The 57671-nt window shown below is 64.1% G+C and carries 38 protein-coding genes (2 of these 38 running past the window's edge); 16 read left to right on the top strand and 22 right to left on the bottom strand.

Features of this window, described 5'->3' with window-relative positions:
• From BLW71_RS31365 to BLW71_RS31340, 5 genes are all read right to left on the bottom strand, one after another.
• Positions 1-803, bottom strand: partial view of an alpha/beta hydrolase family protein gene (locus tag BLW71_RS31365; protein WP_091806439.1) — the 5' portion only. Its footprint begins 784 nt before the window's first position; only the first 803 of its 1587 coding nucleotides appear in the window; the start codon lies at positions 801-803; the stop codon falls past the left edge of the window.
• Positions 804-1076: 273 nt separating this feature from the next.
• Positions 1077-1784, bottom strand: a complete 708-nt coding sequence (locus tag BLW71_RS31360) for a dienelactone hydrolase family protein (protein WP_091806436.1) — start codon at positions 1782-1784, stop codon at positions 1077-1079.
• Between the two features lie 91 nt (positions 1785-1875).
• A complete protein-coding gene (gene cynS / locus BLW71_RS31355; RefSeq protein WP_091806434.1) occupies positions 1876-2319 on the bottom strand; it encodes a cyanase in 444 nt (147 codons plus the stop codon).
• Positions 2320-2682: 363 nt separating this feature from the next.
• Positions 2683-3741 carry a porin gene (locus tag BLW71_RS31345; protein WP_091806431.1) on the bottom strand — a complete coding sequence of 353 codons (1059 nt, stop codon included), beginning with the start codon at positions 3739-3741 and terminating at the stop codon, positions 2683-2685.
• Between the two features lie 230 nt (positions 3742-3971).
• Positions 3972-4739 (bottom strand): DUF899 domain-containing protein, encoded by a 768-nt coding sequence (locus BLW71_RS31340; protein ID WP_091806428.1) that lies wholly within the window; start codon positions 4737-4739, stop codon positions 3972-3974.
• A gap of 118 nt (positions 4740-4857) precedes the next feature.
• On the opposite strand from BLW71_RS31340, the gene BLW71_RS31335 reads away from it, so the two are divergent.
• A complete protein-coding gene (locus BLW71_RS31335) occupies positions 4858-6078 on the top strand; it encodes a helix-turn-helix domain-containing protein (RefSeq protein ID WP_091806424.1) in 1221 nt (406 codons plus the stop codon).
• A 32-nt stretch (positions 6079-6110) separates the two neighbouring features.
• Positions 6111-6743 carry a Vgb family protein gene (locus BLW71_RS31330; RefSeq protein ID WP_091806421.1) on the top strand — a complete coding sequence of 211 codons (633 nt, stop codon included), beginning with the start codon at positions 6111-6113 and terminating at the stop codon, positions 6741-6743.
• A 50-nt stretch (positions 6744-6793) separates the two neighbouring features.
• Here the strand turns inward: BLW71_RS31330 and BLW71_RS31325 are convergent, their stop codons facing one another.
• A complete protein-coding gene (locus BLW71_RS31325; protein WP_091806417.1) occupies positions 6794-7684 on the bottom strand; it encodes a LysR family transcriptional regulator in 891 nt (296 codons plus the stop codon).
• A 117-nt stretch (positions 7685-7801) separates the two neighbouring features.
• Here BLW71_RS31325 and BLW71_RS31320 point away from each other — a divergent pair, with 117 nt between their 5' ends.
• The 3 genes from BLW71_RS31320 to BLW71_RS31310 all read left to right on the top strand — a co-directional run bounded on the left by BLW71_RS31320 (position 7802) and on the right by BLW71_RS31310 (position 10822).
• The gene (locus tag BLW71_RS31320) at positions 7802-8680 is read left to right on the top strand and encodes an NmrA family NAD(P)-binding protein (protein WP_091806414.1); all 879 of its coding nucleotides are present in this window, start codon (positions 7802-7804) and stop codon (positions 8678-8680) included.
• Between the two features lie 84 nt (positions 8681-8764).
• Complete coding sequence (locus BLW71_RS31315; RefSeq protein WP_091806411.1) at positions 8765-9628, top strand: intradiol ring-cleavage dioxygenase; 864 nt, start codon at positions 8765-8767, stop codon at positions 9626-9628.
• A gap of 126 nt (positions 9629-9754) precedes the next feature.
• Positions 9755-10822 (top strand): SDR family oxidoreductase, encoded by a 1068-nt coding sequence (locus BLW71_RS31310; protein ID WP_091806408.1) that lies wholly within the window; start codon positions 9755-9757, stop codon positions 10820-10822.
• A gap of 36 nt (positions 10823-10858) precedes the next feature.
• Here the strand turns inward: BLW71_RS31310 and BLW71_RS31305 are convergent, their stop codons facing one another.
• Positions 10859-11641 (bottom strand): IclR family transcriptional regulator, encoded by a 783-nt coding sequence (locus tag BLW71_RS31305; RefSeq protein ID WP_091806405.1) that lies wholly within the window; start codon positions 11639-11641, stop codon positions 10859-10861.
• A gap of 237 nt (positions 11642-11878) precedes the next feature.
• Here BLW71_RS31305 and BLW71_RS31300 point away from each other — a divergent pair, with 237 nt between their 5' ends.
• The 3 genes from BLW71_RS31300 (at position 11879) to BLW71_RS31290 (ending at position 15574) form a co-directional block, all read left to right on the top strand.
• Positions 11879-13255 carry an MFS transporter gene (locus tag BLW71_RS31300; RefSeq protein WP_091806402.1) on the top strand — a complete coding sequence of 459 codons (1377 nt, stop codon included), beginning with the start codon at positions 11879-11881 and terminating at the stop codon, positions 13253-13255.
• 60 nt (positions 13256-13315) lie between these two features.
• A complete protein-coding gene (locus BLW71_RS31295; RefSeq protein WP_091806399.1) occupies positions 13316-13771 on the top strand; it encodes a type II 3-dehydroquinate dehydratase in 456 nt (151 codons plus the stop codon).
• Between the two features lie 294 nt (positions 13772-14065).
• Complete coding sequence (locus BLW71_RS31290) at positions 14066-15574, top strand: MFS transporter (RefSeq protein ID WP_091809094.1); 1509 nt, start codon at positions 14066-14068, stop codon at positions 15572-15574.
• A 24-nt stretch (positions 15575-15598) separates the two neighbouring features.
• On the opposite strand, the gene gudD is transcribed toward BLW71_RS31290, so the two are convergent.
• On the bottom strand, positions 15599-16948 hold the full coding sequence (gene gudD / locus BLW71_RS31285; protein WP_091806395.1) for a glucarate dehydratase: 1350 nt from the start codon (positions 16946-16948) through the stop codon (positions 15599-15601).
• A 132-nt stretch (positions 16949-17080) separates the two neighbouring features.
• Positions 17081-18412 carry an MFS transporter gene (locus tag BLW71_RS31280; protein ID WP_091806392.1) on the bottom strand — a complete coding sequence of 444 codons (1332 nt, stop codon included), beginning with the start codon at positions 18410-18412 and terminating at the stop codon, positions 17081-17083.
• Between the two features lie 423 nt (positions 18413-18835).
• On the opposite strand from BLW71_RS31280, the gene BLW71_RS31275 reads away from it, so the two are divergent.
• On the top strand, positions 18836-19546 hold the full coding sequence (locus BLW71_RS31275) for a FadR/GntR family transcriptional regulator (RefSeq protein WP_091806389.1): 711 nt from the start codon (positions 18836-18838) through the stop codon (positions 19544-19546).
• Between the two features lie 55 nt (positions 19547-19601).
• On the opposite strand, the gene BLW71_RS31270 is transcribed toward BLW71_RS31275, so the two are convergent.
• The 3 genes from BLW71_RS31270 to BLW71_RS31260 are packed head-to-tail and all read right to left on the bottom strand — an operon-like array spanning position 19602 to position 22610.
• Positions 19602-19916: an AtuA-related protein gene (locus BLW71_RS31270; RefSeq protein ID WP_091806385.1), complete on the bottom strand. Its 315-nt coding sequence runs from the start codon at positions 19914-19916 to the stop codon at positions 19602-19604.
• A 1-nt stretch (position 19917) separates the two neighbouring features.
• Complete coding sequence (locus BLW71_RS31265; protein WP_091806380.1) at positions 19918-21276, bottom strand: acyclic terpene utilization AtuA family protein; 1359 nt, start codon at positions 21274-21276, stop codon at positions 19918-19920.
• Between the two features lie 29 nt (positions 21277-21305).
• Positions 21306-22610 carry a CitMHS family transporter gene (locus BLW71_RS31260; RefSeq protein WP_091806376.1) on the bottom strand — a complete coding sequence of 435 codons (1305 nt, stop codon included), beginning with the start codon at positions 22608-22610 and terminating at the stop codon, positions 21306-21308.
• A gap of 99 nt (positions 22611-22709) precedes the next feature.
• Between BLW71_RS31260 and BLW71_RS31255 the strand changes: the two genes are divergently transcribed.
• The 4 genes from BLW71_RS31255 (at position 22710) to BLW71_RS31240 (ending at position 26139) form a co-directional block, all read left to right on the top strand.
• Positions 22710-23603 (top strand): LysR family transcriptional regulator, encoded by an 894-nt coding sequence (locus tag BLW71_RS31255; protein WP_091806373.1) that lies wholly within the window; start codon positions 22710-22712, stop codon positions 23601-23603.
• Between the two features lie 253 nt (positions 23604-23856).
• Positions 23857-24450, top strand: a complete 594-nt coding sequence (locus BLW71_RS31250) for a hypothetical protein (protein WP_091806370.1) — start codon at positions 23857-23859, stop codon at positions 24448-24450.
• 233 nt (positions 24451-24683) lie between these two features.
• Positions 24684-25502, top strand: a complete 819-nt coding sequence (locus tag BLW71_RS31245) for an alpha/beta fold hydrolase (RefSeq protein ID WP_091806367.1) — start codon at positions 24684-24686, stop codon at positions 25500-25502.
• 406 nt (positions 25503-25908) lie between these two features.
• Complete coding sequence (locus BLW71_RS31240; protein ID WP_091806363.1) at positions 25909-26139, top strand: hypothetical protein; 231 nt, start codon at positions 25909-25911, stop codon at positions 26137-26139.
• 107 nt (positions 26140-26246) lie between these two features.
• Here the strand turns inward: BLW71_RS31240 and BLW71_RS31235 are convergent, their stop codons facing one another.
• Positions 26247-28475 (bottom strand): NADP-dependent isocitrate dehydrogenase, encoded by a 2229-nt coding sequence (locus BLW71_RS31235; RefSeq protein ID WP_091806360.1) that lies wholly within the window; start codon positions 28473-28475, stop codon positions 26247-26249.
• A gap of 412 nt (positions 28476-28887) precedes the next feature.
• On the opposite strand from BLW71_RS31235, the gene BLW71_RS31230 reads away from it, so the two are divergent.
• A complete protein-coding gene (locus BLW71_RS31230) occupies positions 28888-31071 on the top strand; it encodes a TonB-dependent siderophore receptor (protein ID WP_091806357.1) in 2184 nt (727 codons plus the stop codon).
• Here the strand turns inward: BLW71_RS31230 and BLW71_RS31225 are convergent.
• Positions 31068-32006, bottom strand: coding sequence for a LysR family transcriptional regulator (locus tag BLW71_RS31225; RefSeq protein ID WP_091806353.1), 939 nt, complete (start codon positions 32004-32006; stop codon positions 31068-31070). The genes BLW71_RS31230 and BLW71_RS31225 overlap by 4 nt on opposite strands.
• A gap of 129 nt (positions 32007-32135) precedes the next feature.
• Here BLW71_RS31225 and BLW71_RS31220 point away from each other — a divergent pair, with 129 nt between their 5' ends.
• The gene (locus BLW71_RS31220; protein ID WP_286162160.1) at positions 32136-33836 is read left to right on the top strand and encodes an MFS transporter; all 1701 of its coding nucleotides are present in this window, start codon (positions 32136-32138) and stop codon (positions 33834-33836) included.
• A gap of 83 nt (positions 33837-33919) precedes the next feature.
• Here BLW71_RS31220 and BLW71_RS31215 read toward each other — a convergent pair whose 3' ends face one another.
• From BLW71_RS31215 to BLW71_RS31200, 4 genes are all read right to left on the bottom strand, one after another.
• Positions 33920-34762, bottom strand: a complete 843-nt coding sequence (locus BLW71_RS31215) for a formyl transferase (protein WP_091806351.1) — start codon at positions 34760-34762, stop codon at positions 33920-33922.
• A gap of 40 nt (positions 34763-34802) precedes the next feature.
• Complete coding sequence (locus BLW71_RS31210; protein ID WP_091806347.1) at positions 34803-36173, bottom strand: lysine N(6)-hydroxylase/L-ornithine N(5)-oxygenase family protein; 1371 nt, start codon at positions 36171-36173, stop codon at positions 34803-34805.
• A 122-nt stretch (positions 36174-36295) separates the two neighbouring features.
• Positions 36296-41320 carry a non-ribosomal peptide synthetase gene (locus BLW71_RS31205; RefSeq protein ID WP_091806344.1) on the bottom strand — a complete coding sequence of 1675 codons (5025 nt, stop codon included), beginning with the start codon at positions 41318-41320 and terminating at the stop codon, positions 36296-36298.
• A gap of 50 nt (positions 41321-41370) precedes the next feature.
• Positions 41371-51057, bottom strand: coding sequence for a non-ribosomal peptide synthetase (locus tag BLW71_RS31200; protein WP_091806340.1), 9687 nt, complete (start codon positions 51055-51057; stop codon positions 41371-41373).
• A gap of 279 nt (positions 51058-51336) precedes the next feature.
• On the opposite strand from BLW71_RS31200, the gene BLW71_RS31195 reads away from it, so the two are divergent.
• Complete coding sequence (locus BLW71_RS31195; protein ID WP_091809090.1) at positions 51337-53103, top strand: cyclic peptide export ABC transporter; 1767 nt, start codon at positions 51337-51339, stop codon at positions 53101-53103.
• Positions 53104-53169: 66 nt separating this feature from the next.
• Here the strand turns inward: BLW71_RS31195 and BLW71_RS31190 are convergent, their stop codons facing one another.
• The 4 genes from BLW71_RS31190 to BLW71_RS31175 all read right to left on the bottom strand — a co-directional run.
• Positions 53170-54243, bottom strand: coding sequence for an ABC transporter substrate-binding protein (locus tag BLW71_RS31190; protein ID WP_286162159.1), 1074 nt, complete (start codon positions 54241-54243; stop codon positions 53170-53172).
• A gap of 68 nt (positions 54244-54311) precedes the next feature.
• On the bottom strand, positions 54312-55127 hold the full coding sequence (gene fhuF / locus BLW71_RS31185; RefSeq protein WP_091806336.1) for a siderophore-iron reductase FhuF: 816 nt from the start codon (positions 55125-55127) through the stop codon (positions 54312-54314).
• Positions 55127-57235, bottom strand: a complete 2109-nt coding sequence (gene fhuB, locus BLW71_RS31180) for a Fe(3+)-hydroxamate ABC transporter permease FhuB (RefSeq protein ID WP_091806333.1) — start codon at positions 57233-57235, stop codon at positions 55127-55129. The genes fhuF and fhuB overlap by 1 nt, the downstream gene beginning before the upstream one ends.
• Positions 57232-57671 carry the 3' portion of an ABC transporter ATP-binding protein gene (locus BLW71_RS31175; RefSeq protein ID WP_091806329.1) on the bottom strand. It continues 427 nt past the right edge of the window, so 440 of the gene's 867 nt are visible here — the last part of the coding sequence; the start codon falls outside the window, past its right edge; the stop codon is at positions 57232-57234. Before BLW71_RS31175 ends, fhuB begins: the two co-directional genes overlap by 4 nt.

Raw genomic sequence — 57671 nt, 5'->3', positions numbered from 1 at the left:
TTGACCGCGCCTTCGATCAGCGCGTCGGCGATAGCGGCGAGTGCATACGGACCGGAGCCCGGCGCGGATGCGGTCACGTTGATGCCGGCCGCTTGCAACGCGCGATGCGTCGCCAATGCAACGAAGCCGCCTTGCGAATAGCCAGTGACGAATAGCTTGCCGTTCTCGCGTGCGCTTCGGTCGGGTTTCAGGTCGGCTAGCGCGAGGCGCGCCGCCCGCAGCGAATCGATCATATCGGCGGATTGCTGATCGGCGTTCAGATAGGGGTGGTACGGGAGATCAGAGCCGGCGTAGCCCGCATAGTTGCTCGCCACGACGAGATAGCCGTGCGCCGCATACATGGCCGCCACGCTAATGCCTTCCCCTGCGCCGTCGCCATTGCCCGGATCTGTTTGCGTGAGATCGGCGAGGTTGTAGTTGCGGTACGCGGTGGTGCCGTGCGCGTAGAGCATCAGTGGAAGCGCTCCGCTGCATGCCGCCGCACGTCCCGAAGGGATCATCAACGCGCCGCTCGCATGAGTGGGTTCGCCCGCGCCGCCGATGGTGCGGTAGCGAAAGTTCACGATCTCGATGCCGCATGCGGGCTCGCCGGCAATCCGCGCGAGGTGCCGGCCGCCCGCGCTCGAAGCCAGCAATGTCGACAACTCCTGAGCGGTCAGCGTCAACGTGACGTGATGGTCGAGAAGCTCGCCGCGCGCAGTGCATGCTCCGTTGCAACTGGAGTCGGCATGCGCCGTGACACTCGTGCCCAACGTGAACCAGGCCAGCAGTCCGAGGGCCGCGTTTCGCATCGCGACAGACATGTGGAAACTCCGGCTTGTTGGTGTCACGTCGAGTGGGCGGCTTTCCAGAGTGAGATGAGTATAGGTAAACGGAGCGGCACGCCGCCAAGGTCAGGCCGTCCGCTTCGGCAAGACGGGAGGCGGGCCGCTCGTGTTCATCAGCCATTTCCGAGGCACGATGGGCCACTGCGCCCGGCCGTGACCGACGGCTTCGCGCACGCTCGCGAAGTGATCGCCAGCGGTGAGCTTAAGCACTGAACCCGGCGAGGCCGGGTCGGTTGCCGATCTCGCCGCTTACTTCCACAGGGTACGGCCGAAAAACGTCAGTGTGCGGTCCCACGCCAATTGCGACCAGACCGGATCGAACTGCGTCCGCGCGATGCGGCCCGGGCCGACGGCCTGTTCGTTGGCAAAGCCATGGTGCGCGAGATAGCGGTAAAACTCCACGTCGACATTCGCGCCCTTCAGTTTGGCCTCCAGCGCATCGACCGTTTCTGCCGTGAAGAACTCGTCTTGCGTGGCCCAATGACCGATCACCGGCACCGTGATTTTCGATGCATCGACATACTCCAACGGAGGGAAGCCATACCAGACCACCCCGGCCGACACTTCGGGAACATTGCACAGCGCCAGCAAGGTCAGCGCGCCGCCCATACAAAATCCCGTCACGCCGACTTTCGCCGCATGCTGCTTCAGATACTGAGCCGCGCCGCGCACATCTTGCGTGGCCGCGTCGCCGAAATCGAGCCCGTCTAGCAAGTGGTGGGCCTCCGCCTCTTCCACCGTGGTTTTGCCGCGAAAAAGATCGGGCACCAGCGCCACATAACCGGCTTGCGCGAGCCGGTCTGCCACGCCGCGAATCTGGTCGTTCACGCCCCACCACTCCTGAATCACGACGATGCCGGGCGCGCCCTCCAGCTTTTCCGGCTTGGCCAGATAACCCTGGATCTGCTTGCCGTCGGGACGGCTGAACGTGATCATCGAACCCGCTGTCTGTGTCATCAGTTGCTCCTCGAAGTAGACGAAGCCGCTAGCATAGCTCCAGTGAGGGCGGTTCTGCAGACTCGGCGCCGGCTCGGCCTGGCCGCGGCGATCAGTAGGATTTGTAGGGAAGGAATTTGCCGCTGAGCACCACCTTGACCCGGTCGCCGTTCGGGTTCGGTTCACGCTGGATATCCATCGAAAAGTCGATCGCGCTCATAATGCCGTCGCCGAATTCCTCGTGGATCAGCTCCTTGATCGTCGTGCCGTACACGCTGACGATCTCATACCAGCGATAGATCAGCGGATCGGCCGGAACCGCCGTCGGCAGCGAGCCCTTGTACGGGACGATTTGCAGCCAGGCGGTCTCCTCGTCGGTCAGGTCGAACAGTTCGCGAGCGACGGCGGCCTGTTTCGCATCGAGCGTCATCTGGCCGAGCATGGCCGCGGTCGTCCACTCCTTGCTTCGGCCGATCTTCGCGGCGATCTCTCCCCACGTTAGCTTGCTGTTGACTTTCGCGGCGATGATTTTCTTCGTGACGTCGTTGCGATCCATGATGGAGTCCTCCGTGAAGATCGGGCGATACGCGCATGAGAGACGTTGAGAGATAGTACTCAAGACGAAATAAGCGCGCTCGCCGCGACATGCCGCGCGTCAGGTCGGGAAACAGCACGGCCGGTCGAGGTCGGCAATCGGGCCCGGCTGAGTCGGCTCCCGGTTCAGCAGCGCCCGCGTCTGCCGGCACGAGGTCGGAACGTCCATCCCGGCGAACAGCGCGAATCAGCCGAAATGGTCTGCTGCCTGTTCGACGGACTGCGCGGCAACGGGGACGGTCAGGCGACGGCCGATCACACCGAAGATCAGCCCGCGGCGTGCCATTCGAATCGCCGCACCGGGCTGCCACGGGCGGCTTGCCCGCTAGAATCGCTCGAGCACGCCGAACTGCACACCCGCGACCGGCGCGCCCGGATAGGCGACCGGCAGCCCGGTCACGTTGACACCGCGCAGGGTGAAGCTGGCGCCGTCGTGATTCGACAGATACGCCGCACTGAAATAGAACAGTAAGGCGGAAGAAAAGTTATATTCGAACGCCAGGCTGAACTGATCAGCGCTCGCGCCCGCACCGGTGAAGTCGCGCACATGCGTGTAGCCCACCGAGGCGCGCGCATTCGAGGAAAAGCTGTATTGCGCCGAGAGTGCCCCACCCGCGCCGTGATAGAGCGGCGTGCCGCCATCGCCATTGAAGAAGGCGAGCCACACCCGCACTTTGTCGACCGCGTAGGTCGCACCGCCGAGATTCGCGCGCAGTGCGCCCGCGCCGTGTGTCTGCTGACGCGCGTAGAGCAGCCTGAACTCGTCGAGCTGATAGGCGGCGGTGACGTAGTAGCCGTCGATGCCGTTGCCGTCGTTTTCCGCCGGGTCACGCGTGGCCATCATGACAGTGCCGCTGAATCCGCCGACGAGCGGTGACAGATATGTGATCGCGTTGCTCGCGTAGGGCGTGATCTTCGACAGGTTGTTGAGTCCGGAAGCAATCGTGCCGGCGCCGAACGCGTCGAGATCGCCCTTGAACGGGATATAGATCGGCGAGTATTGCCGGCCGAACCGCATCTCGCCCCAGCCGCTGCGCGTGCCGATCCACGCCTGGCGGTTGAACAGAAGACCGGAACTCTGAAGCGAGCCGTCGACCGAGCTGAAGCCGTTTTCCAGCGTGAAGACCAGATCGGTGCCCGCGCCGAGCGGCTCGCTGCCGCGCAAGCCAACCCGCGAGCCGCGATAGGCGCCCGAGTCCAGACGCGGCGTCCACCCGGACCCGGGATCGGTTATTTCGAGGCTGGTGTCGAGCACGCCATACAGCGTGACGGAGCCCGCGCTCGCGCCCGGCGCGGCCAGGCTCTGCGCGCAAAATAGCAACGCCAAACCGCCGACGCCTGCACGCCAACTCGAGCGGCGGCGCCAGGTGGCAAGCTGTGCCAAAGGCGCCCACTTTCGTGGTGGCTCATTCAGTGAATATCTCGCGGCGCCGACCAGATGAAGTCCTCCGTAGGGATGTCCAACGTGCGCTCGCGAAACGATAACCTGGCATGTTCAGACAGGCCGCTCGCCGGACCAGTTGCGAACATAACAGACCTGAGCCAGTTTGCAATTTTCGGCTCGATGGTCCGAGCCGTTCTCCGCGTTGCGCGCACGTTGCTGATCCCCCTGGCTCAGTGCTTCCCGTACTCGTCATGGCGGTGCCACCAGACCCCCGTTTCGTTGCGTCCCTTGGGTGCATGGTCGAGCCACTGGTACATGCCCCATAGCGCATCCACACCGCGCCCGTATGCGGAATACGTGTGGTACACGACACCGTCTTCGAGCACGAACGCGCTCATGCCGGGCCTGTCGAGCGAATAGGTCGGCGCATCGGTTCCGCAGGCGGCCGCGAACTCGACGACGGGCGCCGGGGCCGGCACCACGTCCATGGCATGGCCGCCGCGCTGGAAGTTATAGTCGACGCTGCCTTCGCGTTGTTGCTGCTCGGTGAACGAGACATTCACGTCGAAGTTGAAGTCGCTGCCGGCCGAGGACGCCCACGGAAACGTCCATCCCATGCGCCGCTTGTATGCCTGCAGCTTTGCGAGCGGCGCCCGCGATACCGCCGTCAGCGTGACATCGTGATTCGCGAGGTGGACGACAGACCCGGCGAAGCCGTCCGCGACCGCCGAACACGACGGGCATCCCGCCGTGTAGTCGGGACCGAACATGAAGTGATAGACGAGCAACTGCGAGCGTCCTGCAAAGAGCCCGGCCAGCGAGACGCTACCTTCATCGGTCTCGAATCGGTATGCCTTGTCGATGCGGACCCAGGGCAGCGCCTGGCGCTGCCGGGCCAGTTCGTCGCTCTGCCGCGTGAGCGCTTTTTCGGCTTCGAGCAATTCGAGCCGTGCTGCTAGCCATGCTTCCCGTGTACCGGTGGTGTGTGTCGTCGCCATGCCTCTCTCCTTGGTTCGCTGTACGAAGTCCCGCGCGAAATGCTGCGGGGTGTCGTGCTAGATTAGCCGCGTGCTTCAGACCAAGGGAGTGACAAGTGTGACGGGATTCGCGTAGACCATGGACTCGCTAATGACGGCAGCAGCGCGTGCGCTCGCAGCGGGCGATCCGCTCGGCGCGCTCAATCGCGTGGCGTTGCGCGACGACGCGCCCGCGCTCGCGCTGCGCGGCATCGCCATGGCGCAACTCGGCGATCTGGTTCGCGCGAAGGCGCTCGTGCGTAGCGCCGCGCGCGCCTTCGGTTCAAGAGAGCCGGTGGCCCGCGCGCGATGTGTCGTCGCCGAAGCCGAGATCGCGCTCGTCTCGCGCGATCTGAACTGGCCCACGAAAACGCTGGAAGCGGCACGCGTCACGCTCGAAGCGCACGGCGACCGGCTCAACGCCGCGCATGCGCGCTATCTCGAAGTCCGCCGCCTGCTGTTGATAGCTCGCCTCGACGAGGCCGAACGCGCGCTTGCCGGTCTTGACCCCACGCCATTCCCGCCGGCCTTGAGAGCCGCGCATGAACTGGTCGTGGCCGGTGTCGCGCTGCGCCGCCTGCAGACCCGCGCGGCACGCGCCGCGCTAGAGCGCGCGAGGCGTGCCGCGGGTCTTGCGGGTATCCCCGCACTGATCGCGGAGGTCGACAACGCCGCACTCGTTCTGAACACGCCCGCGGCGCGACTCATTGCGCGTGCCGAAGAACGCCCGCTGCTGCTCGACGAGGTAGAAGCGTTACTTGCATCGAAAGCTTTGATCGTGGACGCGTGCCGTCACGTCATACGCGAGACAGGCGCGGTGATCTCGCTCGCCGGCCGTCCGGTGTTGTTCGTGCTCGCCCGCGCACTCGCCGAAGCGTGGCCGGAGGATGTGCCGAGAGACGTACTCGTCGCGCGAGCCTTCCGGGCCAAGGTTGCCGACGAATCGCACCGCGCACGTCTGCGGGTCGAACTCGGTCGGTTGCGTTCCGTGCTTCGCGCGGTGGCCGGCGTGAGCGCGACGCGGCGCGGCTTCATGCTGATGCCACGACACGCGCAAGAGGTCGTGGTGCTGGCGCGGCCTGTCGAGGACAAACACGCGCCCGTGCTCGCCTTGCTTGCCGACGGCGAGTCGTGGTCGAGTTCGGCCCTCGCGCTCGCGCTCGGCGCGAGTCAGCGCACCGTGCAGCGGAGCCTCGATACGCTCGCGGTGCAAGGCAAGGTGCAATCCGTCGGCAAAGGCCGCGCGCGCCGCTGGATGACCCCGCCCATGCCCGGATTCACGACGACCTTGTTACTCCCTGCGCCGTTGCCGATTGATTAGGATGGCAACACGAAAACCACGAGGGAACAGCCATGAAACGATCACCCGCCGAAATCATCAATGAGTACGGTCCCTTTCCGGGCGTCGAAAAAGTGCATGGCGTCACGTACGACGGCCAGCATGTCTGGTTCGCAGCGGGCGACACGTTGAACGCGTTCGACCCGGCGAGCGGCAAGACGCTCCGTTCGATCGATGTCGCCGCGCACGCAGGCACCGCCTTCGACGGCAAGCATCTGTTCCAGATCGCCGAACACCGCATCCAGAAGATCGACCCCGATACCGGCCGCGTGCTCGCCACGATCCCCGCGCCAGGCGGCGGAGGCGACTCGGGGCTCGCATGGGCCGAAGGGTCGCTGTGGGTCGGGCAGTATCGGGAGCGCAAAATCCATCAGGTCGATCCGCAGACGGGCGCGGTTTTGCGCACCATCGAATCCAACCGCTTCGTGACCGGCGTTACATGGGTGGACGGCGAACTCTGGCACGGCACGTGGGAAGGCGATGAAAGCGAATTGCGGCGCATCGATCCGCGCAACGGCGAAGTTCAGGAGCGGCTCGAGATGCCGTCCGGCGTCAGCGTGTCGGGACTCGAATCCGACGGCGGCGACCGCTTCTTTTGCGGCGGTGGAAGCAGCGGCAAAGTGCGCGCCGTGCGACGGCCCAAATGAGCCGGCGGATGCGTGCCGATTCCACTCGCGAGCCATGATCGCCCTATGGATCAGCGCGGATTCGGCTCGCGTCCCGGCAAGTCCTGCAACAGGTTCATGAACGCGCGCACCTTGGCGCTCAACAGACGCCGCGAGTTGTAAAGCGCCCAGATTTCAACCTGCGGCCCGTCCGCCACGCCCCAACAGACGAGCCGTCCTGCCGCCACATCCTGCTCGACCAGCAGCTTGGGCAAAAGCGCCGCGCCCACGCCGTCCACCACCGCGTCACGCACCATCAGCAGCGACGAGAGGCGCAGCACCGGCATCGGCGCGAGCGTCCACAAGCCGGTTTCGGTGCGGACCGTCCAGATCGCGCCCGGCGACGCCGCAGCCAGCACGATTGCGGGCACCTGCAGGGCGGCGGCATCGCCGGCCGCCTGGGCAGGCATCGACAAAGTGGGTGCGGCGACCAGGAGCCGGTCGTCGCCGTAAATGCGCCGCCCCACGAGTTGCTCGTCATGGGGTGGATTGATGCGGATCACGAGGTCATAGCCGTCCTCCACCGGATCGACGATCCGGTCTTCCGCTATGACTTCGAGTTCGACCTGCGGATAGGCCAACGCGAAACGCGCCGCGATCCGGCCTAGCACCACATGCGAGAACACGATCGGCGCGCTGATCCGCAAGCGCCCGCGCGGCACCGGCGCGCGCGACGCCACCGCTTCGCCCGCCTCCTGGATCTCCGCCATCGGCCCGCGCGTGCGCTCGTGCAGCACGAGACCTTCTTCCGTCAGCCGCAACCTGCGCGAGCCCCGCTCGATCAGCCGCACGCCGAGCGCTTCCTCGAGCTCGGCCACGCGCCGCGACAGCGTGGCTTTGGGGCGGTCGAGTGCCCGGCTGGCTGGCCCGAATCCGCCATGCAGCGCAACAGCATTGAAATCGGCAAGGGACGTCAAATCCATGATCGTTCCAAATATGAGACGAGGTGTCTGAATTTTTGCACTATCGCCACTGAAATGGAACACCTATTGTGTGTCTACGGGCTGACTCACAGTCCATCCAACCTTAGGAGAAAGATCATGGCAATCCTCGTAACTGGCAGCACCGGCGTAGTTGGCACTCAGGTTCTCGACCATCTGGCCGGCAGCGGCGCGCAGGTCCGCGCGCTGACCCGCACGCCGGAGAAAGCGCAATTTCCGGAGGGCGACACGGCGGTTCAGGGTGACCTGTCCGACGTGGACGGATTGCGGCGCGCGATGAGCGGTGTCAGCACACTGTTCCTGCTCGCGCCCAACGCCGCCGACGAACTCACGCAAGCGCTGCAAGCACTGAGCGTGGCGCGCGAGGCCGGCGTGAAAGGCGTGGTGTATCTGTCGGTGTTCAAAGGCGCCGACTATGTCGACGTGCCGCATTTCACCGGCAAGCACACAGTCGAGCGGATGATCGAACACTGCGATCTGCCGGCCACCGTATTGCGTCCCGCGTATTTCATCCAGAACGACGTGCGCCAGAAAGAGCCTTTACTGACGCACGGCGTGTACGGCATGCCGATCGGCGCCAAAGGTATTTCCATGGTCGATGTGCGCGATATCGGCGAGGCGGCGGCGCGCGAACTGCTGCGCCGCGAGCGTGCCGCGGACCGTTTGCCGCGCGAAACGTATGAGCTGGTCGGCCCTGAGGCGATCACCTCGGAAAGCGTGGCGTCGATCTGGGCCGACGTGCTCGGGCGCGCGGTGCGTTATGGCGGCGACGATCTCGACCTGCTGGAACAACGTCTGAAGGCGGTTGCGCCGGGCTGGCTCGCGTACGACATGCGCCTGATGATGAACCGCTATCAGCAGGACGGCGCGGTCGCATCGAAAGCGGAAATCGATCATCTCGCGGCGTTGCTGGGCCGCCAACCGCGATCGTATCGGGACTTCGCGGTGGAGACGGCGGCGGCCTGGGCGAAGGGGTAAGCGCTAGCGCGCGCGTCGCTTGCCTACGCTCGCCTGCAAACGAGCCGATAATCGCATGACCGACAGGAAGGAGACGCCACGGTCATGCGCAATCTCGACGAGAACACGATCACGGAAGCGGTTCTGGCACGCCACGCCCACGCGGATGATGAGCGTCTGAAGACCATCGTCACGAGCCTCGTGCGGCATCTGCATGCCTTTGCGCGCGAAGTGAACCTGACCGAGAGCGAATGGGAACAGGGCATTCGTTTCCTGACCGACGTAGGCCATATCACCGACGACAAGCGCCAGGAATTCATCCTGCTCTCGGACACGCTGGGTTTGTCGATGCTCGTCACGGCCATGGCGAACCGCAAGCCGCCGGGCTGCACGGAAGCAACGGTATTCGGGCCGTTTTTCGTCGAAGGCGCGCCCGTCTATCGAAATGGCGACGACGTGTCCAACGGCGCGCACGGTGAGCCCTGCTTCGTGTCGGGGACCATCAGGGGCGCGGACGGCGAAGCGGTGGCCAACGCTCGCATCGACGTCTGGCAGGCCGACGCGGACGGCTTCTACGACGTCCAGCACGGCGGCGACGATACGCATCGGGCGAGAGGCGTGCTCCATAGTCTCGCGGACGGGCGCTATCACTTTCGCTCCATCGTCGCCGAGCCTTATCCGATTCCTCACGACGGACCGGTCGGGCGCATGCTCGAAGCGCTGGGGCGGCATCCGTGGCGACCGGCGCATCTGCATTTCATGATCACGGCGCCAGGCTACGAGCGCCTCGTGACCCACGTGTTTCGCGAAGGCGATCAATATCTCGATTCGGATGCGGTGTTCGGCGTGCGCTCGTCGCTAGTCGCGCAGTGGAACCGCCATGAGGCAGGCACGGCGCCGGACGGGACGTGTATGGACACGCCGTTCAGCACGCTTGAATTCGATTTCGTGTTGAACCGATCCGTTTGACGCGGGTCACTTTCGTGGTACAGCAATTTTCTTGCATGGGACATGCAGGCGCGTTCAGCTCGCGGGGCACATCGGTCGCAGAACCGCTCCGCGTCAACAGGCATTCAATTACCGAGCACGACTCTCATGGAAAAACGAGCACTCATCATTGGCGCGAGCGGCATTGTCGGCGGCAATCTCGCCGACCGGCTGCTTTCGAGCGGCTGGCACGTCGCTGGACTCTCGCGCGGCCGCACGCCGGTGTCGCCGGCCATCGAATCGATTACGGCCGATCTGCAATCGGCCGAGTCCGTTGGCGAGGCGCTCGCCGGCAAGCAGTTCAGTCATGTGTTCCTGACCGCGTGGTCGCGCCAGGCCACGGAAAAAGACAACATTCGCGTGAACGGCGCCATGGTGCGTCACGTGATGGACGCGGTGGGTCCGGCAGGCACGCTCGAACACGCCGCACTTGTGACAGGACTGAAGCATTACCTCGGCCCGTTCGAAGCCTATGCGACCGGCGCCGTGCCGATCACGCCGTTTCGCGAGGAACAAGGCCGCCAGCCCGTGGATAACTTCTACTACGAGCAGGAAGACCGTTTATTCGACGCCGCGCAACGCTACGGTTTCAGTTGGAGCGTGCATCGTCCGCATACGATCATCGGCTTTGCGCTCGGCAATGCAATGAACATGGGCGTGACGCTCGCCGTCTACGCGACGCTGTGCAAGCAGACCGGCCAGCCGTTCATCTTCCCCGGCTCGGCGGCGCAATGGAACAGCCTCACCGACATGACCGACGCGCGGCTGCTCGCGCGCCACCTCGAATGGGCCGCCACGTCCGCGAACGCGCGCAACGAAGACTTCAACGTGGTCAATGGCGACGTGTTCCGCTGGAAATGGATGTGGTCGCAAATCGCCGGTTACTTCGGCATAGAAGCCGTACCGTTCGATGGCGAGGTGCGTCCACTCGAAGGCCGCATGCAGGACGCCGGCCAGGCATGGGCCGAGATCGCCACGCGCTTCGGCCTGAAAGAAGCCGACATCGGCAAACTCGCCTCGTGGTGGCACACCGACGCGGACCTCGGCCGTCCGATGGAAGTGCTCACGGATATGACCAAGAGCCGCAAGGCCGGCTTCCTCGATTATCAGAGCACGCCCGATTCCTTCTTCGCGTTGTTCGACCGGTTGAAGGCGGAGCGGATCATTCCGCAATGACACCGCAGTAACACCGCAGTAATACGCGCGGGCAGTCTAGCGCCTTCGATCGAACAGGGGCGACGCGTGGCTCGCGGCGGCGAGTTCCGAGGCCGCCGCAAGCAACGTCGGGCCGAGGCTGGCCATGCGTTTTTCGTCGAGCCTCACGAGCGGTCCCGCAATACTGATCACCCCCATTGCCGGATAGCCGCGCCGCTGCACGGGCGCGGCCATCGCCGTCATGCCGGGGGCGAAGACTTCGTTGATCGTCGCGTAACCTCTTTCACGCGCGGCGTGCACGAACTTCAGCAGTCCGTTGATTGTGGTCGGCGCGTTGGGACCGTATTGCTTCGGCTGTCCGAACCCCTGCCGCGAGACGAGTTCGAGCGCGCGCTCGTCGGTCATGGTCATCATCCACGCGTGGCCGGTGGCGCTGCATGAGAGGATCGTGTCCATGCCCATGTCCGGGTCGTAGCGCAAGCCCTTCAGCGCGCCCTGCGCCTTAGCGACCCACGTCAGCCGGTCGCCGTCCACGATCGCCAGCCTCACCAGTTCGCCGGATGTCTCCGCGAGCCTGTCGAGCATGGTCTGCGCGATGTCGACAATGCCGGAGGTCGCGAGAAAGCCGAGCCCGAGGCCGACGAGCTTGGTGGTGAGCACGTAATCGCCATGCTCGCGCAACTGCCGCACATAACCACATTGCTTCAGATCGACGAGCAGTCGATGACATGCGCTGCGCGGAATATCGAGTTCATCCGCGATCATCGCGAGTGGCGTTCCCTCCATTTGCGTGGCGAGAAATTCGAGTACCGCCAGGGTACGCTCCGTGACGCCGGGCATATCGGTCTCCATGTTCTTTCAACTGCTTCGCGCAGCAGTCTTGCACATTATGAGATGAAATTCCACCCTGGAACGGCATCCCACCTAGGGGTGCTAACCTTGCTTCCAAGGCGGCGCGACGTGCACAGCGCGACGAAAACGCCCCGAGTTCATCGATCAGACAAGAGAGCGGGAAACGGTAGGCGGCGACCATCGCTCGCGACCTGCATCCCGTGCGGCGACGGTTAAGGAGACAACATGATTCAGGAAACGCAGCAAGGCACGCATGCCGCGATGCGCACGCGAGCAGTCACGGCGGCGGCCGTCGGCACCGCGCTCGAGTGGTTCGACTTCACGCTTTATGGCGCATTGGCCGCCACGGTTTTGCCCAAACTGTTTTTCCCGTCGATGGATTCGACGTCCGCCCTGCTCGCGTCGCTCGCGACCTTCGGCGTAGGGCTCGCCGCGCGGCCGCTCGGTGCGATCATCTGCGGCCATTTGGGCGACAAGCTCGGGCGGCGCAACCTCATGCTGGGCACCGTCACGGTGATGGGTCTTGCCTCGATGCTGATGGGTCTGCTGCCGACCTACGCGAGCATCGGCGTATGGGCGCCGGTTCTGCTGGTGCTGCTACGTATTCTGCAAGGCTTCGCGCTGGGTGGCGAGTCGACCGGCGCGCAATTGATGGCGATCGAACACGCCAGCCCCGACCGGCGCGGCAAGTACTCCGGGCTGCTGGGCCTGTGCTCGCCGCTCAGTCAGATCATGGCCAACGGCGTGCTGCTGCTACTGTCGTCCACGATGTCGGCGCAGGCATTCGATTCGTATGGCTGGCGCATCCCGTTCGTGCTGAGTTTTGTCCTCGTGGTGGTCGGCGTGTATATCCGCTTGCGCGTCAGCGAGACACCCGCCTTCGTCGCGCTGCGTAAAACGGAGGTCGTGCATGTGGGCAGCCCGTTGCGCGATGCGCTGCGTTTGCACTGGAGAACCGTTCTGCGCTGGATGCTGTTCTTTTGCGGGCCTGCGGCGATCTTCTATCTGATCGTGGTGTTCTCGCTGAGCTACATCACGAAGACACTCGCGATCCCGAAGCAAACCGGCTTTCTTCTGCTGATGGGCGCCAATGTCTGTGCGATCGTCGGCGCGCTTGCCGGCGGCATGCTCAGCGACAAAATCGGCCGCAAGAAGGCGCTCGCGATCGGTTCCACCGCGACCCTGCTGATGCTCTTCGTGTATTTCCAGATTCTGGACACCAAAAGCTTCGTGCCGATGCTCGCGGCGATGGGCTTCTTCCTCGGCTTCACGCAGTTTCAAAGCGGCATTCAGCCGGTCGCCTTCGCCGAAGCGTTTCCGACCAATGTGCGTTATTCCGGCTCCGCGCTCGCCTATACCGGCGCGAATCTGGTGGCGGGCGGACCGATGCCGGTGCTGGCCGTGTGGCTTTTCTCCGTGTGCAATGGCTCGCCGTGGGGGGTCGTCGCGGTCTGTGTGGTCTTCAACGTGATTTCGCTCGTGATGATCCTGACCGCGCGTGAAACGCTCGGCATCGACATGAACCGCGCCGACTCGACGGCCGCCGTGACGGGCGCGGCGGACTTTGCGCCGGCGGCCGTGGGCAACAGCCACCGCACGTGATTCACACGGCGCCGAGGCGTCACGGTGAACATCGAATTTTTGCAAACAGGCGACAGAACAATGACTGACCTCGTATATGTATTGAACGGCTCGAACCTCAACATGCTCGGCAAGCGCGAGCCGCACCTGTATGGGACGACCACGCTGGCGCAAATCCAGCAGCAGGTGGAGACGCTCGCGGCGCGGCTGGAACTCAAATGCGAGTTCCGCCAAACCAACAGCGAAGCCACCATGGTCGACTGGTTGCAGGAAGCGTTCGAGCGCGACGCCGCGGTGATCATCAATCCGGCGGGCTTTTCGTTCGCGTCGGTGCCGGTCTTCGACGCGGTCAAGCTGATCGAGCAACCGTTGATCGAGCTGCACATCACCAACATTCATAAACGCGATGAAACCTATCGCCACTCGCTGATCTCGCGCGCGGCGACCGGCGTGATTTGCGGCCTCGGCGCCAACGGCTATCTGGTTGCGCTGCAAGCGATGGCGATGGCGCTCGGCAAGAGCCCGAGCTTCGGCTAACGCTGCCGGTTCGGATGGGCGCGCGAAACTCAAGTGCGCCTTCTTTGCCGCACCGAATTTCACCAATCAAGCCGCGCCACTGTGCGCGGTTTTTTTTTGCCCAAAATTCCTGCGATTAGTTTCGCCCAGGGGAAACCCGTATAATCCCTGCCAAGAGGTCAGACAACTAGAGGACACGGTTCGTCAAGACCCTGACCTGCGCCACTCGCGCAGCGCCGACCTTGCAAAGCTTTCTCTCTCAAGCCCGTGAATCCGACCGCCACTGCCCTGCCGTTCCGCAACGCCCTGTTCGCCATGCTCGGCATCGGCCTCGTCAACATGCTGGTCGCACTCGACCAGACCGTCGTCAGCACCGCCCTGCCTTCCATCGTCGCCGAGTTGCACGGCTTCGAGTACTACGCGTGGATCGCGAGCGCGTACCTGCTGGCCTCGGTCGTGACCGTGCCGGTGTTCGGGCGGCTCGGCGACTATTTCGGCCGCAAGCGTTTCGTGATCGCCGCGGTCATCACGTTCACGGTGGCGTCGGTGCTCTGCGGCGTCGCCAACGACATGCTGTTTCTCGTGATCGCGCGCGGCTTGCAAGGCGTGGGTGGCGGGATGATGGTCGGCACGGCGTTCGCGTCGATTCCCGATCTCTTTCCCGATCCACGGGCGCGCGTGCGCTGGCAAGTGGTGATGGCCGCCGCGTACGGCATCGGCACCGCGGCGGGACCGTCGCTCGGCGGCTGGATGAGCGAACACTGGGGCTGGCGCTCCACCTTCCTGATCAACTTGCCGGTCGGCGCGGCGGCGCTCTATTTCATCTGGGCGCATCTGCCCGCCTTCCGGCGTCCGCATGAAGGCGAAGTGAAGATCGACTGGCTCGGCGCGGCGCTGGTCGCCGCCGTGCTCGGCGGGCTGCAGGCTTTCATCGAAGCCGTGCCGAAAGACGGACTCACCGCAGGCACGCTCACGCTGGCGGCCTGCGTGATCGTCGGAGCGATTGCCTTGCTGATATGCGAAAGGCGCGCCACGCATCCGATCATTCCGCTCGACCTGTTCAAGGACCCGCAACTCGTCACGCTGTTTACGCTCGGCATGCTGTCGGGCTTCGTGATGTTCTCGCTGATCTTTTTCGCGCCGCTGCTGCTGCAAGGCGGCTTCGGATTGTCGCCGCAGCAGGCCGGCCTGCTCGCCACGCCGATCGCCGCCTGCATCGCGCTCGGCAGCCTGCTGAATACGCGTATCGTCATTCACATGAAGAAGCCCACGCAGATCCTGTCAATCGGCTTCGCGCTGCTGTTGTTCGCCTCGATTGCGCTGGCGTTTGCGAATCCGGACACGCCGCATGTGTGGATCGAATTGCCGATGGCCGCGGTCGGCATCGGCCTCGGCTTCATCCTCAACAATCTGAACGTGTTCGGCCAGGAGATTGCCGGGCGCGAGCGCTTCGGCATTACGACGGCGCTGCTGCAATCCACCCGCATGGTGGGCGGCATGCTCGGCACCAGCATTGTCGCAACCGTGGTGCAACATCATTACCGCGACGTAGTCACGCGCACGATGAGCGTGCTCGGCGAACCGGCCGCGTCGCAATGGCGGCCTCGCTTTGTCGACCTGCGCATTCTGATCGACGAAGCCTCGCGTCTGAAGCTGATCGCGGATATGAAACCGTCAGGGCTCAATACGCTCGCGCTGATCGACACCGCGCGCGATGCGCTCGTGCAGTCGATTCACATCGGCGTGTGGCTGACGGCAGTCGCGGCGCTGGCGGCCGCGCTGCTGGTGCAGCGCATCTCGCATGTGGTGTTTCGCAAGAGTTAAAGGCGCCGCCCATATTGCCGCTGGTTAGCGCACCAGGCACGGGCGCTTGTTATCGAACTTCCAGTTCGGGATCAGGTATTGCATGGCCACGCCGTCGTCGCGCGCGCCCAGGCCGTGCTGCTGATACAGCGCGTGCGCCTTCTCGATCTCGTCCATGTCCAGCTCGATACCGAGCCCCGCGGCCTGCGGCACCCTGACCTTGCCGCCGACGATCTGCAGCGGCTCACGCGTCAAACGCTGACCGTCCTGCCAGATCCAGTGCGTGTCGATCGCCGTGATCTTGCCGGGCGCGGCCGCCGCCACATGCGTGAACATGGCGAGCGAAATGTCGAAGTGGTTGTTCGAGTGCGAACCCCACGTGAGACCCCAGTCGTTGCACATCTGCGCGACGCGCACTGAGCCCTGCATGGTCCAGAAGTGCGGATCGGCTAGCGGAATGTCCACGGATTGCAACTGGATCGCGTGGCCCATCTGGCGCCAGTCGGTGGCGATCATATTGGTCGCCGTCGGCAAGCCGGTCGCGCGGCGGAACTCGGCCATCACCTCGCGGCCCGAATAACCGTTTTCCGCGCCGCACGGATCTTCCGCATAGGCGAGCACGTCGTGCTGGTCGCGGCACAGGCGCACCGCTTCCGCCAAGGACCACGCGCCGTTCGGGTCGAGCGTCACGCGGGCCTTGGGAAAGCGCTCGGCGAGCGCGGTGACGGCTTCGATTTCGGCGTCGCCGGACAACACGCCGCCCTTCAGCTTGAAGTCGTTGAAGCCGTAGCGCGCCTGCGCGGCTTCGGCCAGGCGCACGACGGCCTCGGGCGTCATCGCCTCTTCGGTTCGCACGCGCTCCCAGTCGTCGCGGCCCTGCTCGCCGCTCGCATATTCCAGATCGGTCTTCTTGCGGTCACCGATATAGAACAGGTAGCCGAGCATTTCGACTTCGTCGCGTTGCTGGCCTTCGCCTAGCAACGCGGCAACGGGTACGCCCAGATGCTGGCCGAGCAGATCAAGCAACGCGGCTTCGAGCGCGGTCACCGCATGAATCGTGGTACGCAGATCGAACGTCTGCAAACCGCGGCCGCCGGCGTCGCGGTCGGCGAATTGCGTGCGCACCTTGTTCAAGACTGCTTGCAAATTGCCGATCGACTGACCGACGACGAGCGCGCGCGCGTCGTCGATGGTCTTGCGAATACTTTCGCCGCCCGGCACTTCGCCCACGCCGGTATGCCCGGCGCTATCGCGCAGAATGACGATGTTGCGCGTGAAGAACGGGCCATGCGCGCCGCTCAGATTGAGCAACATGCTGTCACGGCCGGCGACAGGCACGACGCGCAGTTCGGTGACGACGGGCGTGGCGTTCGATTGGGAAGGTTTCGTGGACATGAGGTTGGACCAGATGAGTTAATGAGCCGGGTGCCGCAAGGCGAGGCGCAGTGCGATCGCACTCGGCACGGGCACCGGACGGAAACTGGAAAGTGCGTGACGCATGATCGGCGACGCTGTTAGTCAGTGTAGTCAGTGGGCTCGATGCCGCAGCGATTCCGGCAACGGGTCGTGATTCACACGGCGATTGCGGGTCAGAAAGCCAGCCGCTGCCGCAATCAGCGAAGCCACGGCCAGACCGTACAGTCCACCCGTGATCGAACCGGTGTGCTGCTGCAGATAACCGAACGCGGCTGGCGCGAAAAATCCGCCGAGGTTGCCCACCGAGTTGATCAGCGCAATGACCGCGGCGGCCACGCGTGCATCCAGATAACCCTGCGGGATCGGCCAGAACAGCGAAGCCGCTGCCTTGAAGCCGATCGCCGAGAAACAGATCGCCACGAACGACAGCACCGGATTGCCAGAAGTCGAAGCGAACAGCCCGCACGCCGCGATGACGAGCGCCACGGCCAGCCACGCCTGCTGAAAGCGCCATTTCGCCGACAACAGGGCGAAGCAGTACATCGCGACCATGGCAATGAGCCAGGGAATCGCGTTGAGCATGCCGACTTCGAAGTCGGACAGGCCGCCCATTTTGCGAATGATGGTGGGCAGCCAGAAGGTGGCCGCGTAGATGGTCAGTTGAATCGCGAAGTACAGGAAACAGAACAGCAGAATCTGCGGGTCCTTCAACAGCTTCATGGCCGGAAGATGCGCGCCGCCGTGCGCCTCGCGCTCCGCCTGCTCCGCCGCGATCGACGTGGCGAGCACGTTCTGTTCTTCGGCGGAGAGCCACGAGGCATCGCTGATACGCGACTTCAGCAGCATCCAGCTCACCGCGCACAGCACGATCGAAAAGCCGCCTTCGACGAGAAACATCCATTGCCAGCCGTGCAAGCCGAAGCCACGAATGGACAGCAGGCTGCCGGTGATCGGACCGGACAACACAGACGCGAGCGCCGAGCCGCCGAGAAAAACCGCCACCGCCTTGCCGCGTTCCTTCTGCGGCAGCCATTGCGTGAAGTAAAAGACCACGCCGGGAAAGAAGCCGGCCTCGGCGATGCCAAGCAGAAACCGCAGCACGTAGAACGAGGTGTCGTTCCAGACGAACGCCATCGCTGCCGCGACGAGTCCCCACGTACCCATGATGCGGGTGAGCCACGCGCGCGCACCGTACTTCTGCATCAACACGTTCGAGGGCACCTCGAACAGCGCGTAGCCGATAAAGAACAAACCGCTCCCGAGACCGTAGGCCGCGGCGCCAATGCCGAGGTCCGTCTGCATGTGGGAATTGACGAAGCCGATGTTCACGCGGTCGATGTAGTTCGCGATGAACATGATCAGAAACAGCGGCAGCACGTGCCGCTTGACCTTGGAGACCGCTGATCCGAGCGGGTCGGCGGCGGTGGTGAGGGCAGATGTCAAGATTGTCTCCAGTTTCGGCTGTCATGCAGGCAAATCAATGCAACGCAGCGCATTTAGGCACGCCGATTTTTCGCACCCAACTCTGTGATACGTCGTCTGATGACAGTCTACCGTTGTTTCGTGCGCTATTCCAATGCCGTGTTTACCCTGCAGAACTGCGGCCCATCTGCGTATCATTGCGCACGGCGCGCGCCGGCAACCATTTCGACAATCGAACTAGGATGTCTGATGACTGTAAAATAGCGAACATATACTTCCGATCAAACCAACCCTGACACCTCTTTTCCGCCAACCATCCCGAGCGCGCGATTGAAATCGTTCCCGGCCGGACAACCGCTATGATGGCTATACCGAGGCGACACACGACACCATTCGCACGCGCGATGTGTGCATTTCCAGCCGAACAACCGACCAGCCCCAGAAATGAGCAGCCTAACTGAGAAGGTGGTGGCCACCCTTTCCGATGAAATTCGCCGCGGCGCCCTGAGGCCGGGCGATCGCATTCCCACCGAAGTCGCGATGATGAAGCAGCTCTCGGTCAGCCGCTCCGTGGTGCGTGAGGCGATTTCGCGCCTGCAAGCGGCCCAGGTGGTCGAGACGCGTCACGGCATCGGCACCTTCGTGCTGGTGCCGCCGTCGGAACAAGCCATGAAGCTGCCGACCGCCGACCTCTCCAGCATGCTGGACGTCATGGCGATCATCGAATTCCGCATCGATGTCGAGGCTGCCTCCGCCGCGCTCGCCGCGGCGCGGCGCACCGACCAGAACCTCAAGCAGATCCGCGGCGCACTGGACCGCTTCGAGTCCGAACTCGAGCGCGGCAGCAGCGATACGGTCGCGCACGACATCGAGTTTCATTTGCAGATCGCCCGCGCGAGCGGCAACCGCTATTTTTTCGACGTGCTGAGCCAACTCGGCCGCGCGGTGAGCCCGCGTACGCGGCTCGGCACGGCGGAGATCGCGGAACTCGACCATATCGAGCATCTGCGCAACGTGTTGAACGAGCATCAGATGATCTATCGCGCAATCGAACGGCAAGACCCGGACGACGCGCGCGCCGCCATGCGCATGCATTTGAGCAATAGCCGCGAACGGCTGCGTCGCGCTCACGAACTGAGCAAAGCGGGTGATTGAGCCGATTGAGCTGATTGAGCCGCCAGTCAGAAGGCGGCCGCAACGAATGAGCGATCTACGAAGCAGGCGCCCCGACATCGAGATCCATCAACGCCGAGCTCAGCGACTTGCCGTGCGCGTCGAGTGCGAGCGAGCGCGTCACGCCGCCGCCGAGCGCATGGCCGAGCACGAAGTTGAACGCGCCGATACCGGGCAGTTCATGACGCACCACGTCGCCTTGCACGACATCGCGCAGATGCACTTTGACCCGTTCCGGGGTCAGCACGGCGCGTAGGTGCTCGTAGTTCTTCGCGTCGTAGCAGATCACCGAGATGTTCAGCGTATTGCCTTTGTCGCCGGTACGCGAATGAGCCAGCTCACGTAATTTCATCTCACGCCTCCACCATCGAAAACGCCGGCTTCACATGCTCGCGCGGCAGCAAAACCGATTGCACCGCGACGACTTCGCGGGCCGACTTCGTGACACCGCCTCCGCCTGCGGGACCATTGGTGTAAAGCGTCTCCACCTCGTTGCCGATCCGTACGGCTTGCGCAAGCGAGGCCGTGCGCCCCGCCACTCTTGCACGCACCTCGTACGGTTCGGCATAACCGGCAGCCGGCGTCTCGCCATGCAACGAGTTCACGCCGATCAGATCGAAGCGCAATTCACGCGTCTCCACGCCGGTCAACACGAGCCGTTCCCGCACGATATCGAGTGCGAGCCGCGCGCGCGCCAACGCACCGGGACCGCCGTACGAAATCTGCCCTTCGCCGATATAACCATCGAAATAAGCTACGGACACCTTCAACGTATCCGTACGCGGCGTGCCTCGCCCGCCGCTCACGCGAACGCGATCCGGCGCTTCCTGCGCGACGCGCACCTGGGAGAAATCCGCGACCACGTCCGGTTGCAGATAGCGCTGCGGATCGTGAATCTCGTACAGCAGCTGTTCCTTGCAGGTCGCTTCCGTGACTCGCCCGCCGGCTTGCGCGAGCTTGGTGATGACCACCGCGCCGTCCTGCCCGACTTCGGCAATCGGGAAGCCTAGCCTCGCCAGTTCAGGCACATCCTTGAAGCCCGGATCCGCGAAATAGCCGCCGGTGATCTGCCCCGCGCATTCGAGCAGATGGCCGATCACAGTCGCCTGGCCAAGCGTCTGCCAGTCGTCCATGCGCCAGCCGAATTCGTGAATCAGCGGTGCGACGAACAGCGACGGATCGGCCACGCGTCCGGTCAGCACGATCTGCGCGCCGGCGGCGAGCGCATCGACGATCGCGCTCGCGCCGAGATAGGCGTTCGCGGACACCAGCCGGTCCTGATAGTCCGACACACGTTCTCCGGATTCGACGAAACAGAAATCGCCCTGGCGCACGACGTCGAGCACATCGTCACCGGTGACCGCCGCGATCTTCACCTCGCCGAGACCGAGCTCGCGCGCGATCTCCGCGGTCTTGCGCGCCGCCGCGAGGGGATTCGCCGCCCCCATGTTCGAAATGATGCGCACGCCGTTGCGCAGCGCGGCCGGTAGCACGGCCCGCATGCGCGTTTCGAGCAACGGGTCGTAGCCGAGCTCCGGGTTCTTGCTGCGTGCCTGCTGCGCGATCGCAATCGTGCGTTCCGCGAGGCACTCGAAGACGAGGTAATCGAGCGCGCCGTGCTCCGCCAGTTCGACGGCGGGTTCGATCCGGTCGCCCGAATAACCCGCGCCCGCGCCGACGCGCACGCTGCGTTGAGATTGAGTGGCTGTCATGCTGGTCACATCCGTTCGTTCAGTGAAGCTCACAGTGAGAATATCCCCAGCGCGACGCAGGCAATCGTCATGACGACCGACGCGCCGAACAGCAAGGGGAACGTGAATTTCTGATGGTCGGCGAGATCGATGCCGCACAGGCCCACCACGAGGAAGGTGGCGGGTGTCAGCGGGCTCACCGGAAAGCCCGTGGTCATCTGGCCGAGCAACGCGGCCTGGCCGACGTGCACCGCGGGCACGCCGAGCTGGCCGGCTACTTCTGCGATCACCGGCAGCACGCCGAAATAGAACGAGTCGGGATCGAACAACATGCTGAGCGGCATCGAGAGCAAGCCGAGCGCCACGGGAATATGACTGGCCATCGCCGGCGGTACGAAACCGACCGCCGCCTGCGCCATCGCCTTCAGCATGCCGCTGCCTTGCATCACGCCGGTGAACACGCCGGCTGCGAGCAGAATGCCGGCCATCATCAACGCGGCTCGCGCATGGGCGTCGATCCGTTTGCGCTGCATGTCGACGTTCGGATAGTTCACCATCAGCGCGATGCACAGGCCGACCATGAACATGATCGCCGGCGGGATCTTCTCGCCCATCACGACCATGGTGCCGAGCACCACCAGCGTCAGCACGATGTTGAACCAGAAGTTCTTTGGCCGGCGCAGCGCCTGTTCTTCGGGAGTGAGTTCGCGTTTCGGCATGGGCACTGAACCGTCCGCGGCCGTGAGGCCGAGGCGTTTTTCCTCGCGCCGACCGAGCCAGAACGCCATGCCGAACACGAACACGAGGCCGATTGCCTGCACAGGAATCAGCGGATTGAAGAGCGCCGAGATCGGCAGATGCAGCGACGCGGACGCGCGAATCATCGGGCCCGTCCACGGCAGGAAGTTGATGCCGGCAGCCATTGAAACCGCCGCGGCCAGCACGCGCCGATCCATCTTCAGGCGATCGTAGAGCGGCAGCATGGCGGGAATCGTGACCAGAAAGCAGACGGCGCCGGAGCCGTCCAGATGGATCAGCAGCGCAAGCAGCGTGGTGCCCATTACGATCCGCGTGGGCCGCGTGCCGACCGCGCGCAAAATGCGGTCGATGATCGGATCGAGCGTGCCGGCGTCGGTGATCGTGCCGAAGTAAAGAATCGCGAATACGAACATGCCGACGACCGGCGCGAGACTCTTGAGCCCGTCGATCACGAACTTGCTGGTCTGAAAGCCGAAGCCGCCAACGAGCGACGCCGCAATCGGCACGATGATGAGCGCGACCAGCGGCGACATACGTTTGGACAGAATCGCGCCGAGCAATACGACGATGGTGGCGAGCCCCAGTAATGGCAGCATGTGCTTGTCTCCGAGATTGTTTTTTACTGCGATCCAGCGTAAGTTCGAAGCGCTTATAAATCAATTGAAATGATTTGATCGCAGCAATTACAAACCATCATGGATCTGAATCTTCGGGACATTCGCGCGTTTATCGCCGTGGCGCAAACGGGCAGCTTCACGCGAGCGGCGACGCGGCTGCATCTGTCGCAACCGGCGCTGACGGTGCAAATTCGCCGGCTTGAAGAAACGGTCGGCATGCGCCTCTTCGACCGCAACAGTCGAAACGTCGCGCTGACGCCGACCGGCCGCGAATTGCTGCCGCTCCTGCAGAAATCGCTGCATGACATGGAACACGTGCTGATCGACGCACGCTCGCTCGGCGAAGGCGCGAGCGGCACGGTGCGGATCGCGTGCCTGCCAACGTTCGCGGCCAGCGTGCTGCCTGAACTCGTACAGGACCTCAAGAAGGCCGTGCCGCGCGTGAGCTTTCATGTGCGCGACGTGGTCGCCAGCATGGTCAATACGCTCGTGCGCAATGAAGAGGCGGATATCGGGCTGACGGGCGGCCAGCTGGACGATGCCGCGTTCGAGGTGATGCATGCGGGCATCGACCGGCTGGTTGCGGTATTTCCGAAGCGCCATGCGCTGGCCCGGCGGCGGCGCATCACACTCGCCGATCTCGCCGCCGTGCCGCTCGTGTTGACCGCACAGGGCACAAGCGTGCGGGCCGTTGTCGACAGCGCTTTCGCGAACGCCCGCTGCACGCCGGAGATTGCGTGCGAGCCCACCTACATGATGACCGCTGTCGCGATGGCGCGCGCCGGGCTCGGCGTGACGATCCTGCCGGCGTCGGCCCGCGAAGTCAGAGCGGAGCCGGATCTGATCGTGCGCGCGGTCGACGATCCCGCGTTCACCCGGCCTATCGCGCTCATCAAGAAGCGCGGCCGCACTTTGCCGCCGGTGACGGAGACCTTCGTTTCAATGCTGATCGAGAAACTCGGCGAGGATTGAACAGCGCGCAATATGCGCTTTACCTTTCATTTTCAAACAGCGCCCGATTATCGCCATTAATCGTCTGATTTAATTCCACGTGCTCACGCTAATATCGGCTTCGCGCGAGTTCGAGGGATAAGAAAACCGCTCGCGCGTCGGGAAATAACGCGTTCGATAAGCTCGGAATCTAAATGACCCGCAGTTTACTAGATAGAGGAGCAATCAAAACAGTGCCACGTGCACGCCTTATTACGATGTCTTCGGGGACCTGATGAACAAGATTTCAATGATTTGCCTGAGTGCTGCTCTGGTCGGCGTGCTGAGTGGCTGCGCCGGGACGAACTTCGTCCGTCCTGATGACTCGGCTTTGCAAAACGGCAAAACGACCGTTGCCGAGGCGCGAGCAAAATACGGTAGCCCGTTTCGCCAGAGCACCGTCACCAAGAACGAAGAAGACGTGACGCTGCTTTCCTATGCGTATGCGTCGACTGGCGGCACGCCGCTGGAAACCGGCGTGATACCGGCGCGTTCGCTGGAATTGGGCTTCTGGAAGGACGTGATGGTGTCGAACGTATTCGTCTCCACGTTCAAGGACGACGCCAGTTCCTTCGACGCGTCGAAACGCTCGACCATCGTCAAAGGCAAGACCACCCGCGACGAGGTTATCGCGTTGCTGGGCAGACCCGCCGGCTATGCGGTGTATCCGATCATCAAGGACAAGAAGGGCCAAGCCCTCGTTTATGCGTACCACACGACGAGCGGCTCGGCGTTCAACCTCAAGTTCTCCAAGCGCGATCTGATCGTGACGATCGATCCGAATGGCGTGGTGTCGGATGTGAATTACGAGTCGTCCGGGATGCAGTGATAGATGTGTTAACGCCAGTGCGGCGATAGAACGGAACCCGGCCTTTGCGCCGGGTTTTGCTTTTTAGTGCACCGACGTTGCGCAAACCCACTGGACACAAAAACTCGTAGATGCGTTGATCGCTGTCCGGAACGCTGGCAACCTAGCGAATCCTCCAGGCAACCTTGTTGCGTGAAACCGCAACGAGCGCATGGGACCAGAGTAAGGCGCTCGACACACCGGAGACGACAGCGATGGAACCCACCAGCAAATCGCACGACGACGACCTCGAACACTTCGAAGCCGCTGGCGCCGCGCCGCTGCCGGTCCCGAACGAAGAAGCCTACGTCGAGCACGAAGGCGCGCGCATCTGGTACGCGTCGTATGGCACCGGCGCGCCAGTGATTCTGCTGCACGGTGGTCTCGGGCATAGCGGCAATTGGGGCTACCAGCTTCCGGCGCTGCTCGGCGCAGGGCATCGCGTGGTGGTCGTCGACAGTCGCGGCCACGGTCGCAGCACCCGCGACGCACGGCCCTACCGCTACGAACTGATGGCCTCGGACGTGCTCGCCGTCATGGACGCCTTGCGGCTCGATCGCGCGGCGCTGGTGGGCTGGAGCGACGGCGCCTGCGTCGCGATGGTATTGGGCATCACCGCCCCGGAGCGCGTGGCGGGCGTGTTTTTCTTCGGCTGCAACATGGACCCGAGCGGCACGAAGCCATTTGTGCCGACGCCTACGATCGAGCGCTGCTTCAGCCGCCACGCAAAAGACTACGCGCAGCTATCGGCGACACCGGACGACTTCGAAGCATTCGTCTCCGCCGTCAGCACGATGATGAAAACCGAGCCCAACTACCGCGCCGACGATCTGGCCCGAGTCCGTGTGCCGGTCGCCATCGTGCAAAGCGAACACGACGAGTTCATCAAGCCGGAACACGCCGCATACCTCGCCCGCACCATTCCCGGCGCGGAGCTGATTCTATTGCCCGGCGTGAGTCACTTCGCCCCGCTGCAACGGCCGGCGCAATTCAATCGTGTAATGCTCGATTTCCTGCGCCGGCTTGCCGGCTAAGCGGATCGTGCCGACGCGTCGGCCGCTTGCGATCCTGCCTCGAATAGAACGACCGCACTTAAACCCTCGAAAATTTCACGATGTGGAACGATCGATTGCTTCGTAAAAAATCGTGGTGCGTGGCACAAATCCGGCATTTCGCAATGTCGCCCCACGTTGCACATCGTGGAACAAAGACGATAAGCCTTTATTTTTAAACACAATTTTTTACTCGAACGAAGCATCTAACAACCCCTTGCGCCACTGCCTGCTGACGTAGACTCTTTTACAAGAGCCGGCGCTTCAGTAGCCGAGTGAGTTGGACGAGACGGAAACACTGTCTGACGGTCCCCAACCTCTCGCACGAAGCCGCCACGGCACCGCGGTTTTTAATTGGCGTTTTTAATTGGCAATTGGGAGACTAAAAATGAAAGGCTTTCGTTTTGGTTCGAATCAAGGCGCGTTCTACATTTTGCCGGGACAGGACGGCTGGGAAGCAACCTACGGCAACGAAACGCTCGGCGAGTTTGCCAGCCCGCAACAGGCCGCCGACGACCTCGCACGCGGCTTGATCTGCCCGCATCTCTCGGAAGGCGACGACACAGCGACGCTCGAAATTCCCGAGAAGCTCAGCGATTGGGAAATCGTTCACGTGTGATGGCAGTTATGGCGGCGACTCACGTGGAAACAAAAATGACGATGGCGCTCGAGAGCGCCATCGTCATGCTTACCGCCTACTTCAGTACAGCACGTTTCTTCAGTGCATCAAGCAACCGCGTCCACGATCTTGTTCAGCGTGGCGCTCGGGCGCATAGCCTTGCTCGTCAGTTCGACGTTCGGGCGATAGTAACCGCCGATGTCCACCGGCTTGCCCTGCGCAGCACCCAACTCCTCGACGATCTTCGCTTCGTTCTCGGCCAGTGCCTTCGCCACGCCGGCGAACTGCGCCTGCAGCGCCGCATCTTCGGTTTGCGCGGCCAGAGCTTCCGCCCAGTACAGCGCGAGGTAGAAGTGGCTGCCGCGGTTGTCGATACCGCCAACCTTGCGCGCCGGCGACTTGTCGTTGTCGAGGAACTTGCCGGTTGCCTGATCGAGCGTCTTGGCCAGAACCTGCGCCTTCGGGTTGTGATACGCGCCGCTCAGATGTTCGAGCGACGCGGCCAACGCCAGGAATTCACCCAGCGAATCCCAACGCAGGAAACCTTCTTCGACCAGTTGCTGCACGTGCTTCGGCGCCGAACCACCCGCGCCTGTCTCGAACATGCCGCCACCTGCCATCAGCGGAACGATCGACAGCATCTTCGCGCTGGTGCCCAGTTCCATAATCGGGAACAGGTCGGTCAGGTAGTCGCGCAGCACGTTGCCGGTGACCGAAATCGTGTCCTTGCCGGCGCGGATGCGCTCGACCGAGAACTTCGTCGCTTCGACCGGCGTCATGATGCGAATGTCCAGACCGCTGGTGTCGTGGTCCTTCAGGTAGTGCTCGACCTTCTTGATGATCTGGGCGTCGTGCGCGCGCGCTGCATCCAGCCAGAACACGGCAGGCGTGTTGGAGGCGCGAGCGCGGTTCACCGCGAGCTTGACCCAGTCCTGCACCGGCGCGTCTTTGGTCTGGCACATGCGCCAGATGTCGCCCGCTTCCACCGGCTGCTCGAGCAACACCGTGCCGGCTGCGTCCGTCACGCGAACCACGCCGTTGGCCGGAATCTGGAACGTCTTGTCGTGTGAACCGTATTCCTCGGCGGCTTGCGCCATCAGGCCGACGTTGGGCACCGTGCCCATCGTGACCGGGTCGAACGCGCCGTGCTTCTTGCAGTCTTCAATCACCGCCTGATAAACGTCCGCGTAGCAACGGTCCGGAATCACGGCCTTGGCGTCGTGCAGCGCGCCATCCGCACCCCACATCTTGCCCGACTCGCGAATCATGGCCGGCATGGACGCGTCGACGATCACGTCGCTCGGCACGTGCAGGCTGGTAATGCCCTTGTCCGAATTGACCATGGCCAGCGGCGGGCGCTCTGCGTATTGCGCCTTGATGTCGGCTTCGATCGCGGCAACCGTTTCAGCCGGCAGGTCTTTCAGGCGCGCGTACAGGTCGCCGATACCGTTGTTCGGGTTGAAGCCGGCCTTCGCCAGCACGTCCGCGTGCTTGGCGAGCACGTCTTTGTAGAACACCGACACCACGTGACCGAAGATGATCGGATCCGACACCTTCATCATGGTGGCCTTCAGGTGCACCGAGAACAGCACGCCCTTCGCCTTCGCGTCGGCGATTTCCGCTTCGATGAAGCTGCGCAGCGCGTTCTTCGACAGCACCGAAGCGTCGATGATCTCGCCCGCTTGCACCGGCGTCTTTTCCTTCAGAACCGTCTTCGAGCCGTCCGCGGCCGTCAGTTCGATCTTCACAGCGCCGGCCGCTGCGATCAGCGCCGATTTTTCGCTGCCGTAGAAGTCACCGCCACTCATGTGCGAAACGTGCGACTTCGAGTCCGCGCTCCACGCGCCCATCTTGTGCGGATGCTTGCGTGCGTAGTTCTTGACCGACAGCGGCGCGCGACGGTCCGAATTGCCTTCGCGCAGCACCGGGTTGACCGCGCTGCCCTTGATCTTGTCGTAGCGAGCCTTGACGTCTTTTTCGGCGTCGGTCGTTGCGACGTCCGGGTACGCCGGCAGCTTGTAGCCCTGATCGCGCAGTTCCGTGATCGCGGCCTTCAGTTGCGGCACCGACGCGCTGATGTTCGGCAGCTTGATGATGTTCGCTTCCGGACGCGTGGTGAGTGCACCCAGCTCCGCCAGATCGTCGGAACCCTTCTGTTCCGCGCTCAGGTAGTCGGGAAATGCAGCGATGATCCGGCCGGCCAGCGAAATGTCGCGCGTTTCAACGATCACGTCGGACGAGCGCGTGAACGCCTTGACGATCGGCAGCAGCGAGTAGGTCGCCAGAGCAGGCGCTTCGTCAGTCAGGGTGTAGATGATCTTCGGCGGTGTGGACATGTTCGATGCTTTGCTAGGTGAAGTGATAGACAGAGCGTTTGGTAGCGCTGAGCCGGCGAGGTTGCGACGAAGCAGCAAAACGCAGCGCGCAGGCTCGGCACTACTTTTTACGGCCAGAGCGTGAGTATATGCGTGTTTTCCTCTATTCGCTGCGAAACAAACATATCCCGCAAGCGCGCCCAATGGGCTCCAGCCCCGCCACATAAGGCTTACAGCCCCATGACCCGTGGGTTGAAACAGATGTCTTATAGATGACCTAAGACACAAAATAATTTGTGAATGCGAATCAGATGCATTACCATTCGATCGTATCTTTCAGTTTCACCCAGTCGTCTAACAACCACTCGCTAGCACGGCGTCGTTTTTGCACAGACTTGGTGCGCGCCGCCGCCACCTGCCTAATTCAAACAACATGCAGAATTTATTTGTCGCCGGCCGCCCAACTTTTGCGCGCGGCCAACGTCGGACCCCATCGCTGCTCAGCGCGGGGCTTTTCGCCAGCGTCGGTTTGACGCTTTCCACCCTGTCGTCGTCGGGATGGGCGCAGGTCGCGGCAAGCGACACGGCGGCCACCTTGCCGGCGGTGAGCGTCACGGCGTCGAAAGACAGCACCGTGGCGCAAGCCGACACGGTCAGCGCGGGCGCGCTGGGTTCGCGCAAGCAGGTGGACACGCCGTTCTCGACCCATGTGGTGACGAGCGACGAAGCGCAGGACCTTTTCGCGACCACCGCCAACGATCTGTATAAATACGACCCGGCCGTGTCGGTCACCAGCGAAAACTCGATCAGCGAAAATTCGATGTTCACCGTGCGCGGCATGCCGATCGACACGTTGAACAGCATCAAGGTGGACGGCCAGACCTTCCCGTCGTGGGACACCGATCTCTCGCTCGAACCGTTCGAGCAGGTGGAACTGCTCAAGGGTCTGTCCGGCTTCATGTACGGCTTCGGCTCGCCGGGCGGGATCGTCAACTACGTGTTGAAGCGCCCCACCGACACGCCCTACCGCAGCGTCTCGATCGGCTACAAGTCGGCCGGCGTGTTCAGCGAAGCGGTCGATCTCGGCGGCCGCTTCGGCAATGACGATCGTTTCGGCTACCGTCTGAACCTCGTCAACGAAAACGGCAACACCGCCGAGGACCACGGCCACATTCGTCGCCAGGTGGCGTCGCTCGCGTTCGACTTCCGCATTACGCCGGACCTGACGTGGAGCGCCGACGCGTTCTATCAGAAGCGCAGAACCAACGGCACGCTGTTCGGCCTGATGTTCAGCGGCGACGCCGGCGGCATTCCCGATGCGAGCAAAGTCACCCATGCGCTCACGCAACCGCAGAACTACTACGAGACCGAAATGGCCTCGTTCGGCACGGGCCTCGATTACCGCATCTCCGAAAATTGGCACGCGAGCGTGAAATACCGCTTCGCCAAGGAGAATCGCACCAATTCGGACAGTCTGCTGTATGTCACGGACGCAGCAGGCAACTACAGCAACACGCTGTATGCGGCAATGACGCGCTACTTCTACCAGAACGTCGACGCGATGGTGCAAGGACATTTCAACACGGGCAGCATCAAGCATGACGTGGTGGTCGGCGCCGGTTTCCAGACGCAAACCAGCGAGTACAGCAACAGCACGGGTTGGAACGAAGGCTACTTCCTCGGGTACGGCAACCTGTACAACAGCACGTTGCTGACCAACGACGAAGTCAGCATCGGCTCCGACCTGTACCGTCAGCAGCGCACCACGCAGGCTGCCGTGTACGCGAGCGACACCGTGCAGCTCACCTCACGCCTGTCGGCACTGGTCGGTCTGCGCTATACGCAATATCGCCAGCACGTGTACGACCCGAGCGGCGCGGTGGCGTCGCAATACGAAGCGGATCCGGTCACGCCGACCTTCGCGCTGATGTTCAAGACCGATCCCTATTCGACGGTGTATGCGAGCTACGTGGAGTCGCTCGAACAGGGCGGCGCGGCGTCGAACACCAACGTCAACTACCCGGCCACGTTCGGTCCGCTGAAGAGCAAGCAGTATGAGATCGGCTTCAAATCCGACCACAGCAAGTGGGGCGCCAACCTCGCGCTGTTCCGTGTAGACCAGGGCTACAACTACACGAACTCGGCCAACGTCTTCGTGCAGGACGGCACCAAGCGCTATCAGGGCGTCGACGCCAGCGGCTGGCTTGCGCTGACGAGCGAATGGCGCGTGCTGGGCGGCGTGATGTGGCTCGACACGAAGGCCATGGACGTGGACGATGCGAGCGTGGAAGGCAAGCGCATTTACGGCGCACCGCGCTTCACCGTGACGGGCCGGATCGAATACAACCCGTCGTATCTGCGCCCGCTGACGCTCGCGTTCGGCGGCAAGTATGTCGGCAACCAGGCCGTGGACGCGCAGAACACGCAGTTCGTGCCGGCTTACACCACCTTCGATCTGAGCGGCCGGTACGAGACGAAGATCGCCGGCAAGGACGTGACGTTCCGCGCAGGGATCAACAACCTCTTCAATCGCCGTTACTGGACGACGGCGTGGGGCTACTACGTGGCGCCGTCGCCGACGCGTACCGCCGTCGCCAGCGCCACGCTGCAGTTCTAGGCGTCTTGTGAACCAGGGGCGCCCGCTGCGGGCGCCCCGATCATCGGCGGAATCTGCGCCACCAGCGCGTCGATCGCACAGCGCGTTTTCAGCGGCAGATAGCGGCTCTTCGGCCACACCAGATGGATCTCCTGAGTCGGCCGGAAACAATGCTCCATCACCGTCACCAGCTCGCCGGTTCGCGCATAGCGGGCCAGTAGCCAAGCCGGCAGCCACGCGAGGCCGAACCCGGCGAGCGCGGCATCCACAATCCCCGTCATGTCGTCGAAACCGAGCTGCGGCTGAACCTGCGCGCGGCGAATCTGCCCGTCGACATCGACCACATCCCACGGCTGCGGCGAGCCTGCCCGCAAATAGGCGATGACGGCGTGCCCGCGTAAGTCGTCCACGCTGCGCGGCGTGCCATGCCGCTCCAGATAGGCAGGCGCGGCGCCAATGCTCGCGTGCTGCACGCCGAGCTTGCGCGCGGCGAGACTCACGCTGTCGGCCAACGGGCCCACGCGCACCACCAGATCGAAACCCTCCTCGATCACGTCGACGAAGCGATCCGTAATCGAAATGTCGATCTTCAATTGCGGATGCTTGCGCGCCAGTTCAAGCAGCACCGGCGCGACGCAGTAGTGACCGAAAGCCTGCGGCACGCTCACGCGCAAACGCCCTTTCGGCTCGCGCCGCCCTGAATCGAGGTCGGCCTCGGCCGCTTCGAGTTCGGCCAGCGCGCGCACGCAGCGGTCGTAGTAGGCCTGCCCGTCTTCAGTGAGGCTCTGACTGCGGGTCGTGCGATTGAGCAGGCGCACGCCGAGCCGCTTTTCGAGCCGCACGATCACTTTGCCGACCGCGGAGCGCGTCAGGTTCATGCGCTCCGCAGCCAGCGCGAAACTGCCCGTTTCGACCACGCGAACGAATGTCGTTACACCGTCGAGGATGTCGCTCATATCTTTACCCGATTGATTCCTCAATGGACACATTTCTGGGATTTCTGCGCGTCAATAGGGACACAGATTCCCCCTATATTACACAGTCCATGTGTGGGCCGAGCTCATCGACTATCGAGGTGAATATCCATGAACAATGATCCGATCGCGCCGCCACGGCGCGAAGAACGGCCACGTACGGCTGCGGCAGAATGCCGGCCGGGCTCACGCGAGGTGCGTCCCGAGCAGACCGCCGATGACAAAACACCGCGCGCGTTCCTCTCGCTCCGAAAAAACACCCTGGCGTTGGGCGCGGTGTGTCTTGCGTCGCTGATGTTCGGCCTCGAAATCTCCAGCGTGCCGGTGATCCTGCCGACGCTCGAGCGCGTGCTGCACGGCGATTTCAAAGGCATGCAGTGGATCATGAACGCCTACACGCTCGCCGTGACCACGGTGCTGATGGCCACCGGCACGCTGGCGGACCGCTTCGGCCGCCGACGCGTCTTCGTGATCGGCATCGCGCTGTTCGGCATCACCTCGCTGGTCTGCGGACTCGCGCAAAGCGTGCCGACGCTGATCGTCGCGCGTTTGCTGCAAGGCGCAAGCGGCGGCGCCATGCTGATCTGCCAGGTGGCCGTGCTCTCGCATCAGTTCCACGAGGGCCCGGAACGCGCTCGCGCATTCAGCGCGTGGGGCATCATCTTCGGCATCGGGCTCGGGTTTGGGCCGATCATCGGCGGGACGATCGTCGCGCTCTCTAGCTGGCAGTGGGTCTTCTGGGTGCACGCGCTGCTCGCCGTCGCAACCTTGACGCTCGTGTTCGGCGGCGTGCAGGAATCGCGCGACCCGCATGCGCATACGCTCGACGTGGCGGGCATCGTCACGCTGTCGCTCGCGGTGTTCGGCCTCGTGTATTTCATCACGCAGGTTCCGGCGCTCGGCTTCGGCAATCCTCGCGCGCTCTTCATCATCGCGGCGACGCTGCTCGCCTTAGTGGCCTTTGTGGTTGCCGAGAAACTCAGTGCGCGCCCCATGTTCGACTTCTCGGTCTTCAGGATTCCGCAGTTTTCCGGCGCACTGATGGGCTCGGCGGGCATGAACTTCAGCTTCTGGCCATTCATGATCTATTTGCCGATCTATTTCCAGATCGGGCTCGGCTACGACAGCGTGAGCGCCGGCCTCGCCTTGCTCGCCTACACGCTGCCGACCCTGCTCTTCCCGCCGCTCGGCGAACGTCTCGCGCTGCGTTACGGCTCGGGAATCGCCATACCCGTGGGCCTGTTTACGATCGGTCTCGGCTTCATGCTGATGCGATACGGCAGCGCCGCCGCGCATGCGAACGCGTGGACCATGCTGCCCGGTTGCGTGATCGCCGGCGCGGGCCTCGGCCTCACCAATACGCCCGTCACCAATACGACGACCGCCGCGGTTCCCGTCGAACGCGCGGGCATGGCGTCCGGCATCGATATGAGCGCGCGGATGATTACGCTCGCGATCAACATCGCGTTGATGGGGGCGATCCTGGTAGGCGGCGTTCTCTTCAATCTGAAGACGCGGCTGCCGCAGACGCTCGACACCGCGCCCCTCGGCGCACTGGCCGAGAAAATTGCCGCAGGAGATGTCGAAGCGGTGAGAGCGGGGATTCCCGCGTTAGCGCGTATCGATCCGTCGGGCAGCATCGTGCATGCTGCGTTGATGCAAGGTTTCGGGTGGGTAATGCTCTACGGCGGCGTTGGCGTGTGGGTGCTCGCCGCGCTCAGTTTCGTGATTTCAGGCAGCGCGTCGCGAAGGCTGGGCCACCGGGAACGCGCGCCTGCGCCCCGACAGGCGAGCCGATGCGACGCGTGCTGAATAGCGCGTCATCAAATGGCTTACCCCCTCGTTCTCGCCCAATAGCCACTTCGAGCGGCGCGTGCGCGCCGCTCCTCACCGCATCACGCCTCGACTTGCACCGGCTGTCCGGCCATGATCGCGAGACCTTCGTTCAAAGCCGGGAAAAGGCTTCGGTTGAAATTGTTCCAACGTAGTTCGAGGATCGTATCGTCCTTATCGATTTCGGTATTCAGCACGTCGTGAATCACCTCGCCGGAGTCGATCCCGTTGTCGACATAGTGAAACGATGCGCCCGTCAGATACAACGGTTCGACCGCCACGGTTTCCATCGTCTTCCAGTTGACCACTTTCTTGCCGCGCGCACCGTAGAGCGCGTCGAGCGTCGCGTAGGCGCCGCGCCGCTCGTAGGGCGACTCGGCACGCGTCACGCCCGGGTGAATATTCACGATCTTGCGATAGAACGGCGCGCCGGGCCGAACCAGTTCGTCGAGAATGATCAGCAGACCGTCGAGTACGACAATATCGGCTTTCAATGCCACCAGCGTATCGAGCAGGTGCTTTTCAAAGCGGCTCTTGCCTGCCGCTCGGCCTGGTGCATCGAGCGGCTCACGCCGGTACGTCGATGGAATCGCGAGTAGCAGATCGTTGACCCGCTTGCCCTGCACGCGCAAGTTCGGCGGATAGAACCAGCGCTTGCCCGGCTCGTAAGCAAATCCATATTCCTTCAGTTTTTCGCGGTCCGTGCCGGATCCGGCATCGTCGTCGTAGATAACTTTTTCGAGCGAGTATTGATCGCCGAGTGCGGTTTCATTGAGCGCTTCGACAAGCGACTCCAGTACCGACTTCATGTAGCGCGCGCCGCTTTTGTACGCGATGTCCTGACCCGCCTTGTCGGCGGCCGCGTTTCGTAACGACCAGATATAAACGAGTTTTTTCTTCGGCATAGTCGATTCCTATGTGTGTGTGTCGTGGCGCCGCTTTCTATCAAAGCGCGAAAGTCATGCGGTCCGCGCGAGTCGCGTTTGCGTGCGTCTGTCTCGACCGGTCAGCCGAACGGTCGCGCGATGCGTAATGCGCAAGCGAAGCGGCGATTTCGTCGGAGCGCAACGCGAGAACCGACAGCAGCGTGTCGGACAGTCCATGGCTGTCTTCACAGCAGCCTTGCAGGTAAATGCGTGGTTTGAAGGTCACCGGCGTGGCGAGCCTGTAATCGCGCTCGACATTGCCTTGCGTGAGCGCATCGCCCAGATGCGGCGCCAGCCCCTCCAGCAACTCGACATGCGTGTCGCGGCGATATCCCGTCGCGAGCACCAGCGCGTCGAATTGCTCGGCGCGGGCCTGGCCGCTCAAACGGTCACGCAGCGTGAGTTCAATCCGGCCGCCGCCCGTGCGCGCCGCCGTTTCGATGCCGGTGTTCGCGAGCAACCGGTGGCGCGGTTCGGCGCAGACGTTTTGCAGGTAAAGCATTTCGTAGATCTGCTCGATCAGCGGACGGTCCACTACCGCGTAGTTGGTGTCGCGAAAGCGCTCGATCAGCGCGCGCCGACCGTCGCGCGGCTGCGCGTAGACGACATCGGTAAAGGCGGGGTTGAAAATCTCGTTGACGAACGGGCTGTCGTCGGCGGGTTTCAGCGCGCTCGAGCGAATGATGAGGCTCGCATCCACGTGCGGATAGCGGCGCGTCAGATCGACGAACACTTCGGCCGCGCTCTGCCCCGCGCCGATCACCGCCACGCGTTTTCGCGCGCCGTTCGCAGGTCCGACGACGCGATCGATGGACGTGAGGTACTGCGACGAATGCACGATGTTATGCGTGCCGAGCGCGGCGAACGCCTCCGGCACCTGAGGCCCGCCACCGATGCCGACCGACAACGCCCGTGTCACACGTTGCCATTCACGGCCTTCGTTGTCGCGCGAGAAAACGCGTAACGCTTCGACGTCGTTGGTATTGTCAGCGCTCTTGATCGCTTCGATACCGGTCACGGTCTGGCCGTAGCTCACGCGATCGTCGAACGACGCCGCCACCCAGCTCAGGTAATCGTGGAACTCCACGCGCGTCGGATAGAAATTCTTCAAATTGACGAAATCCGCCAGACGTCCGCGTTCGAACAGATAGTTGATGAACGTGAACCGACTTTTCGGATCGCGCATGGTCACGAGATCCTTGAGGAAGGAAATCTGCATCCGGCAGTCGTCGAGCAGCATGCCGCGATGCCAGCCGAATTCCGGCTGTCGCTCTATGAAGCAATGCGTGAGGTCCGACACGCCCGCTTCTTCTGCGAGGCGCACGGCAAGCGCCAGATTCGACGGTCCGAAGCCGATTCCGATCAGATCAAATACGGTGTCTCTGTGCATGTCGCAGGTCCTTATCGGTGGAAGCCGGCACGCCAAATGCGCGGGCCGGCGAAAAATCTTTCGTGATTGATGCGGTTTTTATTCACTGCCTTTTTTGCCGGGCTGTGTGTTCGACTCCGGGTTCAAGCGCCGTCGCGCAACTCGGCAACGCAAGAAGCTCGTGCATCGAGCCGAGCGCCCAGTTGCGTGAAGGTTGGCGCGGCGAACACGTCGGCAATCTCCAGTGCGTGACCAGCGGCTCGCGCGGCATCGACAAAGCGCACGACATCGAACGAACTTGCGCCCGCTTCGAACAGATCGTCGTGAAGCGCGGGCGTGTTGCCTTCGAACAGATCGCTCCACACGCGTTCGAGTGACGTGGCGCGCCGCGTTGCTTCAGTGTGAGATGCCGGGCTTGCTTGCGCGCTCGTTGCAACGCTGGCTGACTCCAGGGTAAAGCGTGCTGAAGCAACGCCCAGTTGTTCATGCGGCGCGTCGACGAACCGCTGCACCACGTCCAGATAGTCGGCGGTCAGCGCCTCGACGAAGCAGCCGTCCACCAACTCGTTCGCATACGAGAAGGCGCCCGTCACGCGTCCGTCGGCATGTTCGACCACGTCCAGTTCCAATTCGAACACGACCCGATGCCGCACGTCGTTGAAATCGTCGAGCGTGAGGCCGGCCCAGTCGCGTCCCGCTGTTCCGGCCGGTCGCAGGTAATTGAACATCACGGAAAAGAGCGGATTGCCGGCTTCGGTGCGCGTGGCGCGCAATGCCGCCACCACGTCGGCGAACGGCGTGTCCGCATGCGCATAAGCGGCGAGCGCGGCGTCTCGCACTTCAGCGAGCAGCGTGACCGGCGTATCCGTTTTGGCGAGCCGCGTCCGCACGACCACCGCGTTGATGAAAAGTCCCAGTGCGTGGCGTGCGGCTTCGCCTGTCAGTTCGCGCGTGGAAGCGAGAACGCCGACCGGCTGATCCGTTGCGCCCGTCGCGCGATAAAGGGCGACGTTCAGCGCGGCATGCAACACCATGGGCAAGGTGGCGTGAACTTCGAGCGCCATCGAGCGGGCGCGGCGCACGAGAGCCGGGGTCAATTCGAACGCGAGGCGTCCGGCTTTCCAGGTGGGCGACGCCACGCGGCCCGACGGCGGCGAAGGCAGCACTTGCGACGGCGCATCGGCCAACGCATCGCGCCAGAACGACAGGCGCGCTCGCGGCGCGGCTACAGGCAAGACGAGTTGTCGAGCCGAAAGCGATCCCGTCGCCGAAGCCGCCGGCGACGCGCCACGCACGATCGCGACATAAGTGCCGCGCACATCTTCGAGCCACAGATCGATCGACTGCCCGTCCGACACGATGTGATGCACGACCAGCGACAGCACATGATCCCGCTCGGCAATGCGTAATAAGCGCACGCGCCAGAGTGGCGCATCGTCGAGCAGGTGGAACGGCGTGAGTGCGTCCTGGTCGGTGAGCGCGATAGCGGCGTTCTCGCGTTCGGCTTGCGAAGGGTCGCCAGAAAGATCGATCACGGGCAGTTCGAACGCCGCCGAGTCCACGACTCTTTGGCCCGGCAGTTGCCCGTCACGTTCGACGATCTGCACGCGCAGCGCGGGATGTCGCGCAGCGGCTTGAGCAAACGCGTCGCGCAATGCAACGCTATCGAGCGGCCCTCGCAGACGCAGCGCGACAGGAATGTTGTAGGACGCGCTGTCCGGTTGCGAGCGCCACAGGAACCACAAGCTCAATTGCGCGGAAGAAAGCGGCAGGATGCCGTTCGCGTCCGGCCCAATAAGTGAATTGGAACCGCCTCCCAGCTGTCGTTCTCCGGTATCCGCCACCGTTTCGCTGCGTGCCGACGCCATCACGCGCTGCGCATATTGCGCGAGCGTCGGCGCTTCGAAGAGCGTGCGCACCGGCACATCGCGCGCGAGACGTTCGGCCACGCGCGTCGCCACGCGGACCGCCGCAAGCGAATGTCCGCCGAGTTCGAAGAAATGATCGGCACGGCCGACTCGCTCCACACCCAGCACTTCGCGGAAAATCTGCGCAAGCGTGGTTTCGAGTCCGGCAGCGGGCGCCTGATAGGCCCGCTCGACGCGCTGCGGCTCCGGCAACGCCGCGCGGTCCACCTTGCTATTGGCATTGCGCGGCAACGCATCGAGCACGACGATATGCGCGGGCACCATGTAGTCAGGCAACGTATGACGCAGATGCGCATCGAGTTCCGCTGCGTCCGCGCGTGTGCTGCGCTCGCGCGCTTCGGCGCTCAATTCGACATACGCCACCAGCGCTGCTTGCGCGCCCTTGCCATGCACGACCGCCACAGCTTCGCGCACGTCGCCGTGCGCGGCGAGTTGCGCTTCGATCTCACCCAGTTCGATCCGCAAGCCGCGCAACTTCACCTGATGATCGACACGACCGATAAAGTCGAACACGCCGTCCGCGCGCCGCTTGACGAGGTCACCCGTGCGATAGAGCCGCGCACCCGGCGCGCCGAACGGATCCGGCACGAAGCGCTCGGCCGTGAGTGCCGGCCGGTCGAGATAACCACGCGCCACGCCCACGCCTTCACCACCCAGATACAACTCGCCGATCACGCCGACCGGCAGCGGATTCAAGCGCGCATCGAGCACATGCGCCGAACGCGCGCCGACCAGCGTGCCGATTGGCAGATACGCGCTGTCCGCGAGCTTCGCGGTGTCGTCGGTCGGATAGAACATCCACAGCATTGGCGTAATGACCGTTTCGGTCGGCCCGTATCCGTTGACGATCCGCGCCTTAGGAAACGCCCGGCGCAGCAGCGCGAACGCTTCACGCGAAGTGGCTTCCCCGCCTACCGTCAACGAGCGCAAGCTGGGCGGCGCACCGTGCGCGAGCGCCCATTCGGCGAGCTGGGTTGCGCAACCGGGCGGCACGTAGGTCATGGTCACGCCTTCGCGAACCATCATCCGGCAGGTTTGCGCGGGTGGCCACAACGTATCCGCCGTGATGGCGACGGCCGCACCGGACATGTACTGCGAGAACCAGCCTTCATGCGCGCCGTCGAAATTGACCGACTGGAACAGCAGGAAAACGTCACGCTCACCGACGCCGTAGCGCTCCGCAATCGCCGCGCAATGCAGGGCAAACGAACCGTGATCGACCACCACGCCCTTCGGCTTGCCGGTCGAGCCCGATGTATAGATCACATAAGCTGCCTGGTGTGGCGACACGCGCGGCAACTCGACATCCGCCGCGGATTGAACCTCAGGCTGCGGCTCCTCGTCGATCGGCCACAACCGTAAACGATCCGACGCCGGCAACGCAGCGAGACTCGCGCGTTCCGTGATGACGTGCGTGATTTGCGCGTCATCGAGAATCTGCGCGAGGCGCTCGCGCGGATGGCTCGGGTCGAGCGGTACAAACGCGCCGCCCGATTTCAACGCGGCAATCAGGCCGACCAGCAGGTCGACCGAGCGTCTCAGCGCCACGCCCACCCGCATTTCGGCACGCACGCCTGCCGCGACGAGGCGCTGCGCCAAACGGGTTGCGCGCGCATCCACTTCGCCGCGCGTGAGCGAGCGGTTCGTGTCGGCGACGCCGCGCGCGTCCGGCCGCGCGTGGGCATGGTCGGCCACGCGCTGATGCACCGGCCTGAACGTTGCTTCGCGCGGTAGCGCCGTGCTGTTCCAAGCATCGAGTTGCGCGCGCTCGGCTTCAGGCAACCACTGCACATCTCCGACCGCAATGGCGGGTGTCGCCGCCGCGTTCGATAGCAACTCGATGAATCGCGCGGCAAGGCGCTCTATCGCGTCGGCGTCGAACAGATCGAGCGCATAGATGAAGGTCGCGTCGATCGAACCATCGTCGCGCTCCTCGAAACTCAGCGTCAGATCGAACTTGGCGAACGGCGCGCCCGATGGCAACTCCGTCATGCGCACGTCGGCAAGTGAAGGCAAACGCCGACGCGCGCCATAAGCGGCCATCACCTGAAACAACGGATGATGACTCGCGCTGCGCACCACACCCAGCGCTTCGACCACCTGTTCGAACGGCACATCCTGATGCGACTGGGCGTCGATCAGCGTTTGTTGCGTCGCGCTGACCAGCGCGGCGAACGGTTGCGTTGCCGAAACGGGCGTAGCCAGCGTCAACGTATTCACGAAGAACCCGACGAGACCCGCCACTTCGCCGCGCTCGCGATTCGCCGCGGGTACACCGATCTGAATCTGCGTTTCTCCCGACGAACGCGCGAGCAAAGCGCTCAGTGCCGCCAGCAATACGGCGAACGGCGTCGCGCGCTGCGCATTGGCCAAGGTCTTCACGCGCTGAGCGAGCGCGGTATCGAGAACGAAACGATGCCGTGCCCCACGCGCGCTACGCTGAGCCGGACGCGGCGATGCGCCCGGCAACATCAGCACGTCGCGATTCGCGTCCAGCCGCTCGCGCCAGAAAGCCAATTGACGCTCACGCTCGCCCGCGTCGAGCCAGCGGCGCTGCCACAGCGCGAAGTCGGCGTACTGGATCGGCAATGGCGCGAGCGACACCGCTTCGCTCTTCGCATACGCGCGATAAAACGACGCGAGTTCGGCAAGCATGACGTCCGCGGACCAACCGTCTGACACGATGTGATGCGTCGTCAACGCGAGCCAATGGGTGCTAGCGTCGAGGCGAATCAGGTGAGCGCGCACCAACGGCCCGACCGACAGATCGAAGGACTTCGCTTCATCGGCGCCTGCAATCTCGGCAGCGCGTGCCTCGCGCTGTTCGGCGGGCAGTGTGCTCAAGTCGCTCGCACGCCACGGGCAGCGCGACGGCGCATGCACCGTTTGCAGTACGCCATCGCCGTTTTCAACGAAGGTGGTGCGCAATACTTCGTGGCGCGCGACCAATGCATCGCACGAAAGACGCAATGCGTTGGCATCGAGCGTGCCGTCGAGCCGCAGGCGTTCGGTGATGTGATACGCCGCCGGTTCATCGATCATCCGCGCATGCAGCCACAGACGCGTTTGCGCAAACGACGCCGGCACGCTCGCGGTCCGCTCGGTGCGCGGCGGGATCGGCAGCACGCGAAAATCAATGCCGGCTGCGGCGAGCTTCGTAAGAAAGGCTTTGCGCTGCGCATCCGGCAACAGTGCGAAGCGTGACGCGAGGGAAAGCAGATCCGGTTTGGCTGTGGTCATGCTCAGGTGTCTCAGTGCGGGTCGGCGGGTCGATCGGTCGATGTGTGGGCTTATTGCAGTTCGAATTCATCGAGCAGTGCATCGATCGCGCTCGCGGTATCGCCTGCTCCATGAGCCTCGCGCTCGGCGAGCGCGCGATCGATCGCGGCGGCACAGCGCTGCAACGTGCGTTCGTCGAACAAGGTGCGTAGCGGCAGAACGAGCGCCCAGTGCAGATTCGCCTGCGCGTTGGCTTGCGTCGCAAGCAGCGAGTGACCGCCTAGCACGAAGAAGTCGTCGTCGCGGCCAATCGCGTCGACGCGCAGCACGCGCTTCCAGATCTCGGCGAGTTCGCGTTCAGTGTCGGTGGCCGGCAAATCCAGAGCATGTTCGCCGACAGAGCCGCGCACGGGCGCGGGTAGCGCGTGCCGGTCGCATTTGCCGTTCGGCGTGACCGGCAGCGCATCCATCGCGATCAGATGCGAAGGCACCATGTACGACGGCAGTTGCGCTCGCAAGCCATCGAGCAGCGCCTGCGTATCGAGCGCGTTGTCCGCGCTGCGCGCCACGTAGCCAATCAGTTGCTCGTCACGCACGATCACCACCGCATCGTGCACGCCGGGTGCCGCCCGCAGCAGGGCTTCGATTTCGCCCGGCTCGACGCGCTGGCCACGCAGTTTCACCTGCGTATCCATGCGGCCGAGATAGTCGAGCGCGCCGTCCGCGCGGCGGCGTGCAAGGTCGCCGGTTCGATAGAGCCGCGCGCCGGGCGAAAACGGATCGGGCACAAAGCGATCGGCTGTCAGCGCGGCCCGGCCAAGATAGCCGCGCGCAAGTCCCACGCCGCCCAGGTACAGTTCGCCGATCGCGCCTTGCGGCAACGGTTGCAACGCCGCGTCGAGCACGTGGAGTTGCAGGTTCGCAATCGGATGACCGATCGGCACGGAGGCCGCTTCGGCGTCGCGCGCATCGCAAGTCCAATGCGAAACGTCGATGGCCGCCTCGGTCGGACCGTAGAGGTTGTAGAGCCGCGCGTGAGGCAGTTGCTTTGCCACGCGCGCCACCAGTTCCGGCGCGAGCGCTTCGCCGCTGGCGACGATTCGCTCGATACTCGCGCAGCGGACCGCCGCGTGGAAGTCTTCCAGGTGCGCGACGAAGGCCGCGAGCATCGACGGCACGAAATGCAGCGTCGTGACGCGGTGTGCCTCGATCGCGGCGACGAGGCGCGCCGGATCGCGATGCTCGCCAGGCGCCGCGATCGCGAGCTTCGCGCCGACGGCGAGCGGCCACACGAACTCCCATACCGACACGTCGAAACCGAACGGCGTCTTGTGCAACACGACGTCGCGGGCATCGAGGCGATACGCGTCCTGCACCCACGCAATCCGGTTCGCCAGCGCGCGATGCGTATTGCCCGCGCCCTTCGGCTTGCCAGTCGAACCCGAGGTGTAGATCAGGTAAGCGAGCTGATCGGGCGCGACTGCGACCGGAGCGCTGAGCGTGAAGTCAGCGCCGCGTAGTGCGTCGACGGTCAGGATTTTCACGCCGGTGTTGTTGACTGCGTTCGTGACCCGTTCCAGCAGATTGGGCTGTGTCAGCACGACGGCCGGTTTCGCGTCGTCGAGCAGATACGCGATGCGCTCCGCCGGATAGTCGGGATCGATCGGCAGATAAGCCGCGCCCGCTTTGAGCACGCCGATCAGCGCCACCACCATGTCGAACGAGCGCTCGACACATAGCGCCACCGCCGTGTCCGCGCGCACGCCTGCTTCGATGAGCGCGGCGGCGACGCGATCGGCGTTCGAGTCGAGTTCGCCGTAGGACATCTGGTGCGTGCGTCCTTGCGGATCGGCGAATTCCAGCGCGATAGCCTCTGGCGATATCAACGCCTTCTGTTCGAACTGCCGATGCAGCGCCTGTTGCTGCGTGAGCGGCCACGCTTGCGCCGTCTCGTTGAAGCGGTTCAGCGCGGCGAGATCGTCCGCCGTGGAGATCGAAATCGTGCCGAGCCGCGCGTCCGGATTTGCGATCAGGTCCGCGAGGCACGAAGCGAACGCGCGATGCAACGCGGCGACACGCGCTTCATCGAGTTGCGCAGCGTCGTAACCGTAGTCGATCATAAGCGTGGTGCCCGCTTCGATCACCAGCGTGAGAGCGAAGTCCGTCGCTTCGATATTGCGCAGCTCACGCAGCTTCAGCGCTCGCTCGTCGCGGCCCTGCCAGGCTTCATCCACGGGGTAGTTTTCGAACACGACCAACGTGTCGAACAGCGCGCCGCCACCCTGCCCCGCCCATTGCTGGATTTCAGACAGCGGCGTATGCGCGTGCTCGGCGGCCGCGGCGTTATCGCGCTGCAGGTCGTGCAGCCATGCCGAAGCCCGGCGTTGCGGCAACGGCGCGGTGATCACCGGCAGCGTGTTGATGAACAGACCGAGCACGGTATCGACGTCCGGCAGCGCGTCAGGACGGCCCGCGACGGTCGCGCCGAAGGCGACTGCCGTGCGATGCGTCATACGTTGCAGTGCAAGCGCCCACGCGCCTTGCACCATCGTATTGAGCGTGACTTTCAGACGGCGCGCGGTGTCGATTAGACGCGCCGTCGTGGCTGCGTCGACGGTTTCACGGTGCGCGAGATGGCGCGATTCGCGGCGGCCGCTTGCGGACTCCAGCGCGGCGACCAGCGTCGGCTCGTCGAGCAGCGCGAGGCGTTGCAGCCAGAAAGCGCGCGCGCTGTCGGCATCACGCGCGGCGAGCCACGCGATGAAGTCGCGATAGCGCGTCTTCGCGGGCGCAGCGAACAGCTGCGGACGCGGCGGCTCGATGTAATCGCGCAGCACATCCGCAAAGAAGCGCGCGGTGCTCCAGCCATCGAGCAGCAAATGGTGACGCGTCCAGACGAGACGCCATGCATTGTCCGTGATGCGGATCAGCGCGACGCGCATCAGCGGCGGCGACGTCAGATCGAAACCGCGCGAGCGGTCGGCGCGGAGCCAGTTTTCGAAAGCATCCATCGCACCCGCGCCGCGCTCGCGCCAGTCCAAAATCTCGACGGGCATGCGCGCCTGGCGATGCACGATCTGCATCGGCGCCGCCTCTTCCGGCGTGAAGCTCGTGCGCAAAATGTCATGGCGCGGCACCGCCGCCTCGAATGCCGCACGCAGGCGCTCCACATCCGGGTCGATCAACGTCGCGACCAATTGATTCACATAAGTGGACTGCTCGGGCGCGAATAGAGAGTGAAACAGAATGCCGTGCTGCATCGGCGAAAGCGGATAGATATCGTCGATCGTGCGCAAGTCGAGCCGCATGCGTTCGATAGCAGCCTGTGTCAGGCCGCCCGCGCGGGCGAGCGGATAATCCGCAGGTGTTGCGCCGCCGCCTCGTTGCGCAAGACGCCCAGCGCATGCGCCAACCAGTTCAGCAAGCGCGCCCTCGAAGCGCTGCGCGAGTGCCTCCACAGTAGCGCGCTCGAATTGCGTCGCGCCGTAGACCCAATGGACTTTGAGCGTGCGCGTGGCGTCGCCGTCGATATAGGCGTGAATCGCCAACGCGTTGCCAATCGGCCCCGCCGGATCGCGCTCGCGGCCCGCGCCACCAAAACGCGGTACGAGCGCCGCCTCGCGAGGGGCGTCGAACTGGCCGAGGTAGTTGAAGGTCACATGCGGACGCGGCACGGCGGCGAGCGCCGCACGCGTCGCTGTGTCGCCGTAGTGGCGCAGCACGCCGAAACCGAGGCCTTTGTTCGGCACCGCGCGCAACGTGTCCTTGACCGCGCCGAGCGTAGCGGCCGGCGTGCTTTCAAGCGAGAACTGCACCGGATAGTGACTCGTCAGCCAGCCTGTCGTGCGGCTCACGTCGACGTCCTCGAACAAGGCCTCGCGGCCGTGGCCTTCGAGTTCGATGCGGCACGCCGGCAAGCCGAGCGACTGCGTCAGCGCGGCAATCAGCAGTTCGATCGTCTGCGTTCGATAGGCGGCATTCGCCTCCGTCAACGCGGCGCGCGTGAGATCGGCGCCGATCGTCTGGATCACGGATTGCGCGTCGGCGTTGGTCGCCCTGGCGTGCGGATCGTCGAGCGGCAGATCGTCGTACGGCGCGGCGAGCGCGGTCCAGTACGGTATTTCTGCGGCGAACGGCGAGTGCGTCGTGTCGCGCGCGGCGCGTGCGAGGCGTGCCGCCCATTCCTGCGCACTCGTTCCCGTCGACGCGAGCCGCACGCTGCGGCGCTCGCAAGCGGCACGATAGACGGCATCGAGATCGTCCAGCAGCACGCGCCACGACACACCGTCGACGATGATGTGATGGATCGCCAGATAGAGGTTGGTGGCACCGTCAGGCAGAAGCGCAGCCAAGGCGCAGACGAGCGGGCCGCGTGTCAGATCGAGCGTCCTTTGCAACGCGTCGAACTGAGCGAGCGCGTCGGCCTCGTCGCGTGCGCAGACCGCTGCTAGCGGCAGTGTTTCGAACGCTTGCGCGGCCAGCGTGAGCCGCCATTCGCCTTGCGACCCGACCGGCGCGAAACGCTGGCGGAAAATGTCGTGGTGCGTCAGCAGCGTTTCGAAGGCGCGGGCGAATGCGTCGAAGTCGAACGGCGCTTGCGCGTCGAGTTCAATGGATTGATTCCAGTGGCCACGCTGCGGAATATCCAGAGCAAAGAAGCGCAGTTGTGCGGGCGTGAGCGTGGTGGCCTCGTCCGTTTTGGGTGGCGTGCCTTGCGCATTCGGGATGGTGGGAGCCGCTTGCAAGGCGAGTTCCACCGTTGTCGCGACGCGCGCGAGTTGCGCAAGCGTTGGCGCATCGAATAGTTGCTTGGGCGTGAAGCGCACGCCGCGTTTGCGCGAACGCGCGATCACCTGCAACACCAGAATAGAGTCGCCGCCAAGCTCGAAGAAGTTGTCCTCGCGGCCCACACGTTCGGCTTTGAGCACGTCCTTCCAGACGGCGGCGAGGGTTTCTTCGGTCGGGCCTTGCGGCGCGTCTGCGGCGGCCATTGCGGGCGCTGGCGCGACCGCCAGCGCCCGTAATGCCGCCCGATCCACCTTGCCGTTGGCAGTCACGGGCAACGAGGCGACCTGCTGCAACACCGCCGGCACCATGTAATCCGGCAGGCTCACGCTCAACGCCGCGCGCAACGCGGCTTCGTCAAAACGCGCTCCGCTCGTCATCGCCACGAACGACGCCAGACGCAAACGCCCGTCATGCTCCACGGCAAGCGTTTCGGCCTGAGCGACGCCTTCGAGCGCGCGCAGCGCCGCGCTGACCTCGCCCGGCTCGACACGGTAGCCGCGAATTTTCACCTGGTCGTCGAGCCGGCCCAGAAAATCCAGTCGACGATCGGCGCGCAGTCTGACGCGGTCGCCGGTTCGATAGAGTCGCTCGCCTGGCACGAAAGGATTCGGTACAAAACGCTCGGCGGTTGCGGCAGGACGACCCAGATAGCCGCGTGCCAAACCCGGGCCGCCAAGATACAACTCTCCGATTGCGCCTGGCGGCACGCTCGCGCCGCTGTTGTCGAGCACACATGCGTAGGCGTTCGGCAACGGCAGACCGAGCGGCACGGCGTGTGCCGCTTGCGTGCTCGGCGCACGCAATGCCGCTTGCTCCGGCGCGGACGTATCGCATGTCAATGCGCCTACGGTTGCTTCAGTCGGGCCATAGTGATTGATGACGCGGCAGGCCGGCTTGAGCGCAGCGATCCGCTGGACCAGCGACCACGGCAGCGTTTCGCCACCCGTCACCAGCGCGTGTGCGGGCAGCACCTCGGCGGGATGCTGCGCGTCGAGCAGCGCGTGCAAGTGGCTCGGCACGATCTTGAGAATACCGACATTGCGCCTGCGCATTTCGTGGGCGAAGCGATCGGGATCGAACGCGCATTGCGCGGGCAACAGGTGCAGCGTACGGCCCGAGCACAGCGCGCCGAATAGCGTCGTATGGCCGAGGTCGGCCGCGACGGTGGAGACCATCGCCATCGAAGCGTCCGCGGCGAACGCGAGTTCGTCCAGCATGCCTTCGACATAATCAGCCAGCGCACCGTGCGAAATCACGACGCCCTTAGGCGTGCCGGTCGAGCCTGAGGTGAAGATCAGGTAGGCGGCTTGATCGGCCAACGGTGGCATGTGCGAAGCGATCGAGTCATCCACGCTCGCCGGCGATGCAGCTTGCGTGAGCGCATCGAAGTCGAGCGCGGCCGCGCCGCCTAACGTAGTGACCGCTTGACCGGCTGTCAAAATCCAGCGCGCGCCACAGGTATCGACAGACGTAGTCAAGCGCTCATTCGGCGCCGCGGGGTCGAGCGGCACAACGTACGCGCCGGACTTCATCACGCCGATCAGCGCGACCACAAAGCGCACCGAGCGCTCGATACACACCGCCACCGCCTGTTCAGCGCCAACCTCACGCTGCCTCAAAGCAAATGCGATTCGGTCGGACGCCGCGTCGAGGTCCGCATACGTGAGTTGCTGATCGACATCCGCGAGTGCCACACCATGCGGCGTTTCACGCACATGGCGCGCGAACAGCGCGAGCACGTTGTTAGCCGCCGGTTGAAATTCGCGTCCGCGTCGCGCGGATCGATATTCGGCGCTATCCGCACAATCCAGTTCAGCAATCGCGCACTGAGGATCGCGCACGGCATCCGCGACGAGCGCGGCGTAGCTATGGAGCCACGCGCGAGCGGTCGCTTCGTCGATACCGTCGAGCGCGTACGCCGCGACCAGTTCGATGCCGCGCGGGTCGTCGGTGAAATCGAGCGCGTAATCGAAGCGGGCAGCGAGATCGAGACCCGGCGACATGCGCACCGAGGCGCCCGGCAATTCAGCCGTCAACTCCAGATCGAACTGCTGCGCGAACTTGACCTTCAGCCACGCATCGCCGCGCCGCACCGGCGGCTTGACGGCGTCGAGCACCTGATCGAAGGGCACATCCTGATGCGCGAACGCATTGAACGTGGAGAGGCGCACGCCGTCGAGCAACGCGGCGAACGATTGGTCCGGCGCGACGCGCGTTCGTAGCGCAAGCGTGTTGAGGAAGAGACCCACCAGCGGCACGGTCTCCGCCCGCTGCCGATGCGCGATCGGCGCGGCCACGACGACATCGGTTGCGCCGGTCAAACGATAGAGCCACGCGTCGAAAGCGGCGAGCAGCACCGTGAACGGGGTCGCCCGCGCGCGTCGCGCCGTCTCGCGCACGGCTTCGGAAAGTGCTGCGGGTAAACGCAGCGCGAGACGGCCGCCACGATAGTCGTGTTCCGGTGAGCGCGGCCGGTCGAGCGGCAACGCGAGTGGTTCGGGTGCATTGCTCAGCGCATCGCGCCAGTACGCCAGTTGCCGTGCGCCTTCGCCCGCGGCAAGCCAGTCGCGTTGCCATTGCGCGTAGTCGGCGTACTGCACCGTCAGTGCGGGCAACTGCGGCTCGCTTCCCATCGCGAAGGCGGTGTAGGCTGTTCGCAGTTCGTCGAAGGCACAGCGTGAGCTCCAGCCGTCGCTGATCGAATGATGCGTGGTCAACAGGAAACGCTGCGTGTTGTCGGTTAGCGTGACAAGCGCGGCGCGCACCAATGGCCCTTTCGATAGATCGAAGGCCGCGCCAACGTGCTGTTCCGTGAACGCCGCCAATCGCGCAACGCGTTCGACCTCACTCTCGGCGCGCAAATCAATGTACGCAATCGGCACCGGCAAGCGTGCGTGAATGCGTTGCACGACGACTCCATCATCGGACTCGACCAGCGTGGTTCGCCATGCCTGATGACGTGCGATGACACAGTCGAGCGCGCGTTGCAGCGTGCCAAACTCGAGTGCACCCCGCACATTCCATTGCACGGCGACGTGGTACGCCGCGCCTGCGTCCTGCGTTTGCGCGAGCACCCAGAAGCGCTGTTGCGCGAACGAGGCGGGACGGTCGACGAACGGCGCGTCAGCGGTATGCACAACGTTGATCGAATGCGAACCTGCTGCTGCTTCAGGCTCGCTCTCGTCGATCAGACGCGCCAGCGCTTCGAGCGGTTGATCGGCGAACAACGCATCGAGCCGTAAATTCACGCGCCACTCGATACGAATCGCCGCTTGCAATTGCATCGCCGTGAGCGAATCGCCACCGCAAGCGAAGAATCGATCCGTGCAGCCAATCGGCGCCGCGCCGTTCAACAGCGTTTGCCAAAGCGCCGCCAGGCGCGTTTCAGTGGCGGTGCGAGGCGCGACATGATGCGCATCGGCCACAACCGGCATCGCAGCAACGAAGTCGCGCAAGGCGGCGCGATCGAGCTTGCCATTCAGCGTATAAGGCAAACGCTCGAAGCGCGCGATGCGCTGCGGCATCCACGCCTGAGGCAAATGCGCGGCGAGATGCGCTTGCAGTGCGGCATCGTCGAGTGCGTCGTCGCGCAGCACCACGCAGGCGATCAATTGCGTCCGGCCGCCCGCAGTTTCGGCCAGCACGCCCGCATCGGCCACCGCCGGATGCGTCAGCAGGCAGGCCGCGATTTCGCCGGGCTCGACGCGCACGCCGCGCACCTGAACCTGATCGTCGATGCGGCCGAGATAATCGAACGAGCCGTCGTCACGTTCGCGTGCGAGGTCGCCGGTGCGGTAAATCCGTTCGCCCGGTGCGCCGTGCGGGTCGGGCAAGAAGCGCTCAGCTGTCAGCGCCGCACGGCCGTGGTAGCCGCGCGCGAGACACACGCCGCCGAGCAATAATTCGCCGGCCTCGCCCCGTTTCGCCGCGCCATCGACACGCGCCACGCGCCGCCCGATCGGCCAGCCTATCGGCAGCGATGCAAAACCATTGCCTTCTTCTAGCAACGGCGCCACACCCGGATCGACGGGCCACAGCATCGGCGAGATCACCGCCTCCGTCGGTCCATACCCATTGACGAGACGCACCGACGGAAATACGCGGCGAATCTCGTCGAAACTGTCTTGCGACATCGCTTCGCCGCCGAACAGCAGCGTGCGCAGCGAAGGCGGCACGCCTAGACGCTCGCAAACGTTCGCGAACTCGCGCACATAAGCGGGCGGCAGCGTCGTATTCGTGATGTTTTCGCGCAGCATGAACGCATGCGTGGTTTCCGGCCCGAACGGCGGCGGATCGCTGATCACCACGCTGCCGCCGACGGCAAGCGGTACTAGCCACGCTTCGATGGAGACGTCGAAATTGACCGAAGCAAAATGCAGCACACGGTCGGCGGCGCTGATCGGCAACGAGCCGGCGAGCGCTTCGCCGTGCGCGGCGAGCGGACCGTGCTCGACAGCCACCGCCTTCGGCGTGCCTGTCGAGCCGGACGTGTAAATCATGTAGGCCGCCGCGCGCGGATGCACCGGCGTGTCTTCGTCGTCGAAATATGCATCTGCCGTGTCTGCCGTAACAACGCTTGCCACGTCGAAACATTGAACGAAACGCGCGCGCATTGCCGCATCAGCAGAACCGTCGACGATGCCGTGCATGAGCCCAGCATCCCGCGCGACCCAATCGAGGCGCGCTGGCGGATGACGCGGATCGAGCGCGACGAACACGCCGCCCGCCTTCAATACAGCCAGCAACGCGACGAACAGATCGCAGGAGCGCGCGACGCACACGCCCACACGCACTTCAGTCGTCACGCCCGCGGCACGCAGTCGCGCGGCAAGACGCGCCGCGCGACTCTCCAGTTCCCCGCGCGTCAAGCGCACAGTGTTCGGCGTGAATGACGCCAGTGCGGGCGCAGCGGGATCGATGCGCGCCATGGCGCGGATCTGGTGGTGCAACGCAATCGGGAAGCTCGTCATGGGCATGAAATCCGTTAGAACCGGCCGCTTCGGCCAAGTCGCCGGCCGCAATGGGCCGCTTCATTGGTGTGACGATCCGCAATCGCAAATCTTTACCGCGCATGGCGTTTTATTTGGACTGCATCATTTCGTCGTGGCAGATCGCTGTGCGCGGTAAATGTTTGCTTCGCCCATTCGTCTATCAGGCGAGGGGCGAGTCTTCGCGCCCCGCTGAATGGCCGCATGCACGCATGCGCTGCGATTTACCGATCCATTGCGACCCACTGCGACACCTTGCCGATGACCGCTGCCAACGAGCGCTACGACGCGCCACCCTCGCCTTCTTCCTCTCCCTCCAGTTCCACGGCCAAGCCCGCCATGCGCCTGATCGTGGCGCTGCTCAAGCGCTCTCGCGGCTCGTTCGCGATCGCGTTGAGCGCCTGCGTGCTGAACGGCATCGCCAGTGTGCTGCTCGTTGCCACCTTGAGCCGCGCGCTGTCGCAAGCGGGCGCCGCCGATATGTCGCTCGCCATGCGCTTCGCGTTGTGCGCGGTGATCGCACTCGTCACGCGTGTCATCACCGGCGTGCTGTTCGCGCGCCTTTCGCAAGACACGATGGCGCAGTTGCGCGAACACGTCGCGCGGCGTGTGGCCGAAGCCGAGTTGCGCGATGTCGAGCGGATCGGCGCGGCGCCCGTCCAATCCGTGCTGACCGACGACGCCACCAACGTCTCGATGCTGTTCTTCGCGTTGCCCAATCTCGTGATGCACGGCTCGATCGTGTTCGGTTGCCTGGGTTATCTCGCGTGGCTATCGTGGCCGGTCTGCCTGCTCGCGCTCGCCGCGATCCTGGTCGGCTCGCTCGGCTATCACGCCGGCGACAAGCGCGCGATCGCCTCGCTCGAAGCCGCGGGCCGCTCTCAGGACAAGCTGTTCGGCTACCTCGGCGCGCTCTTCACCGGCGCGAAGGAACTGAAGCTGCACCAGGCGCGTTCGCGTCAATTCGTGGACGGCCAGCTCGGCTCCGCGATCGACGAAGTGCGCGATCATCGGCGCCGGGCGTTCAGCGCCTATGCGGTCGGGGTCGGCTGGATCGTGTTCCTGTTCTACGTGTTTCTCGGCGTCGCGGCGTTCTGGCCGGCGCTCGGCGTGCATGCCGACGCGCCGTCCGCCTCGGGCTACGTGGTCGTGTTCCTGTTCATGCTGCTGCCGCTGGACGGCCTGCTCAACAATGTGCCGACGCTGAACGCCGCGCGCGTCTCGCTCGATCGCATCGAGAAAGTGATGGCTGAATTCGGCGCGCTGCGCATCTCGCCGCCGCCCGACGAAAACGCTTCGCATGCGCCGTATCGCACGCTTACGCTCAGCAATGTCACACACTCGTACTTCCACGAGCGCGATGAGCGCATGTTCCGTGTCGGGCCGGTCAATCTGACCTTCAGGCCGGGCGAACTGGTGTTTATCGTGGGCGGCAACGGCAGTGGCAAGACCACGCTCGCAAAAGTGCTGACCGGCCTCTACGAACCCGAAGACGGCACGATTGAATTGGACGGCAAGCCTGTCGGCTTCGCGGAACGCGCCGCATATCGTCAGCGTTTCACCGCCGTGTTCAACGATTTTCATCTGTTCGACGCGCTGCTCGGCATCGTCGATCCGAACGACGCCTCGCGCGCGCAGGAGGATGCCCGAGCCAACGCGCTGGTCGCGAAGCTCGCGCTCGATCACAAGGTGCAGGTCGTGAACGGCGCATTCTCCACACGAGCGCTTTCCACAGGACAACGCAAACGCCTGGCACTGGTGGTCGCGTATCTGGAAGACCGGCCGTTTTATCTGTTCGACGAATGGGCGGCGGATCAGGATCCGCAATTCAAAGCAGTGTTCTATGAGCAACTGTTGCCGGAGTTGCGTTCACGCGGCAAGACAGTGCTGGTGATCAGTCACGACGACCGTTACTTCCATCTCGCGGACCGGGTGTTGAAGCTGGAAAACGGCAGTATCGTCAGCGAGACGCATGGTTCGGCACAGGCGGTGCTGAGCCCGGCCGCGGCCAACGGTACGATGGGATGATGAGGTGAGAGATCTGCAAGCAGAGCGCTGTTTTTTCTGCGCTCTGCTTGTTGGAGCGTGGGTCGCTTACTTCTTTACTGCGGGCTTCGGCAAGGACAACAGCATGTCCGTCATCGTATCGGCGAGCCGCAATGCCGACATCGGCCCACCAAATCCCCAGATATTGCGCTCGACAAGCCCAACGCGCCCCGAACTTCGAGCCGGCACGAAACGCCAGATCGGCGAATCGAGTTTGGTGGCGAGCGGGACATCTTTTCCAGTCGCACTGACGAACAGCACGGTCAGCGCCGGCTTCTTCAATAGATCTTCCGAACTCACGTATGCGGTGCCTTCGCGAGTCGCTTCGGCGGGCCACGGATCGAGTCCGAGCGCCTGCGCGACACCCGCCGCCGTGCTGTTGCCCGTGAACGCCCAGTAGCGGTCCGGCAAGCCCAATTCCTGCAACCAGGCCACCTGTTCGCCACGGCGGCCGGCTTCGGCAAGGCGCTGGGCGTCGCGGGCGAACCCGGCATCGACCTTCGCCTCGACCGCACGCGCCGCCTCTTCGCGTCCGGTCAGGCAACCGATGGTGCGCAGAATCTTGCGGCTCCAATCGAGTTGCGTGACGTGGGCGCCGTCTTCGGTGAAGTTCGGGCCGTATTTGAACAGTACAGTCGGCGCGATGCGTTCCAGTGCCGCAAAGATCGGCGCATGGCGCAAACCGACGCCGAGGATCAGATCGGGTTTTACTGCCGCGATCGCTTCGAGGCTCGGCTCCTGCCGTGTGCCAATGTCGGGCACCGATGCGAGACGTGCATTGTCGTAGCCGATCCACACCGGGTAGTACTCGGGATCGGCCATGCCGACCGGCGTGATGCCGACTGCCGCGAGGTCTTCGGCGAACATGAATTCGAGCACGACGATACGCTTTGGCTGTGCGGGCAATGTCGGACTCGATTGCGAAACGATCGGATTGTCGGCAAGCGGTGTGCAGGTTTCCTGCGACGTTTTCGGGTTGGCCACGCGAGTTGCGAGGCCTGTTTTCGTTGCGGCCGCGGCAGTGCTAGTGCTAGTGCTAGTGCTAGTGCTAGTGCTAGTGCTAGTGCTTTGTGCGAACACATACGAGTTGGAAAACAACGTTGCCGCCACAGCGGCGGTCACGCAAAGCTGCCTGAAACGCTGGATTTTATTTGCATGACGTGGCTTGGGCGCCGATGACGCCACCCTCGTCATCGTGACGCGGTCTGCAATGCGATCTCCGCATCGCTCATTGTCAATAGCAGGGGGCAGCGTCCGCACAGTTGCGTCTCTCCGGGAATTTCATAACGTACACAGCACACGCGCCGTGCGCTGAACGGGTTCGGCAGACTGGCGGCGCGCGGCTTTGCCTGACGCACCGGCAGACGCAGCGGATTGGCCTCGCCATTGGCACCAAGCGGACCGAACAGCCATGCCATGTCGTCGCTCAAATCGAATTTCGGCGCGCACTGTTCGAACAGGTAGTCCAGCAGATTGCCTGCGTTGCTCCACAAAACGCGCGGCGCGATTCGGGTCAGCGCGCACAGTGTCTCGATCACCGCATTCAAGTGCTCGACGGGCGGCGCATATCGGCGAGCAGGTTCACATTCGACGGGCTGCAGTGCATCGCATGCGAAATACGCGGCGATGGGAAGGCCGTCGCGCAGCACGACATGCGTTTTATCCGGCGACATGACGAGCGGCCTGCGCAGCAACGCCGCCGCGACGAATCCGGCGGTCGCGGTGAAACCGAAGTAGTACTTGGTCCATTGCGACAGCAAAGCGCGTGCATGCGTTTCGCGCTCGCCGCCGTATAGCTTGACCATCGCATCGAGCAATTCCGTGCGATGGTTGGCCAGTTCACTAACAGGGATCACAGTCAGCCTTGCGGTTGGGCCAACGGCGAGTGCGGGTTCATCAACCGCGTTCGGCGTACCGAGCCACACATGCTCGAGATAATGCGCGATCGACTCCGGCGCGAAGCCCGCAAAGCAGCGCGCTCGCTCGTCATGCACAGGTTGCCGCATCACCGTTTGCCCCGCTTCTCGCGACGCGCCTCCACGATCAATAGCGCAAGCAGATAAGGCGCACCGATCAATGCGGTCAGCACACCCGCGGGAATTTCGCGCGGTGCCAGCAACGTGCGCGCGGCGATATCGGCCACGACCAGCACCAGTGCGCCGCACGCCGCAGCCAGCCATAAGCGCGTGCGATGAGCACGCGCGCCGAGCATCGACGCCAGATGCGGCGCCATCAAACCGATGAAACCAACCGGCCCCACCGCGGCCACCGCCGCGCACGCAGCGAGCGTCGCCACGGTCAGCACCAGCGGACGCAGCACGCCAATCGGCAAACCGAGCGAGGCGGCCTGATCGTCGCCCAAGGCGAGCAGATCGAGCGGACGCGCGAGCAGCGCGAACACCGGCACGGCCAGCACGCACCACGGCAGCAGCGTCGCCACTTCGCCCCAACTGCGCCCGTACGTGCCACCGACCAGCCACACCACGAAGCGCGCGGGCTGCACGCTTTGCTGGGTGATGAGCCATTGCGACAGTGTCGTCCACAGCGTGCCGATCACGATACCCGTGAGCGCAACCGCGAGCGGCGCATAGCGATGCCGGCGATTCAGCACGAGGGTCAAGGCCAACGTGATGCCGCCGCCCGCAAGCGACGCGACGGTCAGCGTCGAATGTGCCGCGAGCGGCCACATGACGAGCGCCGCGAGCGTTGCAAGGCCCGCGCCTTGCGTCACGCCCAGCACTTCCGGACCGGCGAGCGGATTGCGTACGATGCTTTGCATCAGTACGCCGCTCGCGGCGAGCAGCGCCCCCGCCAGCAATGCGCAGATAAGGCGCGGCAGACGCAGATCGAGCAGCATTCTCGCCAGCTCGTCGCGATGATCGAAGGCGGCGAGCCAACGTTGCACACCGATCGTCGTCGGGCCGAACGACGCGCCCGCACACACGATCGCGATGCCGAGCAGCACTAATATGCTTGCCGTCAACGGCCAGGGCCACCTATCAACAATGCGCACGAGGCGCGTGCCAGTTCGTGCGACGGCGCGGTCATGACCGGCATGCAATGCGCCCGACCACGCGGCGCCGCTCCGGATCATCGCCAGCATCAAAGGCGTGCCGACGAAGGCAATCGCGACGCCGGTCGAAAGGGTTGCGTCGAGATCGAGCGCCTGCACGGCGCTATCGGTGACGAGCACCAGCGCGCCGCCGACCAGCGCGGACAAGGGTACGAGCGCGGCCAGCCTCGAAGACTTCGCGCCGCGTATCTGCCGCAGCAGATTGGGTGCGATCAGGCCGACATACGAGAGCGGTCCGGCGACACTGACCGCGACGCTCGCGAAGCCCACCGCCACCACCATCGCCGCGAGCCGCGTGGCATCCACCCGAACGCCGGCCGCCGCGGCGGCATCGTCGCCGATGGCGAGCGGATCGAGCGGGCGAATCACGAACGGCAACGCGATCAGCGGCAGCACGAGCCAGGTTGCCGCGATCTTCAACCCGGCCGCGCCAGGTTGATACAGACTGCCGCTCGCCCACAACGACACGCCGACGATGCTCTGCTCGAAGAACGCAAGAATCAGCGTGGTCAGCGCGGAGAACAGCAGCATGCAGACGCTGCCGGCAAGGACGAGCCGCAACGGCGTCGCGCGCCAGCCGCCCGCAGCCGCGGCCACGCACGCCGCCGCGCCGAGACCGCACGCGAACAGCAGCGGCACGGACGCCACGCCGGCCAGCGACGGCACCAGCATCGCGGCGAGCAAGCCGAGCTGCGCGCCGCCGGTAATGCCGAGAAGATCCGGCGAAGCCAGCGGATTGCGCGTCAGCGACTGGAACAACGTGCCCGCCACTGCAAGGCAGCCGCCTGCCACCAGCGCCGCGAGAATGCGCGGCACACTCAGGTCGAATAGCAGAATGCCGGCGAGCTGCGCGGCGTCGCTGTCTGCAGGCGCGGCGAGCCATGCGCGAAAACCGGGCGTAATACGCATCACAGACACGACGACGATAAACGCGACTAGCGCGGCGGCGATCGTGGTGACGCGGCTTCTGACGGGCGCACGGTAGCTGTTGAGCGCCGGCGCATTGCGGCGCATGCGTTTGCGCGCTGCCAGCGTCGTCATGCGGCGAGGTCCTTGCTCGTGGCTTCTTCAGGAAGCGAGGCGGAGGCGCTGGCGATATCCACTGCATCGCCGTCATACGCCGGCACGCACATCGGCGCACCCGTTTGCGGATGCGTGATCTTGAGCATCGGCACACTGAAGGTTTCGTTCAGGTGGCGCGGGTCGAGCATTGCATCGGGCGACCCTTGCGCAACGACGCGGCCGGCGCGCATCAGCACGATTTCGTCGCTATAGGCCGCGGCCTGGTTGAGATCGTGGAGCACCCACACGATCGTGAGGCCGCGCGTTCGATTCAATCGGCGCAATTCGCGCAGAATGTCCAGTTGATGATGGATGTCGAGATACGTAGTCGGCTCGTCGAGCAGCACGATCGGCGCCTGCTGTGCCAACGCCATCGCGATCCACGCGCGTTGCCTTTCGCCGCCCGAGAGCGCGG

The organism is Burkholderia sp. WP9 (assembly GCF_900104795.1).
Classification (GTDB): domain Bacteria; phylum Pseudomonadota; class Gammaproteobacteria; order Burkholderiales; family Burkholderiaceae; genus Paraburkholderia.
Note: the sequence above shows the minus strand (reverse complement) of the source record. Positions and strands in the feature narration are given on the sequence as shown.

Excerpts from the sequence above, each read along its gene's own strand:
- BLW71_RS31360 (WP_091806436.1), bottom strand. The coding sequence starts at position 1,784 with ATGACACAGACAGCGGGTTCGATGATCACGTTCAGCCGTCCCGACGGC.
- cynS (WP_091806434.1), bottom strand. The coding sequence starts at position 2,319 with ATGGATCGCAACGACGTCACGAAGAAAATCATCGCCGCGAAAGTCAAC.
- BLW71_RS31340 (WP_091806428.1), bottom strand. The coding sequence starts at position 4,739 with ATGGCGACGACACACACCACCGGTACACGGGAAGCATGGCTAGCAGCA.
- BLW71_RS31335 (WP_091806424.1), top strand. The coding sequence starts at position 4,858 with ATGGACTCGCTAATGACGGCAGCAGCGCGTGCGCTCGCAGCGGGCGAT.
- BLW71_RS31330 (WP_091806421.1), top strand. The coding sequence starts at position 6,111 with ATGAAACGATCACCCGCCGAAATCATCAATGAGTACGGTCCCTTTCCG.
- BLW71_RS31325 (WP_091806417.1), bottom strand. The coding sequence starts at position 7,684 with ATGGATTTGACGTCCCTTGCCGATTTCAATGCTGTTGCGCTGCATGGC.
- BLW71_RS31320 (WP_091806414.1), top strand. The coding sequence starts at position 7,802 with ATGGCAATCCTCGTAACTGGCAGCACCGGCGTAGTTGGCACTCAGGTT.
- BLW71_RS31315 (WP_091806411.1), top strand. The coding sequence starts at position 8,765 with ATGCGCAATCTCGACGAGAACACGATCACGGAAGCGGTTCTGGCACGC.
- BLW71_RS31310 (WP_091806408.1), top strand. The coding sequence starts at position 9,755 with ATGGAAAAACGAGCACTCATCATTGGCGCGAGCGGCATTGTCGGCGGC.
- BLW71_RS31305 (WP_091806405.1), bottom strand. The coding sequence starts at position 11,641 with ATGCCCGGCGTCACGGAGCGTACCCTGGCGGTACTCGAATTTCTCGCC.
- BLW71_RS31300 (WP_091806402.1), top strand. The coding sequence starts at position 11,879 with ATGATTCAGGAAACGCAGCAAGGCACGCATGCCGCGATGCGCACGCGA.
- BLW71_RS31295 (WP_091806399.1), top strand. The coding sequence starts at position 13,316 with ATGACTGACCTCGTATATGTATTGAACGGCTCGAACCTCAACATGCTC.
- BLW71_RS31290 (WP_091809094.1), top strand. The coding sequence starts at position 14,066 with ATGCTCGGCATCGGCCTCGTCAACATGCTGGTCGCACTCGACCAGACC.
- gudD (WP_091806395.1), bottom strand. The coding sequence starts at position 16,948 with ATGTCCACGAAACCTTCCCAATCGAACGCCACGCCCGTCGTCACCGAA.
- BLW71_RS31275 (WP_091806389.1), top strand. The coding sequence starts at position 18,836 with ATGAGCAGCCTAACTGAGAAGGTGGTGGCCACCCTTTCCGATGAAATT.
- BLW71_RS31270 (WP_091806385.1), bottom strand. The coding sequence starts at position 19,916 with ATGAAATTACGTGAGCTGGCTCATTCGCGTACCGGCGACAAAGGCAAT.
- BLW71_RS31265 (WP_091806380.1), bottom strand. The coding sequence starts at position 21,276 with ATGACAGCCACTCAATCTCAACGCAGCGTGCGCGTCGGCGCGGGCGCG.
- BLW71_RS31260 (WP_091806376.1), bottom strand. The coding sequence starts at position 22,610 with ATGCTGCCATTACTGGGGCTCGCCACCATCGTCGTATTGCTCGGCGCG.
- BLW71_RS31255 (WP_091806373.1), top strand. The coding sequence starts at position 22,710 with ATGGATCTGAATCTTCGGGACATTCGCGCGTTTATCGCCGTGGCGCAA.
- BLW71_RS31250 (WP_091806370.1), top strand. The coding sequence starts at position 23,857 with ATGAACAAGATTTCAATGATTTGCCTGAGTGCTGCTCTGGTCGGCGTG.
- BLW71_RS31245 (WP_091806367.1), top strand. The coding sequence starts at position 24,684 with ATGGAACCCACCAGCAAATCGCACGACGACGACCTCGAACACTTCGAA.
- BLW71_RS31240 (WP_091806363.1), top strand. The coding sequence starts at position 25,909 with ATGAAAGGCTTTCGTTTTGGTTCGAATCAAGGCGCGTTCTACATTTTG.
- BLW71_RS31235 (WP_091806360.1), bottom strand. The coding sequence starts at position 28,475 with ATGTCCACACCGCCGAAGATCATCTACACCCTGACTGACGAAGCGCCT.
- BLW71_RS31230 (WP_091806357.1), top strand. The coding sequence starts at position 28,888 with ATGCAGAATTTATTTGTCGCCGGCCGCCCAACTTTTGCGCGCGGCCAA.
- BLW71_RS31225 (WP_091806353.1), bottom strand. The coding sequence starts at position 32,006 with ATGAGCGACATCCTCGACGGTGTAACGACATTCGTTCGCGTGGTCGAA.
- BLW71_RS31220 (WP_286162160.1), top strand. The coding sequence starts at position 32,136 with ATGAACAATGATCCGATCGCGCCGCCACGGCGCGAAGAACGGCCACGT.
- BLW71_RS31215 (WP_091806351.1), bottom strand. The coding sequence starts at position 34,762 with ATGCCGAAGAAAAAACTCGTTTATATCTGGTCGTTACGAAACGCGGCC.
- BLW71_RS31210 (WP_091806347.1), bottom strand. The coding sequence starts at position 36,173 with ATGCACAGAGACACCGTATTTGATCTGATCGGAATCGGCTTCGGACCG.
- BLW71_RS31205 (WP_091806344.1), bottom strand. The coding sequence starts at position 41,320 with ATGACCACAGCCAAACCGGATCTGCTTTCCCTCGCGTCACGCTTCGCA.
- BLW71_RS31200 (WP_091806340.1), bottom strand. The coding sequence starts at position 51,057 with ATGACGAGCTTCCCGATTGCGTTGCACCACCAGATCCGCGCCATGGCG.
- BLW71_RS31195 (WP_091809090.1), top strand. The coding sequence starts at position 51,337 with ATGACCGCTGCCAACGAGCGCTACGACGCGCCACCCTCGCCTTCTTCC.
- fhuF (WP_091806336.1), bottom strand. The coding sequence starts at position 55,127 with ATGCGGCAACCTGTGCATGACGAGCGAGCGCGCTGCTTTGCGGGCTTC.
- fhuB (WP_091806333.1), bottom strand. The coding sequence starts at position 57,235 with ATGACGACGCTGGCAGCGCGCAAACGCATGCGCCGCAATGCGCCGGCG.